General features: G+C 55.2%; 50 protein-coding genes, 1 pseudogene and 1 other annotated feature (1 of these 52 only partly in view). Of the genes and pseudogenes, 31 read left to right on the top strand and 20 right to left on the bottom strand.

The annotated features are described in order from the left end of the window. Positions 1–214 precede the first annotated feature (214 nt). Complete coding sequence (gene purU / locus ABLV52_RS24645; RefSeq protein WP_004203178.1) at positions 215–1,057, bottom strand: formyltetrahydrofolate deformylase; 843 nt, start codon at positions 1,055–1,057, stop codon at positions 215–217. Between the two features lie 42 nt (positions 1,058–1,099). Beyond that, the gene (locus ABLV52_RS24640) at positions 1,100–1,558 is read right to left on the bottom strand and encodes a YchJ family protein (protein WP_032428898.1); all 459 of its coding nucleotides are present in this window, start codon (positions 1,556–1,558) and stop codon (positions 1,100–1,102) included. A gap of 112 nt (positions 1,559–1,670) precedes the next feature. On the opposite strand from ABLV52_RS24640, the gene rssA reads away from it, so the two are divergent. From rssA to galU, 3 genes are all read left to right on the top strand, one after another. Further along, positions 1,671–2,573 carry a patatin-like phospholipase RssA gene (gene rssA / locus ABLV52_RS24635; protein ID WP_004203175.1) on the top strand — a complete coding sequence of 301 codons (903 nt, stop codon included), beginning with the start codon at positions 1,671–1,673 and terminating at the stop codon, positions 2,571–2,573. Positions 2,574–2,662: 89 nt separating this feature from the next. After that, entirely contained in the window at positions 2,663–3,676 is a 1,014-nt protein-coding gene (rssB, locus tag ABLV52_RS24630) for a two-component system response regulator RssB (protein WP_032453277.1), read from the top strand. Between the two features lie 197 nt (positions 3,677–3,873). After that, positions 3,874–4,776, top strand: coding sequence for a UTP--glucose-1-phosphate uridylyltransferase GalU (galU, locus tag ABLV52_RS24625; protein ID WP_023290127.1), 903 nt, complete (start codon positions 3,874–3,876; stop codon positions 4,774–4,776). A 121-nt stretch (positions 4,777–4,897) separates the two neighbouring features. Here the strand turns inward: galU and hns are convergent, their stop codons facing one another. Both hns and ABLV52_RS24615 read right to left on the bottom strand, forming a co-directional pair. Continuing rightward, positions 4,898–5,305 (bottom strand): histone-like nucleoid-structuring protein H-NS, encoded by a 408-nt coding sequence (hns, locus tag ABLV52_RS24620; protein ID WP_002910103.1) that lies wholly within the window; start codon positions 5,303–5,305, stop codon positions 4,898–4,900. A gap of 422 nt (positions 5,306–5,727) precedes the next feature. After that, positions 5,728–5,859, bottom strand: a complete 132-nt coding sequence (locus ABLV52_RS24615; protein ID WP_044523854.1) for a hypothetical protein — start codon at positions 5,857–5,859, stop codon at positions 5,728–5,730. A gap of 7 nt (positions 5,860–5,866) precedes the next feature. On the opposite strand from ABLV52_RS24615, the gene tdk reads away from it, so the two are divergent. Then, positions 5,867–6,484 carry a thymidine kinase gene (gene tdk, locus ABLV52_RS24610; RefSeq protein WP_032429180.1) on the top strand — a complete coding sequence of 206 codons (618 nt, stop codon included), beginning with the start codon at positions 5,867–5,869 and terminating at the stop codon, positions 6,482–6,484. A gap of 147 nt (positions 6,485–6,631) precedes the next feature. On the opposite strand, the gene adhE is transcribed toward tdk, so the two are convergent. Then, positions 6,632–9,307, bottom strand: a complete 2,676-nt coding sequence (gene adhE / locus ABLV52_RS24605; protein ID WP_023290125.1) for a bifunctional acetaldehyde-CoA/alcohol dehydrogenase — start codon at positions 9,305–9,307, stop codon at positions 6,632–6,634. Positions 9,308–9,384: 77 nt separating this feature from the next. Between adhE and ABLV52_RS24600 the strand changes: the two genes are divergently transcribed. The 8 genes from ABLV52_RS24600 (at position 9,385) to ABLV52_RS24565 (ending at position 17,647) form a co-directional block, all read left to right on the top strand. Further along, positions 9,385–9,600 (top strand): hypothetical protein, encoded by a 216-nt coding sequence (locus ABLV52_RS24600; RefSeq protein ID WP_032428896.1) that lies wholly within the window; start codon positions 9,385–9,387, stop codon positions 9,598–9,600. 183 nt (positions 9,601–9,783) lie between these two features. After that, positions 9,784–10,431, top strand: a complete 648-nt coding sequence (locus ABLV52_RS24595; protein ID WP_002910095.1) for a YchE family NAAT transporter — start codon at positions 9,784–9,786, stop codon at positions 10,429–10,431. Positions 10,432–11,175: 744 nt separating this feature from the next. After that, positions 11,176–12,810, top strand: a complete 1,635-nt coding sequence (gene oppA, locus ABLV52_RS24590; RefSeq protein WP_348891032.1) for an oligopeptide ABC transporter substrate-binding protein OppA — start codon at positions 11,176–11,178, stop codon at positions 12,808–12,810. A gap of 85 nt (positions 12,811–12,895) precedes the next feature. Beyond that, positions 12,896–13,816, top strand: a complete 921-nt coding sequence (oppB, locus tag ABLV52_RS24585; RefSeq protein WP_002910089.1) for an oligopeptide ABC transporter permease OppB — start codon at positions 12,896–12,898, stop codon at positions 13,814–13,816. A 14-nt stretch (positions 13,817–13,830) separates the two neighbouring features. Beyond that, positions 13,831–14,739 (top strand): oligopeptide ABC transporter permease OppC, encoded by a 909-nt coding sequence (gene oppC / locus ABLV52_RS24580; protein WP_004145396.1) that lies wholly within the window; start codon positions 13,831–13,833, stop codon positions 14,737–14,739. Positions 14,740–14,750: 11 nt separating this feature from the next. Further along, complete coding sequence (locus ABLV52_RS24575; protein ID WP_065881282.1) at positions 14,751–15,764, top strand: ABC transporter ATP-binding protein; 1,014 nt, start codon at positions 14,751–14,753, stop codon at positions 15,762–15,764. Next, positions 15,761–16,765 (top strand): murein tripeptide/oligopeptide ABC transporter ATP-binding protein OppF, encoded by a 1,005-nt coding sequence (oppF, locus tag ABLV52_RS24570; RefSeq protein ID WP_002910083.1) that lies wholly within the window; start codon positions 15,761–15,763, stop codon positions 16,763–16,765. The genes ABLV52_RS24575 and oppF overlap by 4 nt, the downstream gene beginning before the upstream one ends. Before the next feature lie 54 nt (positions 16,766–16,819). Next, positions 16,820–17,647 carry an ion transporter gene (locus ABLV52_RS24565; RefSeq protein ID WP_048297756.1) on the top strand — a complete coding sequence of 276 codons (828 nt, stop codon included), beginning with the start codon at positions 16,820–16,822 and terminating at the stop codon, positions 17,645–17,647. A gap of 63 nt (positions 17,648–17,710) precedes the next feature. Here the strand turns inward: ABLV52_RS24565 and ABLV52_RS24560 are convergent, their stop codons facing one another. Together ABLV52_RS24560 and cls are read right to left on the bottom strand one after the other, a co-directional pair. Next, entirely contained in the window at positions 17,711–18,040 is a 330-nt protein-coding gene (locus ABLV52_RS24560) for an HI1450 family dsDNA-mimic protein (RefSeq protein WP_002910079.1), read from the bottom strand. 34 nt (positions 18,041–18,074) lie between these two features. After that, positions 18,075–19,535 carry a cardiolipin synthase gene (gene cls, locus ABLV52_RS24555; protein ID WP_023290121.1) on the bottom strand — a complete coding sequence of 487 codons (1,461 nt, stop codon included), beginning with the start codon at positions 19,533–19,535 and terminating at the stop codon, positions 18,075–18,077. A gap of 143 nt (positions 19,536–19,678) precedes the next feature. Here cls and ABLV52_RS24550 point away from each other — a divergent pair, with 143 nt between their 5' ends. Further along, positions 19,679–19,852, top strand: coding sequence for a YciY family protein (locus ABLV52_RS24550; RefSeq protein WP_023290120.1), 174 nt, complete (start codon positions 19,679–19,681; stop codon positions 19,850–19,852). 277 nt (positions 19,853–20,129) lie between these two features. Here the strand turns inward: ABLV52_RS24550 and ABLV52_RS24545 are convergent, their stop codons facing one another. Next, positions 20,130–20,765 (bottom strand): YceI family protein, encoded by a 636-nt coding sequence (locus tag ABLV52_RS24545; RefSeq protein WP_348891031.1) that lies wholly within the window; start codon positions 20,763–20,765, stop codon positions 20,130–20,132. Between the two features lie 699 nt (positions 20,766–21,464). Continuing rightward, positions 21,465–21,761 (bottom strand): YciI family protein, encoded by a 297-nt coding sequence (locus ABLV52_RS24540; protein WP_002910042.1) that lies wholly within the window; start codon positions 21,759–21,761, stop codon positions 21,465–21,467. Positions 21,762–21,971: 210 nt separating this feature from the next. Here ABLV52_RS24540 and tonB point away from each other — a divergent pair, with 210 nt between their 5' ends. Next, positions 21,972–22,718, top strand: a complete 747-nt coding sequence (gene tonB, locus ABLV52_RS24535) for a TonB system transport protein TonB (protein WP_032453270.1) — start codon at positions 21,972–21,974, stop codon at positions 22,716–22,718. Between the two features lie 43 nt (positions 22,719–22,761). On the opposite strand, the gene ABLV52_RS24530 is transcribed toward tonB, so the two are convergent. The 3 genes from ABLV52_RS24530 to pfkB form a co-directional block, all read right to left on the bottom strand. Then, positions 22,762–23,634: a fructosamine kinase family protein gene (locus tag ABLV52_RS24530; protein ID WP_023290117.1), complete on the bottom strand. Its 873-nt coding sequence runs from the start codon at positions 23,632–23,634 to the stop codon at positions 22,762–22,764. 105 nt (positions 23,635–23,739) lie between these two features. After that, positions 23,740–24,024: a type V toxin-antitoxin system endoribonuclease antitoxin GhoS gene (gene ghoS, locus ABLV52_RS24525; RefSeq protein WP_023290116.1), complete on the bottom strand. Its 285-nt coding sequence runs from the start codon at positions 24,022–24,024 to the stop codon at positions 23,740–23,742. Between the two features lie 93 nt (positions 24,025–24,117). Then, the gene (pfkB, locus tag ABLV52_RS24520) at positions 24,118–25,050 is read right to left on the bottom strand and encodes a 6-phosphofructokinase II (RefSeq protein WP_348891030.1); all 933 of its coding nucleotides are present in this window, start codon (positions 25,048–25,050) and stop codon (positions 24,118–24,120) included. A 355-nt stretch (positions 25,051–25,405) separates the two neighbouring features. Between pfkB and ABLV52_RS24515 the strand changes: the two genes are divergently transcribed. The 10 genes from ABLV52_RS24515 to ihfA all read left to right on the top strand — a co-directional run bounded on the left by ABLV52_RS24515 (position 25,406) and on the right by ihfA (position 34,267). Further along, a complete protein-coding gene (locus ABLV52_RS24515) occupies positions 25,406–26,164 on the top strand; it encodes a YdiY family protein (protein ID WP_004203142.1) in 759 nt (252 codons plus the stop codon). Positions 26,165–26,433: 269 nt separating this feature from the next. Next, the gene (locus ABLV52_RS24510; RefSeq protein ID WP_023290114.1) at positions 26,434–26,667 is read left to right on the top strand and encodes a hypothetical protein; all 234 of its coding nucleotides are present in this window, start codon (positions 26,434–26,436) and stop codon (positions 26,665–26,667) included. A 431-nt stretch (positions 26,668–27,098) separates the two neighbouring features. Beyond that, positions 27,099–29,027, top strand: a complete 1,929-nt coding sequence (thrS, locus tag ABLV52_RS24505; RefSeq protein ID WP_017900777.1) for a threonine--tRNA ligase — start codon at positions 27,099–27,101, stop codon at positions 29,025–29,027. A gap of 3 nt (positions 29,028–29,030) precedes the next feature. Continuing rightward, positions 29,031–29,573, top strand: a complete 543-nt coding sequence (infC, locus tag ABLV52_RS24500) for a translation initiation factor IF-3 (RefSeq protein WP_004189469.1) — start codon at positions 29,031–29,033, stop codon at positions 29,571–29,573. Positions 29,574–29,665: 92 nt separating this feature from the next. Beyond that, a complete protein-coding gene (rpmI, locus tag ABLV52_RS24495; protein ID WP_001124225.1) occupies positions 29,666–29,863 on the top strand; it encodes a 50S ribosomal protein L35 in 198 nt (65 codons plus the stop codon). Positions 29,864–29,913: 50 nt separating this feature from the next. Continuing rightward, positions 29,914–30,270, top strand: a complete 357-nt coding sequence (gene rplT, locus ABLV52_RS24490) for a 50S ribosomal protein L20 (protein ID WP_000124850.1) — start codon at positions 29,914–29,916, stop codon at positions 30,268–30,270. Between the two features lie 118 nt (positions 30,271–30,388). Continuing rightward, positions 30,389–30,513, top strand: a sequence feature (Phe leader region). Then, the gene (gene pheM / locus ABLV52_RS24485) at positions 30,394–30,438 is read left to right on the top strand and encodes a pheST operon leader peptide PheM (RefSeq protein WP_001386830.1); all 45 of its coding nucleotides are present in this window, start codon (positions 30,394–30,396) and stop codon (positions 30,436–30,438) included. It overlaps the preceding feature by 45 nt. Positions 30,514–30,576: 63 nt before the next feature. Then, the gene (gene pheS, locus ABLV52_RS24480) at positions 30,577–31,560 is read left to right on the top strand and encodes a phenylalanine--tRNA ligase subunit alpha (protein WP_002909105.1); all 984 of its coding nucleotides are present in this window, start codon (positions 30,577–30,579) and stop codon (positions 31,558–31,560) included. 15 nt (positions 31,561–31,575) lie between these two features. Beyond that, positions 31,576–33,963 (top strand): phenylalanine--tRNA ligase subunit beta, encoded by a 2,388-nt coding sequence (gene pheT, locus ABLV52_RS24475; RefSeq protein ID WP_023290113.1) that lies wholly within the window; start codon positions 31,576–31,578, stop codon positions 33,961–33,963. 4 nt (positions 33,964–33,967) lie between these two features. Next, complete coding sequence (ihfA, locus tag ABLV52_RS24470) at positions 33,968–34,267, top strand: integration host factor subunit alpha (protein ID WP_002909098.1); 300 nt, start codon at positions 33,968–33,970, stop codon at positions 34,265–34,267. A gap of 52 nt (positions 34,268–34,319) precedes the next feature. Here the strand turns inward: ihfA and ABLV52_RS24465 are convergent, their stop codons facing one another. The 3 genes from ABLV52_RS24465 to ABLV52_RS24455 are packed head-to-tail and all read right to left on the bottom strand — an operon-like array spanning position 34,320 to position 36,887. Beyond that, positions 34,320–34,673, bottom strand: coding sequence for a RidA family protein (locus tag ABLV52_RS24465; protein ID WP_348891029.1), 354 nt, complete (start codon positions 34,671–34,673; stop codon positions 34,320–34,322). Then, positions 34,670–35,935 carry a D-amino acid dehydrogenase gene (locus ABLV52_RS24460; RefSeq protein ID WP_348891034.1) on the bottom strand — a complete coding sequence of 422 codons (1,266 nt, stop codon included), beginning with the start codon at positions 35,933–35,935 and terminating at the stop codon, positions 34,670–34,672. The genes ABLV52_RS24465 and ABLV52_RS24460 overlap by 4 nt, the downstream gene beginning before the upstream one ends. A gap of 37 nt (positions 35,936–35,972) precedes the next feature. Further along, positions 35,973–36,887, bottom strand: coding sequence for a LysR family transcriptional regulator (locus ABLV52_RS24455; RefSeq protein ID WP_023290110.1), 915 nt, complete (start codon positions 36,885–36,887; stop codon positions 35,973–35,975). Between the two features lie 276 nt (positions 36,888–37,163). Here ABLV52_RS24455 and ABLV52_RS24450 point away from each other — a divergent pair, with 276 nt between their 5' ends. After that, positions 37,164–38,597, top strand: coding sequence for a H+/gluconate symporter (locus tag ABLV52_RS24450; RefSeq protein WP_023290109.1), 1,434 nt, complete (start codon positions 37,164–37,166; stop codon positions 38,595–38,597). 121 nt (positions 38,598–38,718) lie between these two features. Further along, on the top strand, positions 38,719–39,696 hold the full coding sequence (btuC, locus tag ABLV52_RS24445) for a vitamin B12 ABC transporter permease BtuC (RefSeq protein ID WP_023290108.1): 978 nt from the start codon (positions 38,719–38,721) through the stop codon (positions 39,694–39,696). Positions 39,697–39,741: 45 nt separating this feature from the next. On the opposite strand, the gene ABLV52_RS24440 is transcribed toward btuC, so the two are convergent. Then, a complete protein-coding gene (locus ABLV52_RS24440) occupies positions 39,742–40,542 on the bottom strand; it encodes a MetQ/NlpA family lipoprotein (RefSeq protein WP_348878579.1) in 801 nt (266 codons plus the stop codon). 236 nt (positions 40,543–40,778) lie between these two features. Here ABLV52_RS24440 and ABLV52_RS24435 point away from each other — a divergent pair, with 236 nt between their 5' ends. The 4 genes from ABLV52_RS24435 to selO all read left to right on the top strand — a co-directional run bounded on the left by ABLV52_RS24435 (position 40,779) and on the right by selO (position 44,181). Then, complete coding sequence (locus ABLV52_RS24435) at positions 40,779–41,330, top strand: glutathione peroxidase (protein WP_348891028.1); 552 nt, start codon at positions 40,779–40,781, stop codon at positions 41,328–41,330. Further along, positions 41,330–42,079: a vitamin B12 ABC transporter ATP-binding protein BtuD gene (gene btuD, locus ABLV52_RS24430; RefSeq protein WP_032453263.1), complete on the top strand. Its 750-nt coding sequence runs from the start codon at positions 41,330–41,332 to the stop codon at positions 42,077–42,079. The genes ABLV52_RS24435 and btuD overlap by 1 nt, the downstream gene beginning before the upstream one ends. An 81-nt stretch (positions 42,080–42,160) precedes the next feature. Continuing rightward, entirely contained in the window at positions 42,161–42,625 is a 465-nt protein-coding gene (locus ABLV52_RS24425; protein WP_002909082.1) for an NlpC/P60 family protein, read from the top strand. 113 nt (positions 42,626–42,738) lie between these two features. After that, positions 42,739–44,181 carry a protein adenylyltransferase SelO gene (selO, locus tag ABLV52_RS24420; protein ID WP_048297750.1) on the top strand — a complete coding sequence of 481 codons (1,443 nt, stop codon included), beginning with the start codon at positions 42,739–42,741 and terminating at the stop codon, positions 44,179–44,181. A gap of 29 nt (positions 44,182–44,210) precedes the next feature. On the opposite strand, the gene hemP is transcribed toward selO, so the two are convergent. The 4 genes and pseudogenes from hemP to ABLV52_RS24400 all read right to left on the bottom strand — a co-directional run. Further along, a complete protein-coding gene (gene hemP, locus ABLV52_RS24415) occupies positions 44,211–44,390 on the bottom strand; it encodes a hemin uptake protein HemP (protein ID WP_348891027.1) in 180 nt (59 codons plus the stop codon). A gap of 155 nt (positions 44,391–44,545) precedes the next feature. Further along, positions 44,546–45,592 carry a 3-deoxy-7-phosphoheptulonate synthase AroH gene (gene aroH, locus ABLV52_RS24410; RefSeq protein WP_348891026.1) on the bottom strand — a complete coding sequence of 349 codons (1,047 nt, stop codon included), beginning with the start codon at positions 45,590–45,592 and terminating at the stop codon, positions 44,546–44,548. A gap of 154 nt (positions 45,593–45,746) precedes the next feature. Continuing rightward, positions 45,747–46,580, bottom strand: a complete 834-nt coding sequence (locus ABLV52_RS24405; RefSeq protein ID WP_002909061.1) for a pyruvate, water dikinase regulatory protein — start codon at positions 46,578–46,580, stop codon at positions 45,747–45,749. Between the two features lie 147 nt (positions 46,581–46,727). Further along, positions 46,728–46,844 (bottom strand): annotated as a pseudogene (locus tag ABLV52_RS24400) (hypothetical protein); the annotation flags it as partial. 75 nt (positions 46,845–46,919) lie between these two features. On the opposite strand from ABLV52_RS24400, the gene ppsA reads away from it, so the two are divergent. Continuing rightward, positions 46,920–48,536, top strand: partial view of a phosphoenolpyruvate synthase gene (gene ppsA / locus ABLV52_RS24395; protein ID WP_004203115.1) — the 5' portion only. 762 nt of this gene lie beyond the right edge of the window; 1,617 of the gene's 2,379 nt are visible here — the first part of the coding sequence; its start codon is at positions 46,920–46,922; the stop codon falls past the right edge of the window.

The following is a 48,536-nucleotide window of genomic DNA, read 5'->3' as shown; positions in this document are numbered from 1 at the left end:
AGTCGATGACGGCAGATTTACAGTCTGCTCCCTTTGGCCGCTCGGGAACCCCACCACGGGGTAATGCTTAGTACTGGCCTGCTTCCTTCTCGGGAAGCGGGGCGCATCATACCAAATGATGCGCCCCTGTAAAGCATTCCTTTGACAAAAATAAACTGGTTGCCTGATTTTTACCCGTAACGCCGGAAAGCTAACCAATTCATTTCTCAGTCGATTAAAGAATAATCGTCCGGTTACCGTAGACGAAGACGCGCTGCGCCAGGACCTGATACAGCGCCCGGCTCAATACGTTTTTTTCGACATCGCGCCCGGCACGCATCATATCTTCTGCGGTATAAGTATGATCGACGTGAATGACGTCCTGCATAATGATGGGACCTTCGTCCAGGTTATCATTCACGTAGTGGGCGGTGGCGCCGATGATCTTCACACCGCGCTCATAGGCCTGATGATACGGACGCGCGCCGATAAACGCCGGCAGGAACGAGTGGTGAATATTAATGATCTTGTTCGGGAAACGAGCGACAAATTCCGGCGTAAGAACGCGCATATACTTGGCCAGCACCACGTAATCCGGTTCGTGGGCGGCAATCGCGTCGCCCATCTGCTTGTCGTGCTCTTCGCGGCTCAGCCCTTCATGGCTGACCAGTTCAAACGGGATGCCAAAACGTTCCACCAGCGGGCGCAGGGTGTCATGGTTGCCAATAACCGCGGCAATGTCGACATCCAGCCCGCCGTAGTTGGCTTTCATCAGCAGATCGCCGAGGCAGTGCGCCTCTTTCGTCACCAGAATCACTACCCGGCGGCGGCCTGCCGGATTGAGTTCACGAATCGAGCCTTCCGGCAGGGCGCTGTCCAGATCGGCCAGCAGAATAGCGTCGTTGAAGATGCCTTCCAGTTCGGTGCGCATAAAGAAACGACCGGTACGGTGGTCAACAAATTCGTTGTTCTGCACAATGTTAAGTTCGTGCTTATAGCAGATATTGGTGATACGCGCGATGAGGCCTTTCTGATCAGGGCAAATAGTGCGTAGTACTTTACGTTGTAATGAATGCATCGCGAGGAAAATCCTGTAGTGTTTGCAAGCGCTGCGGTAGCGTTACTGGCCGCAGCATTTTTTAAATTTTTTACCTGAACCGCAAGGGCAGGGGTCGTTACGGCCAATCAGCGGCCGTGTCCCGTCGATATAGTACCACTGTCCATTTTCTTTTAAGAATCTGGAACGTTCAATAATGGCGCCCGGGCGGTTATTGTCATTAAAGCGGGCGATAAAGCTGACAAAGCCTTCATTGGCGGCTCGTCCATCATCGCTGGCGAACAGGGTTAAACCCAGCCATTCGGTGTGGGCAAAGCCTTTCTCCAGTTCGGCGCGAAACTGCTGCGCCTGACAGGACGGATGCCAGGTTTTGATCAGATAGTCGGCATCTTTCATGACGAACGCGCTATAACGGGAGCGCATAAGCTGTGACGGGCCTGGCGCAAGCTCAGCGCCGGACAGATATCGCTGGCAACATGAGCTATACTCCAGTGCGCTGCCACAGGGGCATAATTGCGACAAAATTGCCTCCATGGAAGAAAGAGTAACGGCGCTTCTACGCCAAAGGGCTTTATGTTAACTGAGCCGTGACAATGTTGCCACGCTCAGAGTGGAAGGATAGTTATCAGTACTAATGAGAAAGCTTAAAATTGGTCTGGCGTTAGGTGCGGGCGCCGCCCGCGGATGGTCGCATATTGGCGTCATCAACGCCCTCCAGCAGGCCGGCATTGAGATTGATATCGTGGCCGGTTGCTCTATCGGTTCGCTGGTAGGGGCGGCGTATGCCTGTAACCGACTCCCGGCCCTTGAGTCCTGGGTCTGCTCTTTCAGTAACTGGGACGTTCTGAAACTGATGGACCTCTCCTGGCGCCGCGGTGGACTACTGCGGGGTGAAAAGGTGTTCAATCATTATCGCCGCATCATGCCCGTGACCGATATCGAACACTGCGAGCGGCGATTTGCCGCCGTCGCGACAAATTTAAGCACTGGCCGGGAGCTGTGGTTTACCGAAGGCGATCTGCACTTAGCGATTCGAGCCTCCTGCAGTATGCCGGGGTTAATGTCGCCGGTCAGGCATAACGGTTACTGGCTGGTCGATGGCGCGGTGGTCAATCCGGTTCCCGTATCGCTTACGCGGGCAATGGGGGCGGATATCGTGATTGCCGTGGATTTGCAACATGATGCCCACCTTATGCAGCAGGATTTATTCTCCCTCGAAACGCCGCGGCGGGAAGCCGAAGCGAAGGAGGGGCCATGGCATACTCGTCTGCGCGCACGCTTGACGCAAATGAGTTCCCGCCGTACGGCCGTGACGCCGACGGCGATGGAGATCATGACCACCTCTATCCAGGTCCTGGAGAACCGTCTTAAACGCAATCGTATGGCGGGTGACCCGCCGGATATCCTGTTGCAACCGTACTGTCCGCAAGTCTCGACGCTTGATTTCCATCGCGCCGGCGAGGCGATTACCGCAGGGCAGTTGGCGGTAGAAAAGAAAATGGATGAATTATTACCCTTAGTGCGTACCGCGATTTGACGTACGAGTACCTGACTTAAGCAAATTCTGACAGGCGATAGTGAGAATAGCGTGCCACTATTGAATTATCGTCAGCCAGGGGAGATATCATGACGCAGCCATTGGCGGGAAAACAGATTCTGATAGTTGAAGACGAACCCGTTTTCCGCTCACTCTTGCATGGATGGCTGACCTCGCTGGGAGCAACAACCTTCCAGGCGGAAGATGGCAAGGATGCCCTGCATAAAATGACGGAGGTGCATCCGGACCTGATGATTTGCGACATTTCGATGCCGAGAATGAACGGTCTGGAGCTGGTGGAGACGTTGCGTAATCGCGGCGAGCAGCTACCGATCCTGATGATTTCCGCTACCGAAAACATGGCCGATATAGCCAAAGCGTTGCGGCTTGGCGTTCAGGACGTGTTGTTAAAGCCAGTAAAAGATTTCGATCGCCTGCGCGAAACCGTTTATGCCTGCCTCTATCCTGCGATGTTCAGTTCACGGGTGGAAGAGGAAGAGCGATTATTTGAGGACTGGGACGCGCTGGTCAGTAATCCCACTGCGGCTTCACGATTACTGCAGGAATTACAGCCGCCGGTGCAACAGGAAATGTCGCACTGCCGCATTCATTATCGCCAGCTGGTGTCGGCGGATAAACCCGGTCTGGTACTCGATATCGCCCCGCTCTCGGACAATGATTTGGCCTTCTATTGTCTGGATGTCACACGGGCAGGAGATAATGGCGTCCTGGCCGCTTTATTATTGCGCGCGTTGTTCAATGGCTTGCTACAGGAGCAGCTGGCGCATCAGGGACAACGGCTACCAGAAATGGGGAGTCTGCTAAAACAGGTGAATCAGCTCCTGCGTCAGGCAAACCTTCCCGGCCAGTTTCCTTTGTTAGTGGGGTATTACCACAGCGGACTGAAAAATTTAATTCTGGTGTCGGCGGGACTTAATGGCACGCTGAATACCGGTGAGCATCAAATTCAGATTAGCAATGGCGTTCCTTTGGGCACCCTGGGTGATGCTTACCTTAATCAAATTAGTCAACGCTGTACCTCATGGCAGTGCCAAATTTGGGGGGCGGGAGGCCGTTTACGCTTAATGTTGTCTGCGGAGTGAGCAATTGCGTTTATATCTAAGCAGACGGGATTACCCGTTGTCCTTTAGCGGTGGTAACATCGAGCAGTTTTATGCGTAAAAGTCCTAATTCGAGGCTATCGGAAGCTTTTCAGACCAGTGAATACGCGGTTGACTGATATACTCGACACGTTATTTGTAACGAGAAGTTTAAAAAACAAACAGTCCAGGAGATTTCAATGGCTGCCCTTAATTCTAAAGTCAGAAAAGCGGTTATCCCGGTTGCGGGATTAGGCACCAGGATGCTGCCGGCCACCAAAGCGATTCCAAAAGAAATGCTGCCGCTGGTAGATAAGCCGTTAATTCAGTACGTTGTTAATGAATGTATCGCTGCAGGAATTACTGAAATTGTTCTGGTAACGCACTCGTCCAAAAACTCTATCGAAAACCATTTCGATACCAGTTTTGAGCTGGAAGCGATGCTGGAAAAACGTGTGAAACGCCAGCTGCTGGAAGAAGTGCAGTCTATTTGTCCGCCGCACGTAACCATTATGCAAGTTCGTCAGGGCCTGGCAAAAGGTCTGGGACACGCGGTGCTTTGCGCCCATCCGGTGGTGGGTGATGAGCCGGTCGCAGTTATTCTGCCAGACGTTATTCTGGATGAATATGAATCCGATCTGAGCCGCGATAACCTCGCGGAGATGATCTCTCGTTTCGATGAGACCGGCGCCAGCCAGATTATGGTTGAGCCTGTCGACGACGTGACCGCTTACGGTGTCGTTGACTGCAAAGGTGAATCTCTCAAGCCGGGAGAAAGCGTGCCGATGGTAGGCGTGGTCGAGAAGCCAAAAGCTGACGTTGCGCCGTCCAACCTGGCGGTGGTGGGGCGCTATGTCCTCAGCGCCGATATCTGGCCGCTGCTGGCCAAGACTCCTCCGGGTGCCGGTGATGAAATTCAGCTGACTGACGCGATTGATATGCTGATCGAAAAAGAGACGGTCGAAGCTTATCATATGAAAGGCAAGAGCCATGACTGCGGTAATAAGCTTGGCTACATGCAGGCGTTCGTCGAATATGGTATTCGCCACAAAACGCTGGGTGACGATTTTAAAGCCTGGCTGGAAACCGCGGTTGCGAAGTAATCCGCAGCGCTGCTGAAAGCACAAAACCGGGAGTCGCAATGCGCTCCCGGTTTTTTATATCGGCCCCTGGGGCAAAAAAAATCCCGCCGCAGCGGGATTTTTTATATCGTAACAACGGAGATTAGATCAGGAAATCGTCCAGTGATTTACCTTGCTCATCCATTGCTTTTTTGATCACCGCCGGGGTACGGCCCTGGCCGGTCCAGGTTTTGGTTTCGCCGTTTTCGTCGACATAGCTGTATTTAGCCGGACGTGCAGCACGCTTGGTTTTGGTACCGGCTTTTACGGCTGCCATGGTGCTCAGCAGTTCATTCGGATCAATACCGTCAGCGATCAGCATTTCACGGTATTGCTGCAGCTTACGCGTACGTTCTTCAATTTCTGCCGCGGCGGCGTTTTCTTCTTCACGGCGCTCGTTAACAACGACTTCTAATTTTTCCAGCATTTCTTCGAGCGTTTCCAGGGTGCATTCTCTTGCCTGCGCACGAAGAGTACGGATGTTGTTCAAAATTTTAAGTGCTTCGCTCATTGTAGTAATCTCAAACTTATATTGTGGGGTGGTTTGTTGAACTAATAATAGAGCGATAAAATGCGTTGTGCAATAGGGGGGAATGTAAGGAATTCAAAATTACTGGTTATTTGTCGCGAGAATTAATTAATTTAAGTTAAAATTCCCGTGCCGCTTCACATCTTTCATCCTTATAGCGATGAGCAGAAGGTAAGCTAAAACACTGAGACGGTATGCTTTTTCTGAGGTTCGGTGAGAAAAATTATCCTTTACATGGGTAAATAACCCTTGTCAGTATTAGCGCATTTTTGGTTATGAGGCTTAATATAAAACAACGCGCGGCGCCGCTTATAGCCCCATAGGTAACCGCCCTATAAGCACGAAAAGACAATGGTTACCCCGCCAGTAGCGTAACGGGGCGTACAAATAATGGCCCTGAAAATTCAATTCATCCTCTTAATCCTTTGGCTTTGCAGGCTCTTCAGCTGCGATACAATACCCCTGTCGAATGGGCGGCTGTACGCATAAAATATGGTACAATCGCCGCCGCGATAAAACACTTTGATTGGGGTCACGCAGCCGATGGCACAACTTTATTTCTACTACTCTGCAATGAATGCAGGTAAGTCGACCGCTCTGTTGCAATCTTCGTACAATTACCAGGAGCGGGGGATGCGTACCGTCGTTTATACCGCTGAGATTGATGACCGCTTTGGCGCCGGAAAAGTCAGCTCGCGTATCGGTCTCTCCTCGCCGGCCCGATTGTATAATCCACAGACGTCGCTATTTAACGATATTGCCGCAGAGCACAAGCTAAAGCCGATTCACTGCGTGCTGGTGGATGAAAGCCAGTTTCTGACGCGCGAGCAGGTTCATGAGCTGTCTGAAGTTGTCGATACGCTGGATATTCCTGTGCTTTGCTATGGCTTGCGGACAGACTTTCGCGGTGAACTCTTTACCGGCAGCCAGTATTTACTGGCCTGGTCAGATAAGCTGGTGGAGCTGAAAACCATCTGTTTCTGCGGCCGGAAGGCCAGTATGGTGCTGCGCCTCGATCAGGAGGGGCGTCCTTACAACGAGGGCGAGCAGGTCGTCATCGGCGGCAATGAGCGGTACGTGTCAGTTTGTCGTAAGCATTATAAAGAGGCGCTGAGCGTCGGCTCGTTAACTCAGGTACAAAACCAGCACCGCCCCAGCTAATACGCGCAGAAGCTCGTCCAGGCGCCTGTGGGCGCCTTTTTATTGCCTGCGCACTGTTGGGGCTAGCAGGCGTTAAAGCTTGGCTGTCGGTGGGCAAAAAAAAGCCCCGTCAGATGACGGGGCTTGCAGAACGTTTATGCTTGTCGATTAAGCGGATTTTTTCGCTTTTTTCTCAGCTTTCACCGGAGCTGCTTCGGCTTTCGCGGCTGCTTCACCTTCGACGAACTCGCGACCGTAGTAGGTATCCAGCAGGATCTGTTTCAGCTCGGAGATCAGCGGGTAGCGCGGGTTAGCGCCGGTGCACTGGTCATCGAATGCATCTTCAGACAGCTTATCAACGTGGGCCAGGAAGTCAGCTTCCTGAACGCCTGCTTCGCGGATAGATTTCGGAATACCCAGCTCAGCTTTCACGCTTTCCAGCCATGCCAGCAGCTTCTCGATTTTCGCTGCGGTACGGTCGCCCGGTGCGGAGAGACCCAGGTGATCGGCGATTTCAGCGTAGCGACGACGAGCCTGCGGACGGTCGTACTGGCTGAACGCGGTCTGCTTGGTCGGGTTGTCATTCGCGTTGTAGCGGATAACGTTGCAGATCAGCAGGGCGTTGGCCAGACCGTGCGGAATATGGAACTGGGAACCCAGTTTGTGCGCCATGGAGTGACACACGCCGAGGAAGGCGTTAGCAAACGCGATACCGGCGATGGTGGCGGCACTGTGTACGCGCTCGCGGGCAACCGGGTTCTTGGAACCTTCGTGGTAGGAAGCCGGCAGGTACTCTTTCAGCAGTTTCAGCGCCTGCAGAGCCTGGCCGTCAGAGAACTCAGAAGCCAGCACGGAAACGTAAGCTTCCAGGGCGTGGGTCACGGCATCCAGACCACCGAACGCACACAGCGATTTCGGCATATCCATCACCAGGTTGGCATCGACGATGGCCATATCCGGGGTCAGCGCGTAGTCTGCCAGCGGATATTTCTGACCTGTCGCATCATCGGTCACAACGGCGAACGGCGTAACTTCAGAACCGGTACCGGAGGTGGTAGTGATCGCCACCATCTTGGCTTTAACACCCATTTTCGGGAACTTGTAGATACGTTTACGGATGTCCATAAAGCGCAGCGCCAGTTCTTCGAAGTGGGTTTCCGGATGTTCGTACATGACCCACATGATTTTTGCCGCATCCATCGGGGAACCGCCGCCCAGCGCGATGATCACGTCTGGTTTAAAGGAGTTCGCCAGGTCGGCGCCTTTACGTACGATGGTCAGCGTCGGGTCAGCTTCAACTTCGAAGAAGACTTCAGTTTCAACACCCGCTGCTTTCAGTACGGAGGTGATCTGATCGGCATAGCCGTTGTTGAACAGGAAGCGGTCAGTCACGATCAGCGCGCGTTTGTGACCATCAGTAATCACTTCATCCAGTGCGATAGGCAGGGAGCCACGACGGAAGTAGATAGATTTCGGAAGTTTGTGCCACAACATGTTTTCAGCTCGCTTAGCAACGGTTTTCTTGTTGATCAGGTGTTTCGGACCAACGTTTTCAGAGATGGAGTTACCACCCCAGGAACCACAACCCAGAGTCAGGGAAGGAGCGAGTTTGAAGTTGTACAGGTCACCGATACCACCCTGAGAAGCCGGGGTGTTGATCAGGATACGCGCAGTTTTCATCATCTGGCCGAAGTAAGCCACGCGAGCCGGCTGGTTATCCTGGTCGGTGTACAGGCAAGAGGTATGACCGATACCGCCCATGGCGACCAGTTTTTCAGCTTTGGTCACGGCGTCTTCGAAATCTTTCGCACGGTACATCGCCAGCGTCGGAGACAGTTTTTCGTGAGCAAACGGCTCGCTTTCGTCAACGTCGGTGACTTCGCCAATCAGAATTTTAGTCGTGGCCGGTACGGTGAAGCCTGCCAGTTCAGCGATTTTCGCCGCAGGCTGACCAACGATAGCGGCGTTCAGCGCGCCATTTTTCAGGATAATGTCCTGAACGGCTTTCAGCTCTTTACCCTGCAGCAGGTAGCCGCCGTGGCTGGCGAAACGTTCGCGAACCGCGTCATAAACGGAATCAACCACCACAACGGACTGCTCAGAAGCACAGATAACGCCGTTATCGAAGGTTTTAGACATCAGAACGGAAGCAACGGCGCGTTTGATGTCAGCCGTTTCATCAATCACCACCGGGGTGTTACCGGCACCTACGCCGATAGCAGGTTTACCGGAGCTGTATGCTGCTTTCACCATGCCTGGACCACCGGTCGCAAGGATCAGGTTGATGTCCGGGTGGTGCATCAGGGCGTTAGACAGTTCAACAGACGGCTGATCGATCCAGCCAATCAGGTCTTTCGGCGCGCCGGCAGCGATGGCAGCCTGCAGGACGATGTCAGCCGCTTTGTTGGTGGCTTCTTTAGCACGCGGGTGCGGAGAGAAAATGATGGCGTTACGCGTCTTCAGGCTGATGAGCGATTTGAAGATGGCTGTTGAAGTCGGGTTAGTGGTCGGTACGATACCGCAGATGATGCCGATAGGTTCAGCGATAGTGATGGTACCAAAGGTGTCGTCTTCTGACAGGACGCCACAGGTTTTTTCGTCTTTATAAGCGTTGTAAATGTATTCGGAAGCGAAGTGGTTTTTGATCACTTTGTCTTCAACGATGCCCATGCCGGATTCGGCAACGGCCATTTTGGCGAGAGGGATTCGAGCATCTGCAGCGGCCAGCGCGGCGGCGCGGAAGATTTTGTCGACTTGTTCTTGAGTGAAACTGGCATATTCACGCTGGGCTTTCTTGACACGCTCAACAAGCGCGTTCAGTTCAGCGATATTAGTAACAGCCATAATGCTCTCCTGATAATGTTAAACTTTTTTAGTAAATCAGTCGCTCGATTCGACATTATAGACAGGCTGTAAACAGCTTGCATGTAAATGTTTATGTAGGAAAATCAGGACGCTGTTTTACCGATTTACTAAAAAAGCTTTCTCTTTTTAACTTTCAGGTACTGCTGCCTTCCACTCTGTTGGTGTCATCAAGATTACTCACTTCTGAGTACAAATTACGTGATTTAGATCAAGTATTGGCACTGCTGATACCTTTCAGCTGGCTGCTTTTTGACCGGTTCGATCAAGTGTAATGGGAGGGTTTTGAAATTAAAAAAACGATTAGCATTAAAACTACAAATAGCTAACATTCGATACATATCACCGGGTTATGCATATTTATAATGAATATTGCATGCAAAAAGCGTATGTTTCGCGCAGTTATTTTATGCTGTTAACAGTCAACCGCCAATTTTGATGATGCTGCGGAGCCCATTGTGACTCAATCACTGTTCGATTTTTCTGCATATTTCAAGTTTTTCATCGGCTTATTTGCCCTGGTTAACCCGGTGGGCATTATTCCGGTGTTCATTAGTATGACCAGCTACCAGCCGGCAGCAGTGCGCAATAAGACCAACCTGACCGCCAACCTGTCGGTGGCGATCATCCTCCTGACGTCACTGTTTCTCGGCGATGGCATTCTGCAGATTTTTGGTATCTCCATTGATTCCTTCCGTATCGCCGGCGGCATCCTGGTGGTGACCATCGCGATGTCGATGATCAGCGGTAAGCTCGGCGAAGATAAGCAGAACAAGCAGGAGAAGTCGGAGACGGCGGTGAGGGAGAGCATCGGCGTCGTTCCTCTCGCGCTACCGTTAATGGCCGGACCGGGGGCAATCAGTTCCACTATCGTGTGGGGTACGCGGTATCACTCCTGGGTGCATCTCGTCGGTTTTTCACTGGCGATTGCGGTCTTTGCCCTCTGCTGCTGGGGGATTTTCCGCATGGCGCCATGGCTGGTGCGTCTGCTGGGGCAGACAGGGATTAACGTTATCACCCGTATTATGGGCCTGCTGCTGATGGCTCTCGGCATTGAGTTTATTGTGACGGGGATTAAAGCGCTCTTCCCGGGGCTGCTGAGTTAGTTCGTTGCCACGCAGGCGGGGAGGCTCCCTTCACGCCTGCGCGATTATTAGCAAAACCTATTAACCAGCGCGGAACCGGCGGTAGGAATACTATTTTGCGATATCGCTATTAATTTCATGTTTTTCATTAAGATATGAAATATTTCTCTTAACATTCCCCTCACGTCTCTCCCTCCTGTGATGTTATTTTCTTCACATCATTCTCTGGCGCTTGCTGTCGGATCATCGAAATGATATTAGTAATTTTAACAAGGCTGCAGATGAATGTGCTAAAAAGTAATCTATTGTTAAATTTTTGTACAAAAAATCATCTTGTGGTCGCTGCTCAGTATGATGACTGATGTAAATGTCGTAACAGTATGATTGATAAGAATATTTTTGTATCGGCGTATTGTGGCAACAGCTAGTGACGCTGGCAAAGCCGGCAATAAAAGAGAATCCGGTAACATATTTGCAAATTGCATTGGCGGAGGTGTTTACCTTTTGGTACTTTCCGCCGTTATCGTCTGCTGAATTATGCGTGTAAATGAGAATCATTTTTAATCGTCTCATTGCGCCTGAACTGCCCTCCAGCGAGGGGGAACGAATCGACGTTAAGACTGCCGTTCGAGCGGTCGTAATAAATAAGTCGGTGATAGCAATCTGCCAATCGCAAACACTCCTGCGTTGGACAGATCCCGAAAACGGGGAAAAAAACAGGCTGGTTAAAAAACCAGTAATTATAATGACTGGAGTTACAACACAATGACCATCATCACTAAAAAACGTTTGATCGCCACAGGAGTGCTATCCGCGCTCATGGCTGGCAATATGGCTATGGCAGCGGATGTCCCGGCCGGTGTGCAGCTTTCGGATAAGCAAACGCTGGTGCGAAATAGCGGCGCCGAGCCGCAATCGCTGGACCCGAATAAAATTGAAGGGGTGCCCGAGGCGAATATTAGCCGCGACCTGTTCGAAGGCTTGCTGAATACCTCGCCGAAAGATGGCCACCCGATCCCTGGTGTGGCGGAGAGCTGGGATAATAAAGATTTCAAAGTCTGGACCTTCCATCTGCGTAAAGATGCGAAATGGTCTAACGGCGAGCCGGTTACCGCCCAGGATTTCGTTTATAGCTGGCAGCGTCTGGTAGACCCGAAAACAGCGTCTCCTTATGCCAGCTACCCGCAGTATGGTCATATCCTCAACGTTGATGAAATCATTGACGGCAAGAAAGCCCCAGGCGAGCTGGGCGTAAAAGCCATTGACGACCATACGCTGGAAGTCACCCTCAGCGAGCCGGTACCCTATTTTTACAAACTGCTGGTTAACCCGGCGATGTCTCCTGTCTATAAACCAGCGATTGAAAAGTTTGGCGAGAAGTGGACGCAGCCTGGCAATATCGTCACCAACGGCGCCTACACCCTGAAAGACTGGGTGGTCAACGAACGTATCGTGATGGAGCGCAACCCGCATTACTGGGATAATGCCAAAACCGTTATCAACACCGTCACCTGGCTGCCGACCTCTTCTGAAGTGACCTATGTTAACCGTTATCGCAGCGGTGAACTGGATATGACCTATAACCAGCTGCCGATCGAGCTCTTCCAGAAACTGAAAAAAGAGATCCCGAACGAGCTGCACGTTGACCCGTATCTGTGTACTTATTACTACGAAATTAACAACCAGAAAGCGCCGTTCACCGACGTGCGCGTGCGTACCGCGCTGAAGCTGGGTCTGGATCGCGATATCATTGCCAATAAGGTGAAAGGACAGGGCGATCTGCCGGCCTACGGCTACACCCCGCCGTATACCGATGGCGCGAAGCTGACCGAGCCGGAATGGTTTACCTGGTCGCAGGAAAAACGGAATGAAGAAGCGAAAAAACTGCTGGCCGAAGCCGGCTATAGCGCCGATAAACCGTTGACCTTCAACCTGCTGTATAACACCTCTGATTTGCACAAGAAGCTGGCGATTGCCGCCGCCTCGCTGTGGCGTAAAAACCTGGGCATTGACGTGAAGCTGGTCAACCAGGAGTGGAAAACGTTCCTCGATACCCGTCATCAGGGCACCTATGACGTGGCGCGTGCGGGCTGGTGCGCTGACTATAACGAACCAACCTCTTTCCTGAACACCATGCTTTCTGACAGCTCAATGAACACTGCGCACTATAAGAGCCCGGCGTTCGACAAAATTATGGCTGAATCCGTAAAAGCATCCGATGAAGCACAGCGCACGGCGGCCTATGCGAAAGCAGAGCAGCAGCTGGATAAAGACAGCGCGATCGTACCGGTCTATTACTATGTTAACGCCCGCCTGGTGAAACCGTGGGTCGGTGGCTACACCGGTAAAGACCCGATGGATAACGTCTATACAAAAGACCTTTACGTTATCAAACATTAATGGCAATACGTGGAGCGGGCCTGTGCTCGCTCCATCGTGTCTTATTTGAGAGCAGTGCAAAGGCACACGCCAGAAGGTACGGGCAATGTTAAAATTTATCTTACGTCGCTGTCTGGAAGCGATTCCGACGCTATTTATTCTTATTACCATCTCATTCTTCATGATGCGTTTGGCTCCGGGAAGTCCTTTTACCGGGGAACGCACGCTACCGCCGGAAGTCATGGCGAATATTGAAGCAAAATACCATTTAAACGACCCTATCATGACGCAGTACTTCAATTACCTGAAGCAGCTGGCGCATGGCGATTTTGGTCCCTCCTTTAAATACAAAGATTATTCGGTCAACGATCTGGTGGCGGCCAGCTTCCCGGTTTCAGCGAAACTGGGCTTCGCCGCCTTTTTGCTGGCGGTAGTGATCGGTGTCGCTGCGGGCGTTATTGCCGCTTTGAAGCAGAATACCCGCTGGGACTATGCGGTGATGGGGGTAGCCATGACCGGCGTGGTTATTCCGAGCTTTGTGGTGGCGCCTCTGCTGGTGATGATCTTTGCCATTACCCTGCACTGGTTGCCGGGCGGAGGCTGGAACGGCGGGGCGCTGAAATTTATGATCCTGCCGATGGTGGCGCTTTCCCTGGCCTATATCGCCAGTATCGCGCGTATTACCCGCGGCTCAATGATTGAAGTGCTGCACTCTAACTTTATCCGCACCGCGCGGGCGAAGGGGCTGCCGATGCGCCGCATTATTTTGCGCCATGCGCTGAAGCCGGCGCTGCTGCCGGTGCTCTCCTATATGGGGCCGGCTTTCGTGGGCATCATTACGGGCTCAATGGTCATTGAAACCATTTACGGCCTGCCGGGGATTGGCCAGCTGTTCGTTAACGGGGCGCTTAACCGCGACTACTCGCTGGTGCTCAGCCTGACGATCCTGGTTGGCGCCCTGACTATCCTGTTCAACGCCATCGTTGACGTGCTGTACGCCGTTATCGATCCGAAGATTCGCTACTGAAGCCGGAGTTCGCCATGATGTTAAGTAAGAAAAATAGCGAGGCGCTGGAAAACTTCAGTGAGAAGCTGGAAGTGGAGGGGCGTAGCCTCTGGCAGGATGCGCGTCGCCGCTTTATGCATAACCGCGCCGCGGTCACCAGCCTGATTATGCTGGTGCTTATTGCGCTGTTCGTGACCTTCGCGCCGATGGTGTCGTCATTCTCCTATTTCGACACCGACTGGGGCATGATGTCTAACGCCCCGGACATGGCCTCTGGCCACTACTTCGGGACCGACTCCTCCGGTCGCGATCTGCTGGTGCGCGTGGCGATCGGCGGGCGTATTTCGCTGATGGTCGGGGTGGCGGCGGCGCTGGTGGCGGTGATCCTCGGCACGCTGTACGGTTCGCTTTCCGGTTATCTCGGCGGCAAAGTGGATTCGGTGATGATGCGTCTGCTGGAGATCCTCAACTCCTTCCCGTTTATGTTCTTCGTTATCCTGCTGGTGACCTTTTTTGGCCAGAATATTCTGTTGATTTTTGTCGCTATCGGCATGGTCTCCTGGCTGGATATGGCGCGTATCGTACGCGGACAGACCTTGAGCCTGAAGCGCAAAGAGTTTATTGAGGCGGCGCAGGTTGGCGGGGTCTCCACAGCGAGCATCGTGCTGCGCCATATCGTTCCTAATGTGCTGGGCGTGGTGGTGGTGTACGCCTCGCTGCTGGTCCCCAGCATGATCCTCTTTGAATCCTTCCTCAGCTTCCTGGGGTTGGGGACGCAGGAGCCGCTCAGCAGCTGGGGGGCATTGCTCAGCGATGGCGCCAACTCAATGGAAGTCTCGCCCTGGCTGCTGCTGTTCCCGGCGGGTTTCCTGGTGGTGACCCTGTTCTGTTTCAACTTTATCGGCGATGGTCTGCGTGATGCCCTCGACCCGAAAGACCGCTAAGGAGCGCTGCCATGACCATGATTGAAACGGCAAAAGCGCCGCAAGCGCAGAGCCACAGCGGCCTGCTGCTGGACGTGAAAGATCTTCGCGTCACCTTTAATACGCCGGATGGCGATGTCACCGCCGTCAATGATCTGAACTTCACCCTGCAGGCGGGGGAGACGCTCGGTATTGTCGGGGAGTCCGGCTCCGGTAAATCGCAGACCGCCTTCGCCCTGATGGGACTGCTGGCGGCCAACGGCCGAATCGGGGGTTCCGCCACCTTTAACGGTCGGCAAATCCTCAATTTGCCTGAGCGTGAGCTGAATAAACTGCGCGCCGAGCAAATCTCGATGATTTTCCAGGATCCGATGACCTCTCTGAACCCGTATATGCGGGTGGGCGAGCAGTTAATGGAAGTCCTGATGCTGCATAAAGGGCTGAGCAAAGCCGAAGCGTTTGAAGAATCGGTGAAGATGCTCGACGCGGTAAAAATGCCGGAAGCGCGCAAGCGCATGAAAATGTTCCCACACGAGTTCTCCGGCGGGATGCGCCAGCGCGTGATGATTGCCATGGCGCTGCTCTGCCGGCCCCGGCTGCTGATTGCCGATGAGCCGACCACCGCCCTGGACGTCACCGTGCAGGCGCAGATCATGACGTTACTGAATGAGCTGAAACGCGAATTTAATACGGCCATCATTATGATCACCCATGACCTCGGAGTGGTGGCGGGGATCTGCGATAAAGTGCTGGTGATGTATGCGGGCCGCACCATGGAGTATGGTCAGGCGCGCGATGTCTTCTATCAGCCATCTCACCCTTACTCTATTGGGCTGTTGAATGCGGTTCCTCGTCTGGATGCCGAAGGCGATGCGTTGTTGACCATTCCGGGTAACCCGCCAAACCTGCTGCGTTTGCCGAAGGGCTGCCCATTCCAGCCGCGCTGTCCGCACGCAATGGAACAGTGCAGCAGCGCGCCGCCGCTGGAGTCGTTCGCGCCAGGCCGCCTGCGCGCCTGCTTTAAACCGGTGGGGGAGCTGCTATGAACGCCGTAACTGAACAACGAAAAGTCCTGCTCGAAATTGCCGACCTGAAGGTGCATTTCGATATTAAAGATGGCAAACAGTGGTTCTGGCAGCCGTCGAAAACGCTGAAAGCCGTAGATGGCGTGACGCTGCGTCTCTATGAAGGTGAGACCCTCGGCGTGGTGGGGGAGTCCGGCTGCGGTAAATCGACTTTCGCCCGCGCCATCATTGGTCTGGTGAAGGCTACCGATGGCAAAGTGGCCTGGCTGGGTAAAGATCTGCTGGGCATGAAGCAGGAAGAGTGGCGCGACGTGCGCAGCGATATCCAGATGATCTTCCAGGATCCGCTGGCCTCGTTGAACCCGCGTATGACCATCGGAGAAATCATCGCTGAGCCGTTGCGTACCTATCATCCGAAGATGCCGCGTCAGGAAGTGCGCGATCGCGTGAAGGCGATGATGATGAAAGTCGGGCTGCTGCCTAACCTGATCAACCGCTATCCGCACGAGTTCTCTGGCGGTCAGTGTCAGCGCATCGGCATTGCGCGGGCGCTGATCCTCGAGCCGAAGCTGATTATCTGCGATGAGCCGGTGTCCGCGCTTGACGTGTCCATCCAGGCTCAGGTGGTCAACTTGCTGCAGCAGCTGCAGCGTGAAATGGGACTGTCGCTGATATTTATCGCCCACGATCTGGCGGTGGTTAAGCACATCTCCGATCGCGTACTGGTGATGTATCTGGGCCATGCGGTGGAGCTGGGAACCTACGATGAGGTGTACCATAATCCGCTACACCCCTATACCAAAGCGCTGATGTCGGCGGTGCCGATCCCCGATCCGGACCTCGAAAAAACGAAAACCATCCAGCTGCTGGAGGGCGAATTACCCTCGCCGATTAATCCGCCGTCGGGTTGTGTCTTCCGCACCCGCTGTCCGCTCGCCGGACCGGAGTGCGCCAAAACCCGCCCGGTGCTGGAGGGCAGTTTCCGCCATGCGGTTTCCTGCCTTAAGGTAGACCCGTTATAATCTCAGGGGCTGACGCAGGTCAGCCCTTTTTTTTGCGAGGTTAACGAAGTGGGTATGCTTTCTGCCGCTCGCCTGCGGCTTTATCATTTGCTTTTCGATCAAAACCGACGTTCCGGCCGCCGCTTCGAAGGGCTGTGCGGACTTTTCGCCTTGCTCAGCGTGGTGGTGATATTTGTCGAATCGGGGCTGGGCACGCAATATCATCTGACATTAGATGAATGGCATCTATTCGTCTGGCTGGAGCTGATGGTGACCGCGGTCTTTACCCTGGAGTATCTGCTGCGTATTGCGACATGGCCCAATCCGCTCCACTACATTTTCAGCTTCTGGGGGTTTATTGACTTAGCGACCATCCTGCCGCTATACGTGATGTGGCTGTGGCCGGAAATTAGCCTCAATTATGTCTTTGCCTGGCGGGCAATGCGGGCGATCCGCGCGTTGCGTATTCTCAAACTGTTGCGCTTTATGCCTTCGCTTAATGTGTTCTGGCGGGCGATTGTCAGCGCGCGCCATCAGCTGATCCTGTTCTATTCGTTTATCGCCATTGTGATGGTGATTTTCGGCTCGTTAATGTACCTGATAGAAGGGCCAGAGTATGGTTTTACCACGCTCAACGCTTCGGTCTATTGGGCCATTGTGACCATCACCACCGTCGGCTACGGGGATATTACGCCGCACACGCCGCTGGGCCGCATCCTGGCCTCCATTCTCATCCTGATCGGCTACTCCATTATTGCCATTCCGACCGGGCTTATCACCACCCATATGACCAGCGCCCTGAACCGGCGGCGCCAGCAGCGGGTATGCCCGCAGTGCCAGCAGGGCGACCATGACGATAACGCCCGGTTTTGCCACGCCTGCGGTCATGTCTTACCGAAGTAAACCCTCGGCATAAAAAAAGCCTGCCGGGTGGAACGCGGCAGGCTTTTCACTGGCGGGTCAGCGTTATTCACGCCACAGAATATGACACAGCTTGTGATCTTTCTCGCGGCACAGCAGCACGCGGGCGAAGATATCATTGATTTCCCCGCCGTCGGTATCCGCCAGGCCAATCACCACTTCGGCGAAGAAATCCGGGTTCAGATCGTAATCCACATGCTCTTCCCAGTCTGCGGATGGGTCGAACAGCTCGGCGCCGCCGCGCTCCTCAAACTGCAGGTTAAACAGAATGATGTCCGCCGGGTCGAGGTTATCGGCCGCCAGTTCGAGGAAGATGTCGTATGCCTGCTCAAGCGTTTCGTCTTCGGTCAGGCGGTTGTTTAAATCCATATCCATGATTGCTACTCATTCGGTATCTGATGGGCACGTTTTACAGCAACGGGCTGAAGAAGTAAAACAGTCGCTCGGCGATCCGCTGCCACAGCGGACGTTTTAACCAGAGACGGGCGTCCAGCAGGCGCGAGCGCGAGATATAGTCATCCTGAACCGCCGCCAGATCGCTGCCGAAGCCGGCGTCATCAATGACCAGCGTGATTTCAAAATTGAGCCACAGGCTGCGCATATCCAGATTCACGGTTCCCACCAGGCTCAGTTCGCCATCGACCAGCACGCTTTTGGTATGCAACAGGCCGCCTTCAAACTGGTAAATCTTCACCCCTGCCGCCAGCAGCTCGGTGAAAAAGGCCCGGCTGGCCCAGCCCACCAGCAGCGAATCGTTCTTGCGCGGTAAAATAATACTCACGTCCACGCCGCGCTGGGCGGCGGTACAGATAGCGTGCAGCAGGTCGTCGCTGGGTACGAAGTAGGGGGTGGTCATGATCAAATGCTCTTTCGCCGCGTAGGCGGCGGTGAGCAGCGCCTGATGGATCAGATCTTCCGGAAAGCCCGGCCCTGAGGCGATCGTGTGGATGGTATGCCCACTGGCCTCTTCAAACGGCATGATATTGACGTCCGGCGGCGGTGGCAGAATACGCTTTCCGGTCTCGATCTCCCAGTCACAGGAGTAGACGATGCCCATAGAGGTCGCCACCGGGCCTTCCATGCGCGCCATCAGGTCAATCCACTGCCCGACCCCCGAGTCCTGCTTAAAGTAGCGGGGATCGACCAGATTCATGCTGCCGGTGTAGGCGATATAGTTATCGATCATCACCATTTTACGATGTTGGCGCAGGTCCATCCGGCGCAGAAACACACGCATCAGATTGACCTTGAGAGCCTCGACCACTTCAATGCCGGCGTTACGCATCATCGCCGCCCATGGGCTACGGAAAAAGGCCACACTGCCCGCGGAGTCGAGCATTAACCGGCAGTGAACCCCGCGACGGGCGGCGGCCATTAGCGATTCGGCGACGCTGTCGGCCATACCGCCTGGCTGCCAGATATAGAAGACCATCTCTATGTTATGGCGAGCCAGTTGAATATCGCGGATCAGGGCCTGCATGACGTCGTCAGATTCCGTCAGCAACTGCAGCTGGTTGCCTTTTACGCCGCCAATGCCCTGGCGTCGTTCGCAAAGCTTGAACAGGGACTCGGCCACCGGGCTGTTATCTTCGGCAAAGATATGTTTGCAGGCTTTGAGGTCGTTTAACCATTTGGCCGTGGAAGGCCACATCGCTCTCGCGCGTTCTGCCCGCCGCTTGCCAAGATGCAGCTCGCCAAAGGAGAGATAGGCGATGATCCCCACCAGCGGCAGGATATAAATGATCAATAACCATGCCATGGCGGACGGCACAGCGCGGCGTTTCATTAGAATTCGTAATGTTACACCGGCGATCAACAGCCAGTACCCCAGAATGACCAGCCAGTTCACCACCGTGTAAAAGGTTGTCATAGATGTAAAATCCTTTTGAATGACGTTATGTGATGAGTTTACGCATCAGTATTTTTCTGGCAAATAAAAACGCAGCGAAAGCGGTGGTCAGTCGCCGGCAGAGGTTTATAATGGGGGCTGTTTTCACTCGTAGAGTCGTTGCAATGAAGCGTAGTAGAACGGAAGTAGGGCGCTGGCGCATGCTGAGACAGGTGAATCGCCGTAAAGCGCGCTGGCTGGAAGCCCAATCACGCCGCAATATGCGGATCCTCGCTATCAGGAAGGGACTGGTGAAACGGCAGCGTCATGCTCTGCTGTTTATCTTCCCCGACTGTTAAACGAGCAGAACAACGGCACCGAACGCGGTGCCGTTGTCGTTTTCCCGCTCTGCACGGCATTCCCTTTTAACATCGCCAGATCGCCTATTGAAATATCTATGCGATGCCTGTCAGGGTATGACGGGGGATTATCGACAGAACGCCTTTTTCCGCAACAAGTATTCACCGCCGTGTGGAAGTCCGGACAGGGCGTGGGGTCGTCGATCGTTTTTCAATGTCATGCTCACTATCAGGATACCCACCCTGAATAAAACGCACCGCTTTTGCGGACGTTAATTTATTTGGCATAGGCTTCCGTGGATAACGTGATAGTCACGTTATCACTCACCGCCGGAACATATTTATCAAGCTTGAAGTCTGAACGTTTTATTACCCCTGTGGCATCAAAACCAATGGCCTGTTTTTTCACCATCGGATGCATATCCTGTTTATTCAAAGTGGCATGCAATACAACCGGTTTGGTGATGCCCTTAATGGTCAGGTTACCTTCAACATCATATTTATTGTCGCCTTTACTTTCCACCCGGGTGCTCTGAAAAGTGGCCTCAGGATACGTGTTGACATCGAAGTACTCTTTGCCTAAAAACTCATCCGTTAACGCTTTGACATGAGTGTCAATGGTTTTGACTGGCAGCGTGACGTGCACAGAGGATTGCTCCGGGTTGTCTTTGTCAAAAGACAGTTTCCCTGAAACATCAGAGATATACGCTGTAGGGTTAGAGAAGCCAAAATGGTTCCAGGCAATAACAACGGAAGTATGCTGCGGATCCAGGCTATATTCTGTCGCTGCGGCTTGTGACACAGGAATATATAAGGCAAGCAGAGAAAGCAATGCGGTTTTTTTCAGGGTATTCACATAAAAATCCTCATAAGCGTCAGGTACATAAATGGTAGCCCAAAAAAAATGTGGCACTTATTGAAAACATTTGTTATTCCCGTTCAAATTTTTTAATCAACCAAAAATCACCCTACAATTACTCTGCGTGAAGTTTACCCAGCGAAATTAATCGACTTTAAAAAATGATCATCTGCAACGTAAATCTGGTTGCGTAGTTTTTAGACGTTCATTCCATATTGATATGTGCTTGTATCAGCGCACTCCGATAATTTTCAGACGCTTTCAAGCCACCGCGATCCTGAATGCAGTAAGACGGCGATATTGGGTCCCATACCTGCGGAACGGGATATGCATGCTTATTTACTTCAGGCCTTTATATCTGTTGGTCAGCATCTATCTCTCTTTAACGATCTTCTTTCAACTGTATTTTGGATTTACCGGGCGATGTCAGGATGTGCTGGCTTGTAAAGCAAGCGCTAAATCCAATGCAAGACCTCTGTTGCAGACTGATTCAATACATTAGCAATTCAAAATCATGCCCGGCGTCGACGTTTGGTCCAGCATTTTCAATGGCCGCAAAAGGCGAGGTGAGGGTCGATGATGTCGTCGAAGGAGAAAGGATGTGCTCATCTTCCAGGCGTCTCAGGCGGATAACAGACAACGCTTGCGTGCGGTTAAAAAGGGCGACATTTTAATGTGATGTAGCAAAATGCGCCCTTTCATCTGATGGCCTGGTGCGTTGTTGTTAACCAGAAAAATCGAAGGGAATATTTTTCAAAACACTTTTTTGTACGGCTTCACCGAGACCTGGCGGTAGACGCCGGCGGCGATATACGGATCGTCATTAGCCCAGGCCTGAGCCGCTTCCAGCGATTCAAACTCAGCGATCACCGTTGAGCCGCTGAATCCGGCTGCGCCCGGTTCGTTGCTGTCAACGGCCGGCATTGGCCCGGCGGTAAGCAGCCGACCTTCATCATGTAAAAGTTGTAGACGCGCAAGGTGCGCGGGGCGAACCGAGAGCCGCTTTTCCAGAGAATCGGCGATATCTTCAGCGTAGATAACGTAAAGCACGGCAAAGCTCCTTATCATTAAACAGGCGAATTACGTTAAGTTAAACGACGATGGACTGCAATGCAAAGATGCGCCCCGGCGTCGAATGCCCCGCTGACGCGGCTTTTTTCCGCAAATGGTGGCAAAAATTGACTCAGGTTAAGACGGCTTATTGAATATGATTGCTATTTGCATTTAAAATCGGAGCATCATCTTTCAACAGAAACGACTATGAGCGCAATGACCCTTGATTTACCTCGCCGCTTCCCGTGGCCAACGCTGTTATCCGTGGCTATCCACGGTGCCGTTGTGGCGGGGCTGCTTTATACCTCGGTACATCAGGTTATTGAACAGCCTTCCCCGACGCAGCCGATAGAGATCACGATGGTGGCGCCGGCCGATCTTGAGCCGCCCCCGGCGGCGCAACCCGTCGTGCAGCCCGTTGTTGAACCTGAACCGGAGCCGGAACCTGAGGTGGTCCCGGAGCCGCCGAAAGAGGCGCCGGTGGTGATCCATAAACCAGAACCTAAGCCGAAGCCCAAACCTAAACCGAAGCCCAGGCCGGAGAAAAAGGTTGAGCAGCCGAAGCGGGACGTCAAACCGGCCGCGGAGCCGCGTCCGGCTTCACCGTTTGAAAACAACAATACGACGCCAGCGCGCACCGCGCCGAGCACCTCCACCGCAGCGGCCAAACCCACCGTCACTGCCCCGAGCGGCCCGCGGGCGATCAGCCGCGTTCAGCCGACCTATCCGGCGCGCGCTCAGGCGCTGCGCATTGAAGGAACGGTGCGGGTGAAGTTTGACGTCACGCCTGATGGCCGAATTGATAATCTGCAGATCCTCTCCGCCCAGCCGGCGAATATGTTTGAGCGCGAGGTGAAAAGCGCGATGCGCAGATGGCGTTACGAGCAGGCAAAACCGGGAACCGGCGTGACGATGACCATTAAATTCCGTCTCAACGGCGTCGAGATTAACTGATAATGCAGGGCGGCGGACCGGGGAGGTCCGCCGTAAACCTTGTCTAACGCGTTTTTTCCATCAAGACATCGTCCAGCGCCTGCTGGACCGTCACCAGGTGCTGGCCACCGAACAATATCGCCCGGTTCAGCAGGGTATAAAGCTGGTAGATCGGCTGACGCTCGAGAAAACCAGCCGGCAGCGGTGAGACGGACTGATAGCCGTCATAGATCTGCGGAGGTTGTTCCGGGTGCATCGGCAGCATAGCTAAATCACATTCGCGATCGCCCCAGTAGCAGGCCGGGTCGAAGATGTAGGGGCCATCCGGCCCTAAGGCGCAGTTGCCGGACCACAGGTCCCCGTGTAGCAGCGAAGGTTGCGGCTGATGGTTGGCCAGCCGCTGCTGTACCACATCGACTAAGGTATCGATATCGCCAAAGTGCAACCCTTTCTCCGCCGCCAGCTCCAGCTGCCAGCCGATACGTTGCTCGGCGAAAAACACCGACCAGCGACGTTGCCAGGCGTTGGGCTGCGGCGTGGTGGAAAGATCGTTATCAAAATCCAGACCGAACTGCGGCTGATCGCTCCACTGATGCAGGTGGGCTAACTGCTGGCCAAGCAGGAAAGCGTTATGCGCATCCAGCGGACGGGGAGGGAGGTATTCCATGACCACGAAGCTGTAGTCGCGATCGCTGCCGACGGCAAAGACCTGTGGTACGCGAACAGTTTTGCTTCGCGACAGCAGCTCCAGCTGATCGGCCTCGGCGGTGAAGATAGGCAGGAGTTCCCGTTCGTCGCATTTCACGAAGTAATCTTTGCCGCCGAAACGCAAATGCCAGGCGGAATGGATCTCTCCGCCGGGCAGCTCGGTTTTCAGTTCGATTTCAGCGTCTTCGGTATGCCAATCGCGTAAAAGAGTACTGATTGCTTGCCACATGCTGTCTCTCCCCATGTTTTCCACCATATCATAAGGTTAGCGCATTACTACCGGGTAAACCTGGAACTGACGCACAACTGACGCTTTACGTTGCGCTAATCGCACTTATTGAGCTTTTAACCATTCAGCGAATGTGCTGACGGCGATCTCCGCCGGGCGGCCAAGGGCCGCTTCCGCCAGTCCGGCGCTAAGGGCCTTCACTTCCTCGGCTGCCTGGGCGCTCAGCAGGCCAAAGGTATTGGTGCCCAGCTCATGGGGAGTGCCCTCTTCATCATTGAGCGTCAGTACAAACCCTGCCCGGGTAAAATGGTTGCTGACCTCATTGATCTCCGTTAGCGCCTGTTCGTGGAAGTTCACGCTGACGACCCAGGCGGTAATATCATTGCTCATTTCTACACCCCGTTGTTATGCATGGCCTTTCCAGCATAGACCATCCTGCAAATATCGTGGTTCCCCTCCGCCAGCGCGGAGGGGCAGGGGAGATCAACGCCCGCAGAGATAATCGTAGATTTTTTGCGTATTGGCCTGCGAGCAGAGGCGGGTGCCCTGGTTGATGGTCGCGGCGCTACCGGCGGCGACGCCAAAGCGTACCATGTCTTCGAGGCTGGCGTTCTCCGCCAGACGTAAGGTCATGGCGCCCACCATGCTGTCGCCGGCGCCGACGGTGCTCTGGCTTTTCATTGGCGGCGGCACCACCTGAACACTGCCGCTGGCGTCAACCCCCAACGCCCCCTGCGGACCAAGGGAGACCACCACCCGGCGAACTTTACCGGACTGGATCAACGACTGAGCGGCAAGGCGGACGTCATCGGGCTGGCTCAGATCGCGCTGCACGAGGGCGCTGAGCTCTTTCTGGTTTGGCTTCACTAATTCAATATTGCCGACGTCCAGCGCGGCGGCCAGCGCGTCGCCGGAGCTGTCGATAATGCAGCGCAGGCCCTGCTGTTGCGCATGCTTAACCAGCTGCATCAGATTTTCGACGCTGATACCTGGCGGCAGACTGCCGCTGATCACCAGCAGAGAGCCGGGATCGATGGTCAGGACTTTCTCTTCCAGACGGCGGAATTCATCGTCTGTCAGCGCGGCGCCGGGCATCACAAAGCGATACTGTTCGCCGCTGGTGGCTACGTGAACGTGCAGGTTCTGTCGCGTCCAGTCGCGGGTTTCGACGGTCTCGACCGGCACCTGCTCATCGGCCAGCAGGGCGGCAAGGTGCTCGCCGGTGGCGCCGCCAATAGGGAAAATGGCGGTGGCTTTCCCGCCGAGAAAGGTCACGGCGCGGGCGACGTTGATCCCACCGCCGCCGGGTTCAAATACCGGCGCGCTGCAGCGGAGTTTCCCTTCCGGGTAGATCTGCGGGGTTTGGGTGGCGCTATCCAGCGAGGGGGCCAGCGTGAGCGTATAAATTTTGGTCATTCCTTCTCCTCCTTAATACGGCGACTGTACTTTATTTAAGCATGGCACGATGATCCAGGGAGGGAAAGTGCTGTCCCTGAGAGATTTGCAAAGAAGCCTGTATTTTCATTATGAAATAAAGATTGTTTCCGGAGCTGTCTTATTCAAAAAACGAAAGAGTAAGTGATTGCTATGTTATTCGTGCTTTTTTATAATTTGCTACCTTTCTTAGGACCTGCACTCCGCGATCCTCGCGAAAGTTTCCGGGACCCACAGGTCTCTTTTATGTTGTACGGACGCTAAATTCAATGAGCCGGCAAAGTGACGCCTGTTCATCATTTGTACTGTCCTAAAAAATGTATTTTAGAGAGTTATAATGAAGCTTTTAAAGACAGTACCCGCAGCGGTCATGCTGGCGGGGGGGCTTTTTGCGTCTGTTGGCGCAATGGCCGATGATTCTGTATTTACCGTCATGGATGACCCTTCCGCTGCCAAAAAACCGTTCGAAGGAGTGGTCAACGCAGGTTACCTGGCGCAGTCCGGCAACACCAAGAACTCCTCAATGACGGCCGATTCCACCCTGACCTGGTATGGCAATACCACCGCCTGGTCGCTGTGGGGCAACGCCAGCAACACCTCGTCCAACGATGAGCGCTCCTCAGAGAAATATGCTGTCGGTGGCCGTAGCCGCTATAACCTGACCGATATGAACTACGTCTTTGGGCAGGGCAGTTGGCTAACCGACCGCTACAACGGCTATCAGCAGCGCGATGTTCTGACGGCGGGCTATGGTCGTCAAATCCTCAACGGACCAGTGCATAGCCTGCGGTTTGAATTTGGTCCTGGCGTCCGCTATGACGAATACACCGACGGGGATACCGACACTCAGCCGCTGGGTTACGCCTCCGGAACCTGGGCCTGGCAGATGACCGACAACGCCAAATTTACTCAAGGGGTATCGGTGTTTGGCGCCGAGGACACCACGGTCAACTCAGAGAGCGCGTTAAACGTGGCGATTAACGCCCACTTTGCGCTGAAAGTGGCGTACAACGTCACCTGGAACTCGGAGCCGCCTGCGTCTGCGCCGGAGCATACCGATCGCCGGACCTCGCTCTCCCTCGGGTATAAGATGTAATATTTTCAGGCCGGGTTTCCCGGCCTGATCGTTTTAGATTTAGCAATAAGTGACATTATTTTTTCTGGCAATTCGTTTTAGTTTTTATAAAAAGAAACGGGCCTCCATCTTTTCTCCATTATTCTCCGTTTGCTGACAAATATTCATTCTATTTGACACGAAAAGCTAAATATTCGACGGACAAATATGTGATCTGGATCTATACTAAGAGTCACTGACCGAATGGCGACATTGTTCGGTCCGTCTTCCGTAATAAGAGAATAAACATCATGAAAAACAGCCAATTTACCATCGCAGCCCTGGCGCTGTGCGTGCTTTCCTTTGGCGCATCAGCCGCCACGCCAGTTCCGCCGTCGGGTAACCAGGACCATACGCAGGTAGGTATCGCCAAAGCAACCGACGTTGAGGCCGGTTCGAATATTGCCCCCGGTTCCCGTAGTACCGGACAATCCATGAGCGATGCCTTTAATGTGCATACGCTGGTAGCAGGCGAGTGGTCTTAATATCGCAGGCTACTGCTTCACGGGCGGACTATTAAGCCGGGTAGAGTGGTACCGGTTTAACGACCCGCGCTAAACATCACGCAGGCAATATCAAGGCGTCTCTTTTAGTTTGTCCGCATAATATCATCCGGCTTCGCTGGTGATTATTATCGCGTCTTCCTGGCGGATATTCTGCTTTTATCCGCGCGGCTCTTGTTTTCTCCACATTCCGCCATCATTTATGCTATTACGGCTTTAATCACGTACCAATGATGTGTAAACTACTCCCCGGTGTTATCAGCAGGCGGCAGCAGGCGGGAACGATCGCTCCGGTCGTGCTCCTCTTTTCGCAGAGTGAAGCGGGAACTGCGCCTTAACCTGATGATAATGATGATTATATACTTTTGTATGTGCTCTTTCGTGTGGGGCACCACTGCAAATAAGGACATAAAATGCCTGTAATTACGCTTCCTGATGGCAGCCAACGCCATTTTGATCACGCTGTCAGCCCGATGGACGTCGCGCTGGATATCGGCCCGGGTCTGGCGAAAGCCACCATCGCCGGGCGGGTAAACGGTGAACTGGTAGACGCTTGCGACCCGATTGAAACTGATTCCACCCTCTCTATTATCACGGCTAAAGATGAAGAAGGGCTGGAGATCATTCGTCACTCCTGCGCGCACCTGTTAGGTCATGCCATCAAGCAGCTGTGGCCCAACACCAAAATGGCTATCGGTCCGGTTGTTGATAATGGCTTCTACTATGACGTAGACCTCGACCATACCCTGACTCAGGAAGATATCGACGCGCTCGAAAAACGTATGCATGAGCTCGCCGAGAAAAACTACGATGTCATCAAGAAGAAAGTGAGCTGGCACGAAGCGCGTGAAACCTTCGTGAAGCGCGGCGAAAGCTATAAAGTTTCTATTCTTGACGAAAACATTGCCCATGATGACAAGCCTGGCCTGTATCATCATGAAGAATATATCGATATGTGCCGCGGTCCGCACGTGCCGAACATGCGCTTCTGCCATCACTTCAAGCTGATGAAAACCGCCGGTGCCTACTGGCGCGGCGACAGCAACAATAAAATGTTGCAGCGTATCTACGGCACCGCGTGGGCAGATAAAAAAGCGCTGAATGCTTATCTGCAGCGTCTGGAAGAAGCCGCCAAGCGCGACCACCGTAAAATCGGTAAGCAGCTCGACCTGTATCATATGCAGGAAGAGGCGCCTGGGATGGTGTTCTGGCACAACGACGGCTGGACTATCTTCCGTGAACTGGAAACCTTTGTCCGTTCGAAACTGAAAGAGTATCAGTACCAGGAAGTCAAAGGTCCGTTCATGATGGACCGTGTGCTGTGGGAAAAAACCGGCCACTGGGACAACTACAAAGATGCGATGTTCACTACCTCTTCTGAGAACCGTGAATACTGCATTAAGCCGATGAACTGCCCGGGCCACGTGCAGATCTTCAACCAGGGGCTGAAATCCTACCGCGATCTGCCGCTGCGTATGGCGGAGTTTGGTAGCTGCCACCGTAACGAACCATCAGGCGCGCTGCACGGTCTGATGCGCGTTCGCGGCTTTACCCAGGATGATGCGCATATCTTCTGTACTGAAGATCAGGTTCGCGATGAAGTGAACGCCTGTATTCGTATGGTTTATGATATGTACAGCACCTTTGGCTTCGAGAAGATCGTCGTCAAACTGTCGACTCGCCCGGAAAAACGTATCGGCAGCGACGAGACTTGGGATCGCGCGGAAGCGGATCTGGCGGTGGCGCTGGAAGAAAATAATATCCCATTTGAATATCAACTGGGTGAAGGGGCGTTCTACGGCCCGAAAATTGAATTTACCCTGTATGACTGCCTCGATCGTGCATGGCAGTGCGGTACGGTACAGCTGGACTTCTCTCTGCCGCAGCGTTTAAGCGCCTCCTATGTGGGCGAAAACAACGAGCGTCAGGTGCCGGTCATGATCCACCGTGCGATTCTCGGTTCTCTGGAGCGCTTCATTGGCATCCTGACCGAAGAGTTCGCTGGCTTCTTCCCAACCTGGATTGCACCAGTGCAGGTGGTGGTCATGAATATCACCGATTCTCAGGCTGAATACGTTAACGAATTGACGCGTAAACTACAAAATGCGGGCATTCGTGTAAAAGCAGACTTGAGAAATGAGAAGATTGGCTTTAAAATCCGCGAGCACACTTTACGTCGTGTCCCGTATATGTTGGTCTGTGGCGACAAAGAAGTCGAAGCCGGCAAAGTGGCCGTGCGCACCCGTCGCGGGAAAGACCTCGGCAGCATGGACGTAAATGAAGTGATCGAGAAGCTGCAACAAGAGATTCGCAGCCGCAGTCTTCAACAACTGGAGGAATAAGGTATTAAAGGCGGAAAACGAGTTCAAACGGCACGTCCGAATCGTATCAATGGCGAGATTCGCGCCCAGGAAGTTCGCTTAACAGGTCTGGAAGGTGAGCAGCTGGGTATTGTGAGTCTGAGAGAAGCTATCGAAAAGGCTGAAGAGGCTGGAGTAGATTTAGTTGAAATCAGCCCTAACGCCGAGCCGCCAGTTTGTCGTATCATGGACTACGGCAAGTTCCTTTATGAAAAGAGTAAGTCTTCTAAGGAACAGAAGAAGAAGCAGAAAGTTATCCAGGTTAAGGAAATTAAATTCCGCCCTGGTACTGATGAAGGTGACTATCAGGTAAAACTCCGCAGCCTGATTCGCTTTCTCGAAGATGGCGATAAGGCCAAAATCACGCTGCGTTTCCGCGGTCGTGAGATGGCCCACCAGCAGATCGGTATGGAAGTGCTTAACCGCGTGAAAGACGATCTGGTTGAACTGGCAGTAGTCGAATCCTTCCCAACGAAGATCGAAGGCCGCCAGATGATCATGGTGCTCGCTCCTAAGAAGAAACAGTAAGGCCATCAAGAAACATTTCCGGTGGGCTTCGGCTCACTGGTTTTGTTCGCCTTTGTTTCGTTTATTAACAATGCGAAGTGGAAGTTATTAAAATGCCAAAAATTAAGACCGTACGCGGTGCTGCTAAGCGCTTCAAAAAAACCGGTAAAGGTGGTTTTAAGCACAAGCACGCTAACCTGCGTCACATTCTGACTAAAAAAGCTACCAAGCGTAAACGTCACCTGCGTCCGAAAGCCATGGTTTCCAAAGGCGATCTGGGCCTGGTTATCGCGTGCCTGCCGTACGCATAAGTCGTTAACGTTTAACTTTTTTAACTTAGAATAGATACAGGAGAGCACACATGGCTCGCGTAAAACGTGGTGTAATTGCACGTGCACGTCACAAGAAAATTTTGAAACAAGCTAAAGGCTACTACGGTGCGCGTTCTCGCGTATACCGCGTTGCCTTCCAGGCTGTTATCAAAGCTGGTCAGTACGCTTACCGTGACCGTCGTCAACGTAAACGTCAGTTCCGTCAACTGTGGATTGCACGTATCAACGCAGCAGCACGTCAGAACGGTATTTCTTACAGCAAATTCATCAATGGCCTGAAAAAAGCCTCTGTTGAAATCGACCGTAAGATCCTGGCTGACATCGCCGTATTCGACAAAGTAGCGTTCACCGCTCTGGTCGAAAAAGCGAAAGCAGCTCTGGCATAAGCCAGTTGAAAGAGGGAGCTTGTCTCCCTCTTTTCGTTTCAACACCATCAATACATTGACTTTTATCGGCGCAGGCTTTTCAATACAGGTCTGACGTTTCTTACCAGACAAGGTAATGCAAGCATGAATGCTGCTATTTTCCGCTTCTTTTTTTACTTTAGCACCTGAACTCAGGAGGCTAGCGCGTGAAAGAAGAAACGGAAAACAGCGCCAGAAAGCCTCCCCTGTGGAGGCTTTTTTCGTATATGGATTCGGAATATTAATTTCACTATAACCGGTGTCTGCACCGACATAATGAGGAAAACCATGTCACATCTCGCAGAGCTGGTTGCCAGTGCCAAGGCAGCCATTAACGAGGCATCAGATGTTGCTGCGCTGGACAACGTCCGCGTGGAATACCTGGGTAAGAAAGGGCATCTGACCCTGCAAATGACCACCCTGCGTGAGTTGCCGCCGGAAGAGCGTCCGGCAGCCGGTGCGGTCATCAACGAAGCGAAAGAGCAGGTACAGCAGGCGCTGAACGCGCGCAAAGCCGAACTGGAAGGCGCGGCGCTGAATGCTCGTCTGGCTGCAGAGACCATCGACGTTTCGCTGCCGGGCCGCCGCATTGAGAATGGCGGTCTGCATCCGGTCACCCGCACCATCGACCGTATTGAAAGTTTCTTCGGTGAGCTCGGCTTTACCGTGGCGACGGGCCCGGAAATCGAAGATGATTACCACAACTTCGATGCGCTGAATATCCCGGGCCACCATCCGGCGCGCGCTGACCACGACACTTTCTGGTTCGATGCCACTCGCCTGCTGCGCACCCAGACCTCCGGCGTGCAGATCCGCACCATGGAAAACCAGCAGCCGCCCATCCGTATTATCGCGCCGGGCCGCGTCTATCGTAACGACTACGATCAGACCCACACCCCGATGTTCCATCAGATGGAAGGTCTGATCGTTGATAAAAACATCAGCTTCACCAACCTGAAAGGAACCCTGCACGACTTCCTGAACAACTTCTTTGAAGAAGATCTGCAGGTACGCTTCCGTCCGTCCTACTTCCCGTTCACCGAGCCGTCCGCGGAAGTTGACGTGATGGGTAAAAACGGCAAATGGCTGGAAGTGCTGGGCTGCGGGATGGTGCACCCGAACGTGCTGCGCAACGTGGGTATCGATCCGGAAGTGTACTCCGGCTTCGCCTTCGGCATGGGCATGGAGCGTCTGACCATGCTGCGCTATGGCGTCACCGATCTGCGCGCGTTCTTCGAAAACGATCTGCGTTTCCTCAAACAGTTTAAATAAGGGCAGGACAGAACAATGAAATTCAGTGAACTGTGGTTACGCGAGTGGGTTAACCCGGCGATCGACAGCGAAGCGCTTTCCGATCAGATCACCATGGCGGGCCTCGAAGTGGACGGCGTTGAGCCGGTTGCCGGCAGCTTCAACGGCGTCGTTGTCGGTGAAGTAGTGGAGTGCGGTCAGCACCCGAACGCCGACAAACTGCGCGTCACCAAAGTCAACGTCGGCGGCGAACGCCTGCTGGACATCGTCTGCGGCGCGCCAAACTGCCGTCAGGGGCTGAAAGTCGCCGTGGCGACCATCGGTGCGGTGCTGCCGGGCGATTTTAAAATCAAAGCCGCGAAACTGCGCGGCGAGCCGTCAGAGGGGATGCTGTGCTCCTTCTCCGAGCTGGGCATTTCCGATGATCATAGCGGAATTATCGAGCTGCCGGCGGATGCGCCGATCGGTACCGATATTCGCGAATATCTGAAGCTTGACGATAACACCATCGAAATCAGCGTCACCCCGAACCGTGCCGACTGCCTGGGCATCATCGGCGTCGCGCGCGATGTGGCCGTGCTGAACAAGGCGCCGCTGAACGCGCCGGAAATCACCCCGGTAGCCGCCACCATTGACGATGTGCTGCCGATTCAGGTTGACGCCCCGCAGGCGTGCCCGCGCTATCTGGGCCGCGTGGTGAAAGGCATCAACGTCAAAGCGCCGACGCCGCTGTGGATGAAAGAGAAACTGCGCCGCTGCGGGATCCGCTCCATCGACGCGGTGGTTGACGTGACCAACTATGTGCTGCTTGAGCTGGGCCAGCCGATGCACGCCTTTGACCGCGACCGTATCGAAGGCGGGATCGTGGTGCGCATGGCGAAAGAGGGCGAAACCCTGGTCCTGCTCGATGGCTCCGAAGCGAAGCTCGACAGCGATACCCTGGTCATTGCTGACCACAACAAAGCGCTGGCAATGGGCGGGATCTTCGGCGGGGAACACTCCGGCGTTAACGACGAAACCCAGAACGTACTGCTGGAGTGTGCCTTCTTCAGCCCGCTGTCCATTACCGGCCGCGCGCGCCGTCACGGCCTGCACACCGATGCCTCTCATCGCTATGAGCGCGGCGTCGATCCGGCCCTGCAGTATAAAGCGCTGGAGCGCGCCACGCGTCTGCTGATCGACCTCTGCGGCGGCGAAGCCGGCCCGGTGATTGACGTGACCAACGAAGCGACCCTGCCAAAACGCGCCACCATCACTCTGCGTCGTAGCAAACTGGATCGCCTGATTGGCCACCATATCGACGACGCGCAGGTCACTGACATTCTTCAGCGCCTCGGCTGCGAAGTGACGGTGGGCGAGGGCGAATGGCAGGCGGTGGCCCCGAGCTGGCGTTTCGACATGGAGATCGAAGAGGATCTGGTCGAGGAAGTGGCTCGCGTTTATGGCTACAACAACATTCCTGATGAGCCGGTGCAGGCGGGTCTGATCATGGGTACCCATCGTGAAGCCGACCTGTCGCTGAAGCGCGTGAAAACGCTGCTGAATGACAAAGGCTATCAGGAAGTGATCACCTACAGCTTCGTCGACCCGAAAGTCCAGCAGCTGATCCACGCCGGTGAAGAGGCGCTGATCCTGCCAAGCCCGATCTCCAGCGAAATGTCGGCCATGCGCCTGTCGCTGTGGACTGGCCTGCTGGGGACCGTGGTCTACAACCAGAACCGTCAGCAGAGCCGGGTTCGCATCTTTGAGAGCGGTCTGCGCTTTGTGCCGGACACCAATGCGCCGCTGGGCATTCGTCAGGATGTGATGCTGGCCGGGGCGATCTGCGGCAACCGCTACGAAGAGCACTGGACACTGGCGAAAGAGACGGTCGATTTCTATGATCTGAAAGGCGATCTGGAAGCCGTTCTGGATTTAACCGGAAAATTAGCGGATATCGAATTCCGTGCTGAAGCGACCACCGCGCTGCATCCGGGGCAATCCGCAGCGATTTATCTTAAAGGTGAACGCATTGGTTTCATTGGGGTTGTTCATCCTGAGCTGGAACGTAAACTGGATCTGAACGGTCGCACTCTGGTGTTTGAACTGGAGTGGAACAAGCTCGCAGACCGCGTGGTGCCTCAGGCGCGCGACATTTCCCGCTTCCCGGCGAACCGTCGCGACATCGCGGTGCTGGTCGCGGAAAACGTGGCTGCCGCCGATGTTTTAGCCGAATGTAAGAAAGTTGGCGTAAATCAGGTAGTTGGCGTAAACTTATTTGACGTGTACCGTGGTAAAGGTGTGGCGGAAGGGTATAAGAGCCTTGCGATTAGCCTGATCCTGCAGGATACCAGCCGTACACTCGAAGAAGAGGAGATTGCCGCTACCGTTGCCAGATGTGTAGAGGCATTAAAAGAGCGATTCCAGGCATCATTGAGGGATTGAACCTATGGCGCTTACAAAAGCTGAAATGTCAGAATATCTGTTTGATAAGCTTGGGCTTAGCAAGCGGGATGCCAAAGAACTGGTCGAGTTGTTTTTCGAAGAGATCCGTCGTGCTCTGGAAAACGGAGAACAGGTCAAACTCTCCGGGTTCGGCAACTTCGATTTGCGGGATAAAAACCAACGCCCGGGACGTAACCCGAAGACGGGGGAGGATATTCCCATTACAGCCCGGCGCGTGGTGACCTTCAGACCCGGTCAGAAGCTGAAAAGCCGTGTCGAAAACGCGTCGCCTAAAGACAAATAATCTGAACTAATTAAAAAGGCCGCATTGCGGCCTTTTTCTTTTCTGTCGAATCTTACGCTTTAACGGCGGTGAGCATGATCTCCACCAGGATTTCTGGTCGCGCCATCTCCGCCTGCACGGCCGCGCGCGCCGGGCTATGGCCTTCCGGCATCCACTCCACCCATGCCTCATTGAACGCGACAAAGTCACGCTCGATATTTTTCAGCCAGATCTGCGCGGAGAGAATGTGCCGCTTATCGCTCCCGGCCGCCGCCAGCAGGGCGTCGATTTTCTCCAGCACTTCGCGGGTCTGCAAGGCGATGTCCTCCTCGTTGCTTTTCGGCGTCTGTCCGGAGAGGAACAGCAGATTGCCATACGCAACGCTGGCGGAAAGACGAGGTTGAGGATGATTGCGAATGATTGTCATGCGGTTTGTTTCCATGTGAGACCTTCTAAAGAAATGTCTGGCATCTGATTGTCGATTAACGCGCCCAGCACCACCGCGCTGCCGGCGGCGAGGGTAAAACCGAGGCTGCCCTGGCCGAGATTCATCCACAGGTTGGGGTAGCCGGCGCGTCCCAGTAGCGGTGGCCCGGCTGGCGTTGAGGGGCGCATGCCGGTCCAGGCTTCGGCCTGGTCCAACCCCTCGAGTTCGGGAAAGCTACGGGAGACGATTTTTTTCAGCGCCTGAATGCGGCTCTCGCGCAGTGTGTCGCCGTCGTAGCCGATGTCCACCATCGCCGCGATGCGCAGCTGCTGGCCCAGGCGGGCATAAACGATTTTGTGACCGTAATCGGTGACGCTGATGTCCGGCGCAATGCCCGCCTGCTGCGGATAGGGAAGGGTCAGACTGTACCCCTTCAGGGCACAGAGCGGCACGCGAACGCCCATGTGCCCCAGCAGCGGACCGCTGCCGTTGCCGGCGGCGACGACGTACTCATCGCCGGTGATGGTCCCGTGGCTGGTCTCCAGGGCGCTGACGCGTCCGCCGCGCCTGGCGAGCCGCTGCACCTCGCAGTGGGTCAGCAGGCTGAAGCGGCTGCTGGCGGTGAGCTTGTCGATCAGCGCAAGGCAAAACTGATGGCAATCCGCCGTTTCATCCCCCGGCGAATAAATTCCGCCCTGCAGCGAAGGGCTGATATGTTTTAGCGCCGGTTCCAGCTGCAGGCAGGCTTCAGCATTCAGCGCCTGCTGGTACTGAGGATCTATCCCTTTTGCCGCTTTAGTAAAATCATATTCCCGGCGATGGATAATTAATTTTCCGCTGCGCCGCCAGTGAAAATCGGCAAGATTATCCTCTTCCCGCCACGACTGCATGACCTGCCGGCTGAGCAGCGACAGACGCAATATATGAGCGCCGTTTATTTTATTGGTCTGGCTATTACAGGCGCGCAGGAACTGCAGCAGCCAGCGCCACTGCTGTAAAGAGATATTGAGACGCATATTGAGCGGCGAATCGGCTTTGCCCATCCATTTTATCCCCTGCAGGGGAACGCCGCTGTCGGCAAGGGGGGCGACGTAGCGGTAACTTAATTGTCCGCCGTTGGCAAAACTGGTGGCGCTGGCCGGTTCGCCGTTGCGCTCCAGTAATTGCACCTGATGGCCGCGCTTGATCAGTTCCCAGGCCGTGGCCAGACCGACCACGCCGCCGCCGATAATGACAATGCGTTTGTTCATAACCCGATATATCCACCGCTGTTCAATTTATCGGGTTATGTCAAAGCATTTACCCTGGCGGCGCAATTGACTTTTTATGGTCAGGGTATAACCGCAGGTTAATCTCCTTGAGCTGCTGGCGCAGGCGCTGGCAGAGAAAATCGACGAATTTTTGCGCCATCGGGCTCAGGGAAACGTCGGCCCGACGCAGCAGGCAGAGGTTAATGGCCATCGGCGGCGTAATGGGATGGATCATCTCGGGAGCCAGGTTGTGCTGGGCGGAAAAGATATCGGTAATGCTGCAGCCCATGCCGCGCTTCACGAACTCGGTGGCCATGTAGTAGGTCTGGACATTCAGCCGGGTAGTGGAAAAGTCGCGACGGGTGGCGATGGCGGCGGAAAGCGAGTGCGGCCCCGGCGAGATCCAGCGCTGCTGGTCGATCTGGCTGATATCCACCGCTCCCTGACGATAATGACGGTCGATATAGACCAGCGGCACTTCGGCAATCAGGGTGGTAAGGATCTCTCCCTGCTGCACCGGCTGCAGCGTCAGCGCTAAGTCTATCTCGCGTAAATCCAGTTTTCTGACCAGCGTCTCGGTGTGCTCGGTGGTGAGCGTCATCACCAGGTTGCTGTTTTGCTGATAAAAATCGGTCACCAGCTCCGGCACCAGGCTTAACCCCAGGCTCGGCAGACAGCCTAAGGTGATTTTGGCGCGCGGATCGCGGGCCAGGTTATCGGCCAGCAGGCGCAGGTTATCAAGGTCCTGATAAATAGTCTGCGCTTTTTCGAAAAGTGTGATCGCCTCGCTGGTCGGCAGCAGCTTGCCGCGCACCCGCTGAAACAGGGTAAAGCCCAGCTTCAGTTCGGCGCTTTTTAACGCTTTGCTGGCCGCTGGCTGGGAGATATTGAGCGATTCCGCCGCCCGTGACAGAGAGCCGCAGGTCATGACGGCATAGAAGATTTCCAGATGACGCAGTTTCATGAACAGTTAACTCAGGGTTATAGCCTACCGATAAAAAGTCATTTTCTACTAACACTAAGTTAACATAAATTTAATCACCAATCAGCGCATTGGTTACATATTGTGCTGCTGGCCCCGCCTGATGGCGGAATAAAACGCTCTCAGAATCGTTTCCTTTGTACCCCAACAGACCCTCAGGCCGCGGCCAATAATGAAAAAGAGGGAGGATATTTTCTGAGCTGGCCCCCATACATCACTTGACCATCATGGTCGGATTGATTGGCATTAAGGAGTGTTATGAGTGACTCAACGCTCGCAGGCAATACGCCTGTCAGACGAAATATCACGCGAAAAAACGTTATTACCGGTCTGTTATTGCTGCTGTTCGTGTTGATTGCGCTGTGGTGCCACGGTCGACCGGGCAGTGAGCTTGGCCTGCTGGGATTTACGCCGCTGGTGGCGTTAGCGATATTATCGCTGATCGGCGTCGATATTGTGCTGGCGGTCATCTCCTCGATTATTATCGCCATGATCATGACCTCGACCGGTCTGCCGGAAATGGGCGCGATGCTGGCGAAGTCCACCGGGTCATTTATTGCCACCGTCGGGCTTATCATTATGCTCGGCGCCGGCGTGGGGGAAGTGGCCACCCGCACCGGCGCGGCGGTTGAACTGGTGAAATTCGTGGTCCACCGTATTGGGCTGTCGAGCCAGACGCGGGTCAAGTTCGGCATTGTGGTGTCATCGATTTTAATTTGCGGTTCGCTGGGCACCATGGCCGGCGGCAATGCGATTATTGTCGCAGTGATTATCCCCGTAGCGGCGGCGGTACGCTTAACGCCGCCGACGGTAGCCGCGCTGATGATGACCGCCGGTTCCGTTGGACTCTTTACCGGGCCCTTCACCCCCAGCACCGTGACGATCCTCAGCCTCGGCGGTCTGAGCTATCCGGATTATCTGCTGTATGTCGGCCTGCCGATGAGCGCCGTCACCCTGTTAGCCGGCTGGATCATGGCCGGACGGATCCAGAAGATGACCGAAGGCAAACTGCGCTATGAGGTCGATCTCTCGGAAAAGCCGCAAGAGGACCTTAGCGCCGCGCAGCAGCGCCGGCGTAAATTAAGCGCGCTGGCTTTCGCCGCGACCATCATCGTGATGGCGGTGGTTGGGGTGGTGATTAAAGCCGGCTTCAGCTTTGCGATTATCGTCATGCTGCTGGTGGCGCTGATGACCGGGCTGGTGGGCGGCCTGCGGCCGACGCAGATCCTGCAGGCGCTGTATCACGGCTGCGGTCGTCTGGTGTGGATGTTTATTCTCTACTGGCTGTATAACCCGATCCTTGAGCTGATGGATGGCCTGCACGCCTATCAGGGGCTGCTGGAGTATACCCAGCCGCTGCTGGAGGGGATCTCCCCGGCCTGGCTGTGCTTTAGCATCTTCGCGTTCAATATTATCGGCCATGTACCCGGCGCGGCGGTAGCCCAGATGACCTTTACGCATAAAATCTTTGGCCCGATGCTGATGGCCGCCGGCGTGCCGCCGCAGGGGACCACCGCGGTGCTGCTGGCCTCGTCTCAGGTGGACTGGTTCGGGCCGTTTCCCTCATCGGACATGTTCGGCCAGATGGGGCTGGCGCAGTCTACACATCTGAAGTATATGCTCTATAACGGCTGGGCAATCGTGGTGGCGAACATCATTCTCTTCGCGCTGCTGTTTCAGATTCTGGTGTAAAGCGGGATGGTCGACGGGGGGGAGGGTCCTCCGCGTCGACGTTTGGTCGTGAGGTTTTCCTTTTCTCACCGCGACACCCACCGTAAAATCAGCCTCTTGTTCCCACTGCGTAATGGAATCTATGCTGACTCTCGCCCATCTTCAACAGCGCCGCAGCCGGCGTTGGCTCCTTGGTTTAACGCTGTTGCTGCTGGTCACCCTGCTGATCAGCCTGTGTGCGGGGGATCAATGGATCCCGCCCGGCGAGTGGCTCAGCGCCAAAGGTCAGCTGTTTATCTGGCAGATCCGCCTGCCGCGGACCCTGGCGGTGCTGCTGGTGGGGGCGGCGCTGGCGCTCTCCGGGGCGATAATGCAGGCGCTGTTTGAAAATCCGCTGGCGGAGCCGGGTCTGCTGGGCGTCTCCAACGGCGCGGGCGTCGGGCTGATTGCCGCCGTCCTGCTGGGTAAAGGCCTGTTACCGGGCTGGGCGCTCGGGCTGTGCGCGATCCTGGGCGCGCTGCTGATCACCTTTATTCTGCTGCGTTTTGCCCGCCGCCATCTTTCCACCAGCCGCCTGCTGCTGGCGGGGGTGGCGCTGGGGATCATCTGCAGCGCCCTGATGACCTGGGCGGTCTACTTCTCCACCTCTTTTGATCTGCGTCAGCTGATGTACTGGATGATGGGCGGGTTTGGCGGCGTCGACTGGCAGCAGCTGTGGCTGATGATAGCCCTCCTGCCAGCGCTCTGCTGGGTCTGTCTGCAGTCGCAACCCCTGAATTTACTGGCGCTGGGCGAAGTCTCCGCCCGTCAGCTCGGGCTGCCGCTGTGGCTGTGGCGTAAGCTGCTGGTGGTGGCGACCGGCTGGATGGTCGGCGTGAGCGTGGCGCTGGCGGGGGCGATTGGCTTTATCGGCCTGGTAATTCCGCACATTCTGCGGCTATGCGGCTTGAGCGATCACCGGGTCTTGCTCCCGGCCTGCATGCTGGCAGGGGCAAGCGCCTTGCTGGGGGCGGATATTATCGCCCGGCTGGCGCTTTCCGCCGCTGAGCTGCCGATTGGCGTGGTGACGGCGACGCTGGGCGCGCCGGTCTTTATCTGGTTGCTGCTGCGCTCGCGGTGACGGGAATAGCGCGACGCCGTCTGCAGGGACGGCGCCGGCTCGGGCTTACCAGCCTTTGATCGCGTCGCCTTTGTAGACTTCCTTCGCTTTTTCCGCGACTTCACTGGTCTGGAAGGCGGCTTTCAGTTCCTGAATTTTCTTGCTGTCCTTGTTATCCTCGCGGGCGACAATCGCATTCACGTAAGGGGAATCTGGTCCCTCCATGAACAGGCCGTCGCGGGCGGCCGACAGGCCCGCCTGGGCGGAGAAGTTGGTGTTAATGATTGACAGGCTGACGTTCGGGTCATCCAGGGTGCGGGTCAGCTGCGGGGTATCCACCTCCACAATCTTCAGCTGTTTCGGGTTGTCGATGATATCCAGCGTGGTGGGTAAATAGCCGACGCCCGGTTTCAGCTTGAGCAGCCCCTGCGCCTGAAGCAGCAGCAGGCTGCGGCCCAGGGTGGTGGTTTCATTAGAGATGGTCACCGTCGCTCCCTCGGGGAGCTCGCTGATATTTTTGATGCGCTGTGAATAGGCGGCAATAGGGAAGACAAAGGTTTTACCGACCACCGCGAATTTATAGCCGCGCTCTTTCGACTGCGCCTCAAGGTACGGCAGGGTCTGGAAGGCGTTGGCATCCACATCTTTGTTGTTCAGCGCTTCGTTAGGCAACACGTAATCATTGAAGGAGACCACTTCGACGTCGAGGTGATATTTATCCTTCGCCACTTGCTCCACCACTTTCCAGATGGCTTCGTCCGGCCCGGTATTGATAGCGACTTTCACTTTATTATCTTCATCCGGAGAGCAGGCGCTCAGCAGGGCGACAGAGGCGGCGATTAATGCCAGGCTAAACAACTTCTTCATCAACAAAACTCTCTTAAATTAACAAGTAACGAAACCATATTACATTCATGGAACACTGTACACGTAAATAGGTGCCTGCCCAATTGAGAGGATTTCATGTTGCCGACGGGCAGCGAAGCGCTGTTACATCATGCGACAACTCGCGGGGATTGGCAGTAGAATGGCGGGCGCTGAATCCGCTACAGTAGATAGGGATCACCTTCACCGGAAACCGGTTTATCCATTGAGGACAGGCTATGCAACATGACATTCTGAATACCGAAGTGACGACCATTGATGGCGAGAAAACCACCCTGGCATCCTTTGCCGGCAAGGTACTGCTGATCGTCAATGTGGCCTCCAAATGCGGCCTGACGCCGCAGTATGAGCAACTGGAGGACCTGCAAAAGCAGTTTGCCGGCGAGGGCTTCAGCGTGCTGGGCTTCCCCTGCAACCAGTTCCTCGGCCAGGAGCCGGGGAGTGAAGAAGAGATTAAGACCTTCTGCAGCACCACCTACGACGTCACCTTCCCGCTGTTCAGCAAGATTGACGTCAACGGCGAGCATCGCGCACCGCTCTATCAAAAGCTGGTTGCCGCCGCGCCGAAGGCGGTGGCCCCGGAAGGCAGCGGTTTTTATGAGCGGATGGCCAGCAAGGGCCGCGCGCCGCTGTACGTGGACGACATTCTGTGGAATTTCGAAAAATTCCTCATCGATCGCCAGGGCAACGTCATTCAACGCTTCTCTCCGGATATGACGCCGGACGATCCGCAGCTGGTGGCGGCGATTAAAGGAGCGCTGGCGAAATAATGTCGTTTCTGATGCAGCTACAGGATGTAGAAGCGGCGGGGCGTCTGGCCCCGTTTTCTGCGGCCTTTCGCGCCGGGGAGATCGTTCACCTGGTGGGGCCGAACGGCGCAGGGAAGAGCACGCTGCTGGCCCGCATGGCGGGGCTGTCCGACGGCCCCGGCACGATTCATTTTAACGGACGGTTGCTTGACGAGTGGCCGGCGACGGAGCTGGCGCGCCGCCGCGGATATCTGTGCCAGCAGCAGACCCCGCCGTTCGCCATGCCGGTGTGGCACTATCTGGCGCTGCACAGGCAGCAGCAGGGCGACAGCGCCCGGGTGAACGATATCGCGGCCAGGCTTGGCCTTGACAATAAGCTGGGCCGTCAGGTCAATCAGCTGTCGGGCGGCGAGTGGCAGCGCGTGCGGCTGGCGGCAGTGATCCTGCAGATCGATCCCTTAAGCAATCCCGCGGGTCAGCTGCTGCTGCTGGATGAGCCGATGAACAGTCTGGATGTGGCCCAGCAGGCGGCGCTGGATCGGCTGTTACGCGAGCTGAGCGCGGCGGGAATCGCGGTGGTGATGAGCAGTCACGATCTCAACCACACTTTGCGCCATGCCGGACAGAGCTGGCTGCTCTGCCAGGGGGAAGCCATCGCCTGCGGGGAGACCGCCGAGGTGCTGAACGAGGAAAATTTAACCGCTGCCTATGCGATCCCGTTCCAGCGCGTGGAGGTGGCCGGTCATATTATGCTCATCGCGTCACAGTAGCACGCAGTTATCTTGTCACTATATTGATAAACAAGCTAAATTATTGCGATAAAGAGACTAGGGACAGAGGGATCATCTGAAATGCGCTTCTGGTTCATGTTGGCGGCGGCGTTAATTTTAGCCGGCTGCAGCAGCCATCGGGCACCGCCGCCGAATCCTCGGCTGGCTGACTCCATTACGGTGGTGGCGAATCTGAACGAGCAGCTGCGCAGCTGGCGCGGCGCACCGTATCGCTACGGCGGCATGACGCCGCGCGGCGTCGACTGCTCCGGCTTTGTGGTGCGCACGTTTCGCGATAAATTTGCCCTCCAGCTGCCGCGCGAAACCCGCGAGCAGGCGGAAATCGGCACCCGAATTGATAAGCGCGATCTGCTGCCCGGCGATCTGGTGTTCTTCAAAACCGGCTCAGGCGAAAGCGGCCTGCACGTCGGCATCTACGATACCGATAACCAGTTTATTCATGCCTCCACCAGTCAGGGCGTCACCCGTTCCTCGCTGGATAACGTCTACTGGAACAAAAAATTCTGGCAGGCGCGGCGTATCTGACATCATTCAGCGGCCGGAGGGAAGCGAGCGCTTCCCTTTTTTATGCCGATAACCCTGCACTCCGCCCGTGTTAATCCGCTGTTCCAGGCACTACACTGGAGAGAGGAGGAACCATGACCCTTTCTTTTACCACCCACTGGCGGGATGAACTGCCGGACTTTTACACTTCCCTGTCACCGACGCCGCTCGATAACGCCCGACTCATCTGGCGCAACGCTCCGCTGGCGCAACAGCTGGGCGTCCCTGACGCGCTGTTTGCGCCGGAAAGCGGGGCCGGCGTCTGGGGCGGCGAAGCGCTGCTCCCGGGCATGTCGCCGCTGGCGCAGGTTTACAGTGGCCATCAGTTTGGCGCCTGGGCCGGCCAGCTGGGCGACGGACGCGGGATCCTGCTCGGTGAGCAGCAGCTGGCGGATGGCCGCCGTTACGACTGGCATCTGAAAGGCGCCGGCCTGACCCCCTATTCACGGATGGGGGATGGCCGCGCCGTGCTGCGCTCGACGATCCGGGAAAGCCTGGCGTCGGAGGCGATGCACGCCCTGGGGATCCCGACGACGCGCGCCCTGGCGATGGTCACCAGCGATACCCCGGTCTACCGCGAGCGCGTGGAGCCTGGCGCGATGCTGATGCGGGTGGCCGAGAGCCATGTCCGCTTTGGTCATTTCGAACATTTTTACTATCGTCGCGAGCCGCAGAAGGTTCAGCAGCTGGCCGATTATGTCATTCGTCACCACTGGCCGCAGCTGCAGGATGAAGCGGACAAGTACCTGTTATGGTTCCGTGACGTTGTCACGCGTACCGCGCAGACCATCGCCAGCTGGCAAACCGTGGGCTTTGCCCATGGGGTGATGAATACCGACAACATGTCAATTCTCGGTTTGACCATCGACTACGGGCCGTATGGCTTCCTTGACGATTTTCAGCCGGACTTTATCTGCAACCACTCCGATTACCAGGGGCGCTACAGTTTTGAAAACCAGCCGGCGGTGGGGCTGTGGAATCTGCAGCGTCTGGCCCAGTCGCTGTCGCCGTTTATCAGCGCCGAAGCGCTGAACGCGGCGCTGGATGAGTATCAGCACGCCTTGCTGACCGCCTATGGCCAGCGGATGCGCGACAAACTTGGCCTGTTCACTCAGCAGAAAGGGGATAACGATCTGCTCGACGGTCTGTTTGCCCTGATGATCCGCGAGAGAAGCGACTATACCCGAACGTTCCGCCTGCTGAGCCACAGCGAACAGCTCAGCGCGGCCTCGCCGCTGCGCGACGAGTTTATCGACCGAACGACATTCGACAGCTGGTTCGCCGGATATCGCGCGCGGCTTCGTGATGAACAGGTGGAGGATGCCCAGCGCCAGCAGCGGATGCAGGGCGTCAACCCGGCGCTGGTGTTACGTAACTGGCTGGCGCAGCGGGCGATCGAGCAGGCTGAGGCTGGCGATATGGGGGAGCTGGAACGTCTGCATGCCGCGCTGGCCGATCCCTTCACCGATCGCGAGGACGACTACGTCCGCCGGCCGCCGGACTGGGGTAAACGTCTGGAAGTCAGCTGCTCGAGCTAACTCGCCTCGCCCCGCGCGCTGCGGGGCGATTATTTGGTCAGGATCAACTTCCCGGCGTGGGTCTGGCGCAGCAGATAGCGCTGGCCGCCATGCTCAATGACTACCCGTCCTTCGCTGCCTAACAGAACCCGACTGCTGATCTGTCTGTCCGTCTCCACGGGATAGGGGGCATTGTCTTTTGGTTTTTCAGCTGTGGCAGTGTTATCCATACGCGTCATAGCTCTCAAAATAAAAATCAAAGCAACAATGATAATCATTATCAATAATGTTGTTTTTGACGGCAAGCGTTATTTATCGTGTTACCGAATTTGGTAGGGGAATGGGAGAAGGAGATCGCCCACCGCAGGCGCGGCGGGCGGAGCGGTCACAGACGGGTGGCCGTGGCGGCCGCCAGTTCGCTCAATAAACGTTCGCTGTCTTCCCAGCTCAGGCAGGGATCGGTGATCGACTGGCCCCAGGCCAGCGGCTGGCCGGGAACCACTTTCTGGGTCCCTTCCTGCAGGAAGCTCTCCGCCATAACGCCGGCGATGGCGGTAGAGCCCGCGCGAATTTGCTGACAGATATCGGCGCACACCTCCAGCTGACGGCGATGCTGCTTCTGGCAGTTGCCATGGCTGAAGTCGACCACCAGCTGCTCCGGCAGATTGAATTCACGCAGCGCCTCGCCGGCGGCGGCGATATCCTCGGCGTGATAGTTCGGCCGTTTGCCGCCGCGCATAATGATATGCCCGTACGGGTTGCCGCTGGTCTGGTAAATCGTCATCTGCCCCTGCTTGTCCGGAGAGAGGAACATATGGCTGGCGCGGGAGGCGCGGATGGCGTCTACGGCGATGCGCGTATTGCCGTCGGTACCGTTTTTAAACCCGACCGGGCAGGAGAGCGCCGAGGCCATTTCACGGTGGATCTGGCTTTCCGTGGTGCGCGCCCCGATGGCTCCCCAGCTGATGAGATCGGCGATAAACTGACCGGTCACCATATCGAGAAACTCGGTGGCCGTCGGCACCCCCAGCTCATTAACCTGCAGCAGCAGGCGCCGTGCCAGTTCAATACCGTGGTTGACCCGATAGCTGCCGTTGAGGTCCGGGTCGGAGATTAAGCCTTTCCAGCCCACCACGGTACGGGGTTTTTCAAAGTAGGTGCGCATCACGATCTCCAGCTGCGGCTGGTAGCGCTCGCGCATGGTCTGCAGGCGGCGGGCATACTCCATCGCCGCGTCGGTGTCGTGAATGGAGCAGGGGCCGATAATCACCAGCAGGCGGCGGTCTTCGCCGTTGAGGATTTTTTCAATGCGGCGACGGGAGGCCGAGACGTGGGCGGCCACGTCGGCGGTGACGGGATGGCGCTGGGCCAGCTCCGCGGGCGTTACCAGGCTTTCAATGCGCGCGGTACGCAATTCGTCTGTTTTATTCATTGGGGTCTCAAAAATCTGTTTCTTCGCCAGCGAAAATGCCGGGAAGTGATGCGCATCACGATAAACCAATCCCTGCTTATTGCAAGAGCAGGGCATGATCCTGTATAGGCCACGGGTGATAGCATAAACAAATTTTTAATAATGTACTAGTGTATTAGTACATCCTGCGATTCAGCCCCATGATGTCCATGATTTTTGTCGCTATTTCCTCAACGGAATAGTTGGTGCTGTTCAGGCAGGGGATTTTATTCTTACGATACAGCGCCTCCACTTCGGTCACTTCCATCCGACACTGGCGCAGCGAAGCGTAGCGGCTGTTCTCCCGGCGCTCCTCGCGGATCGCCGCCAGACGCTCCGGATTGATGGTCAGGCCGAACATCTTATGCTGCAGGGGTTTCAGCGACGCCGGCAGAACCAGATTGTCCATATCGTCGGCGATAAACGGATAGTTGGCGGCGCGAATGCCGTACTGCATAGCGAGGTACAGACTGGTGGGCGTCTTGCCGCAGCGCGACACGCCGAGGAGGATCACCTGCGCCTGGTCAAGGTTGCGCAGCGAGATGCCATCGTCATGGGCGAGGGTGTAATCGATGGCGGCGATGCGCGCATCGTATTTGATCAGGTTCCCGGGGTTCAGGCCGTGGGTGCGGTGGGCCACTGGCGTCGGGTCGAGGTTGAGCTCCTGCTGCAGCGGGGCCACCAGCGCCTGAACTATATCCTGACAAAAGCCCTCGCTTTGCAGAATGATATCGCGGATCTCCGGAATAACGATGGAATAGAACACCAGCGGGCGGATGCCTGTTTGCTGATAAATGGCGTCGATCTGCTCTTTCACCGCCCGCGCGCGGCTGATATTTTCCACAAACGGCAGGGTCACGCTGCTGATGGCGACCGGGAATTGCGACATGACGGCATGCCCCAGCACCTCCGCCGTAATGGCGGTACCGTCAGAAATATAAAATACGTGGCGATCTACAGCACTTTCCATTTTGACCATCCGGTATAATGAGTTTAATTGCCTGAAAGCGGATATTAAATTTAAGCATATCCCTGTTTGATTTGTCTCTTCTTAAAATTGAAACGCTATTTTTGTTTTTTATGAAAAGGGTGGTTCATTTTCTTTTTTTTGCCGTAATTTCCAGCGTTTTTCGTCATAATTCCTAAAAATCATTGAGTTATCTATATCGGGGGAACAGCCCGAAAAAAGAAAAAATAATTTGCTTGAACGATTCACCGTTTTTTTCAGCACCATAAATATGTCAGGATAATCTTGCAGTCGATCGTGAAATTTTTTTCACTGGTATTAAATCACAAAAGGATTGTCTCGATGTCCAACAATGGCTCGTCACCGCTGGTGCTTTGGTATAACCAACTCGGCATGAATGATGTAGACAGAGTTGGGGGCAAAAATGCCTCCCTTGGTGAAATGATTACGAATCTGTCCGGTATGGGTGTGTCCGTACCTAACGGGTTTGCCACCACCGCTGATGCTTTTAATCAGTTCCTGGACCAAAGCGGTGTTAACCAGCGCATTTATGCGCTGCTGGATGAAACCGACATTGACGACGTTTCCGCATTAGCGAAAGCGGGCGCGCAGATCCGACAGTGGATCATCGATACCCCCTTCCAGAGCGAACTGGAAAACGCGATTCGCGATGCTTATGACCTGCTGTCCGCCGATGACGCCGAGGCCTCATTCGCCGTGCGCTCTTCCGCCACCGCGGAAGATATGCCGGACGCCTCCTTCGCCGGGCAGCAAGAGACATTCCTCAACGTGCAGGGCTTTGACGCCGTGCTCGTTGCCGTGAAGCACGTGTTTGCTTCACTGTTTAACGATCGCGCGATCTCCTATCGCGTGCATCAGGGTTACGATCACCGCGGCGTGGCGCTCTCCGCCGGGGTGCAGAGGATGGTGCGCTCCGATCTGGCCTCCTCCGGCGTCATGTTCTCCATCGATACCGAATCCGGCTTTGACCAGGTGGTGTTTATCACCTCGGCGTGGGGGTTGGGCGAGATGGTGGTGCAGGGCGCGGTGAACCCGGACGAATTCTACGTCCACAAACCGACGCTGGCCGCTGGCCGCCCGGCGATCGTGCGCCGCACCATGGGGTCGAAAAAGATCCGCATGGTTTACGCGCCGACTCAGGAGCACGGCAAACAGGTGCGTATCGAAGATGTGCCGCAGGCGCAGCGCGATATCTTCTCGTTAACCAACGAGGAGGTGCAGGAGCTGGCGAAGCAGGCGGTGCAGATCGAGAAGCACTACGGCCGTCCGATGGATATCGAGTGGGCGAAAGATGGCCACACCGGTAAGCTGTTTATCGTCCAGGCGCGTCCGGAAACCGTGCGTTCCCGCGGCCAGGTGATGGAGCGTTATACCCTCCACGCTCAGGGGCAGATCATCGCCGAAGGGCGCGCTATCGGCCACCGCATTGGCGCCGGTCCGGTGAAGGTGATCCACGATATCAGCGAGATGAATCGCATTGAGCCAGGCGATGTGCTGGTTACCGATATGACCGACCCGGACTGGGAACCGATCATGAAGAAAGCCTCGGCGATCGTCACCAACCGCGGCGGACGTACCTGCCACGCGGCGATCATCGCTCGTGAGCTGGGTATTCCGGCGGTGGTCGGCTGCGGCGATGCCACCGATCGCATTCAGGAAAACCAGAACGTGACCGTCTCCTGCGCCGAAGGCGACACCGGCTATGTCTACGCCGAGCTGCTGGACTTCAGCGTCAAGAGCTCCAGCGTCGGCGACATGCCGGATCTGCCGCTGAAGGTGATGATGAACGTCGGCAACCCGGATCGCGCCTTCGACTTCGCCTGCCTGCCGAACGAAGGCGTGGGTCTGGCGCGGCTGGAATTTATCATCAACCGCATGATTGGCGTTCACCCGCGCGCGCTGCTGGAGTTTGACGACCAGGAGCCGGGCCTGCAGAAC

It is taken from the genome of Klebsiella sp. GB_Kp056 (assembly GCF_040064755.1).
GTDB classification, from domain to species: domain Bacteria; phylum Pseudomonadota; class Gammaproteobacteria; order Enterobacterales; family Enterobacteriaceae; genus Klebsiella; species Klebsiella quasipneumoniae.
The sequence above is the reverse complement of the archived record's forward strand: the minus strand, read 5'-3'. Positions and strand labels throughout refer to the sequence as shown.

Bases quoted from the DNA above. Each gene is read 5' to 3' on its own strand.
- ABLV52_RS24530 (WP_023290117.1), bottom strand. From the start codon at position 23,634: ATGTGGCAAGCAATCAGTACTCTTTTACGCGATTGGCATACCGAAGAC.
- aroH (WP_348891026.1), bottom strand. From the start codon at position 45,592: ATGAATAAAACAGACGAATTGCGTACCGCGCGCATTGAAAGCCTGGTA.
- tonB (WP_032453270.1), top strand. From the start codon at position 21,972: ATGAGCGCAATGACCCTTGATTTACCTCGCCGCTTCCCGTGGCCAACG.
- ABLV52_RS24455 (WP_023290110.1), bottom strand. From the start codon at position 36,887: ATGAAACTGCGTCATCTGGAAATCTTCTATGCCGTCATGACCTGCGGC.
- ABLV52_RS24405 (WP_002909061.1), bottom strand. From the start codon at position 46,580: ATGGAAAGTGCTGTAGATCGCCACGTATTTTATATTTCTGACGGTACC.
- ABLV52_RS24565 (WP_048297756.1), top strand. From the start codon at position 16,820: ATGCTTTCTGCCGCTCGCCTGCGGCTTTATCATTTGCTTTTCGATCAA.
- ABLV52_RS24450 (WP_023290109.1), top strand. From the start codon at position 37,164: ATGAGTGACTCAACGCTCGCAGGCAATACGCCTGTCAGACGAAATATC.
- rssA (WP_004203175.1), top strand. From the start codon at position 1,671: ATGAGAAAGCTTAAAATTGGTCTGGCGTTAGGTGCGGGCGCCGCCCGC.
- ihfA (WP_002909098.1), top strand. From the start codon at position 33,968: ATGGCGCTTACAAAAGCTGAAATGTCAGAATATCTGTTTGATAAGCTT.
- ghoS (WP_023290116.1), bottom strand. From the start codon at position 24,024: ATGAGCAATGATATTACCGCCTGGGTCGTCAGCGTGAACTTCCACGAA.
- tdk (WP_032429180.1), top strand. From the start codon at position 5,867: ATGGCACAACTTTATTTCTACTACTCTGCAATGAATGCAGGTAAGTCG.
- rpmI (WP_001124225.1), top strand. From the start codon at position 29,666: ATGCCAAAAATTAAGACCGTACGCGGTGCTGCTAAGCGCTTCAAAAAA.
- btuD (WP_032453263.1), top strand. From the start codon at position 41,330: ATGTCGTTTCTGATGCAGCTACAGGATGTAGAAGCGGCGGGGCGTCTG.
- ABLV52_RS24435 (WP_348891028.1), top strand. From the start codon at position 40,779: ATGCAACATGACATTCTGAATACCGAAGTGACGACCATTGATGGCGAG.
- ABLV52_RS24465 (WP_348891029.1), bottom strand. From the start codon at position 34,673: ATGACAATCATTCGCAATCATCCTCAACCTCGTCTTTCCGCCAGCGTT.
- galU (WP_023290127.1), top strand. From the start codon at position 3,874: ATGGCTGCCCTTAATTCTAAAGTCAGAAAAGCGGTTATCCCGGTTGCG.
- pheT (WP_023290113.1), top strand. From the start codon at position 31,576: ATGAAATTCAGTGAACTGTGGTTACGCGAGTGGGTTAACCCGGCGATC.
- purU (WP_004203178.1), bottom strand. From the start codon at position 1,057: ATGCATTCATTACAACGTAAAGTACTACGCACTATTTGCCCTGATCAG.
- ABLV52_RS24575 (WP_065881282.1), top strand. From the start codon at position 14,751: ATGACCATGATTGAAACGGCAAAAGCGCCGCAAGCGCAGAGCCACAGC.
- ABLV52_RS24560 (WP_002910079.1), bottom strand. From the start codon at position 18,040: ATGGATATGGATTTAAACAACCGCCTGACCGAAGACGAAACGCTTGAG.
- oppA (WP_348891032.1), top strand. From the start codon at position 11,176: ATGACCATCATCACTAAAAAACGTTTGATCGCCACAGGAGTGCTATCC.
- oppC (WP_004145396.1), top strand. From the start codon at position 13,831: ATGATGTTAAGTAAGAAAAATAGCGAGGCGCTGGAAAACTTCAGTGAG.
- btuC (WP_023290108.1), top strand. From the start codon at position 38,719: ATGCTGACTCTCGCCCATCTTCAACAGCGCCGCAGCCGGCGTTGGCTC.
- ABLV52_RS24515 (WP_004203142.1), top strand. From the start codon at position 25,406: ATGAAGCTTTTAAAGACAGTACCCGCAGCGGTCATGCTGGCGGGGGGG.
- adhE (WP_023290125.1), bottom strand. From the start codon at position 9,307: ATGGCTGTTACTAATATCGCTGAACTGAACGCGCTTGTTGAGCGTGTC.
- rplT (WP_000124850.1), top strand. From the start codon at position 29,914: ATGGCTCGCGTAAAACGTGGTGTAATTGCACGTGCACGTCACAAGAAA.
- oppB (WP_002910089.1), top strand. From the start codon at position 12,896: ATGTTAAAATTTATCTTACGTCGCTGTCTGGAAGCGATTCCGACGCTA.
- thrS (WP_017900777.1), top strand. From the start codon at position 27,099: ATGCCTGTAATTACGCTTCCTGATGGCAGCCAACGCCATTTTGATCAC.
- hns (WP_002910103.1), bottom strand. From the start codon at position 5,305: ATGAGCGAAGCACTTAAAATTTTGAACAACATCCGTACTCTTCGTGCG.
- selO (WP_048297750.1), top strand. From the start codon at position 42,739: ATGACCCTTTCTTTTACCACCCACTGGCGGGATGAACTGCCGGACTTT.
- pfkB (WP_348891030.1), bottom strand. From the start codon at position 25,050: ATGACCAAAATTTATACGCTCACGCTGGCCCCCTCGCTGGATAGCGCC.
- cls (WP_023290121.1), bottom strand. From the start codon at position 19,535: ATGACAACCTTTTACACGGTGGTGAACTGGCTGGTCATTCTGGGGTAC.
- oppF (WP_002910083.1), top strand. From the start codon at position 15,761: ATGAACGCCGTAACTGAACAACGAAAAGTCCTGCTCGAAATTGCCGAC.
- pheS (WP_002909105.1), top strand. From the start codon at position 30,577: ATGTCACATCTCGCAGAGCTGGTTGCCAGTGCCAAGGCAGCCATTAAC.
- ABLV52_RS24440 (WP_348878579.1), bottom strand. From the start codon at position 40,542: ATGAAGAAGTTGTTTAGCCTGGCATTAATCGCCGCCTCTGTCGCCCTG.
- rssB (WP_032453277.1), top strand. From the start codon at position 2,663: ATGACGCAGCCATTGGCGGGAAAACAGATTCTGATAGTTGAAGACGAA.
- ABLV52_RS24425 (WP_002909082.1), top strand. From the start codon at position 42,161: ATGCGCTTCTGGTTCATGTTGGCGGCGGCGTTAATTTTAGCCGGCTGC.
- hemP (WP_348891027.1), bottom strand. From the start codon at position 44,390: ATGGATAACACTGCCACAGCTGAAAAACCAAAAGACAATGCCCCCTAT.
- ABLV52_RS24510 (WP_023290114.1), top strand. From the start codon at position 26,434: ATGAAAAACAGCCAATTTACCATCGCAGCCCTGGCGCTGTGCGTGCTT.
- ABLV52_RS24550 (WP_023290120.1), top strand. From the start codon at position 19,679: ATGAAGCGTAGTAGAACGGAAGTAGGGCGCTGGCGCATGCTGAGACAG.